At 65.3% G+C, this 55,267-nt stretch carries 52 protein-coding genes and 2 tRNA genes (2 of these 54 running past the window's edge); 23 read left to right on the top strand and 31 right to left on the bottom strand.

Annotated elements, in window-relative coordinates; genetic code table 11:
* Positions 1-555, bottom strand: the 5' portion of a protein-coding gene (locus tag OEW28_RS03135; RefSeq protein WP_263733259.1) for an N-formylglutamate amidohydrolase. Its footprint begins 306 nt before the window's first position; only the first 555 of its 861 coding nucleotides appear in the window; its start codon is at positions 553-555; its stop codon lies beyond the left edge, outside the window.
* A gap of 151 nt (positions 556-706) precedes the next feature.
* Here OEW28_RS03135 and OEW28_RS03130 point away from each other — a divergent pair.
* The 3 genes from OEW28_RS03130 to OEW28_RS03120 all read left to right on the top strand — a co-directional run bounded on the left by OEW28_RS03130 (position 707) and on the right by OEW28_RS03120 (position 1,990).
* Positions 707-781, top strand: a tRNA-Val gene (locus OEW28_RS03130).
* A gap of 72 nt (positions 782-853) precedes the next feature.
* The gene (ykgO, locus tag OEW28_RS03125; RefSeq protein ID WP_263720432.1) at positions 854-979 is read left to right on the top strand and encodes a type B 50S ribosomal protein L36; all 126 of its coding nucleotides are present in this window, start codon (positions 854-856) and stop codon (positions 977-979) included.
* 207 nt (positions 980-1,186) lie between these two features.
* Positions 1,187-1,990: a class I SAM-dependent methyltransferase gene (locus tag OEW28_RS03120; RefSeq protein WP_263733258.1), complete on the top strand. Its 804-nt coding sequence runs from the start codon at positions 1,187-1,189 to the stop codon at positions 1,988-1,990.
* A 30-nt stretch (positions 1,991-2,020) separates the two neighbouring features.
* Here the strand turns inward: OEW28_RS03120 and OEW28_RS03115 are convergent, their stop codons facing one another.
* Both OEW28_RS03115 and OEW28_RS03110 read right to left on the bottom strand, forming a co-directional pair.
* Positions 2,021-3,649: a peptidoglycan-binding protein gene (locus tag OEW28_RS03115; protein ID WP_263733257.1), complete on the bottom strand. Its 1,629-nt coding sequence runs from the start codon at positions 3,647-3,649 to the stop codon at positions 2,021-2,023.
* 93 nt (positions 3,650-3,742) lie between these two features.
* Complete coding sequence (locus tag OEW28_RS03110) at positions 3,743-4,912, bottom strand: phenylacetate--CoA ligase family protein (RefSeq protein ID WP_263733256.1); 1,170 nt, start codon at positions 4,910-4,912, stop codon at positions 3,743-3,745.
* 120 nt (positions 4,913-5,032) lie between these two features.
* Between OEW28_RS03110 and OEW28_RS03105 the strand changes: the two genes are divergently transcribed.
* The gene (locus tag OEW28_RS03105) at positions 5,033-5,365 is read left to right on the top strand and encodes a DUF6614 family protein (protein WP_263733255.1); all 333 of its coding nucleotides are present in this window, start codon (positions 5,033-5,035) and stop codon (positions 5,363-5,365) included.
* Between the two features lie 7 nt (positions 5,366-5,372).
* On the opposite strand, the gene OEW28_RS03100 is transcribed toward OEW28_RS03105, so the two are convergent.
* The 6 genes from OEW28_RS03100 to OEW28_RS03075 form a co-directional block, all read right to left on the bottom strand.
* Positions 5,373-6,188, bottom strand: coding sequence for an ABC transporter ATP-binding protein (locus OEW28_RS03100; RefSeq protein ID WP_263733254.1), 816 nt, complete (start codon positions 6,186-6,188; stop codon positions 5,373-5,375).
* Between the two features lie 71 nt (positions 6,189-6,259).
* Complete coding sequence (locus OEW28_RS03095; protein ID WP_263733253.1) at positions 6,260-7,540, bottom strand: ABC transporter substrate-binding protein; 1,281 nt, start codon at positions 7,538-7,540, stop codon at positions 6,260-6,262.
* Positions 7,541-7,610: 70 nt separating this feature from the next.
* Positions 7,611-8,687: a branched-chain amino acid ABC transporter permease gene (locus tag OEW28_RS03090; protein WP_263733252.1), complete on the bottom strand. Its 1,077-nt coding sequence runs from the start codon at positions 8,685-8,687 to the stop codon at positions 7,611-7,613.
* A 3-nt stretch (positions 8,688-8,690) separates the two neighbouring features.
* On the bottom strand, positions 8,691-9,677 hold the full coding sequence (locus tag OEW28_RS03085; RefSeq protein WP_263733251.1) for a branched-chain amino acid ABC transporter permease: 987 nt from the start codon (positions 9,675-9,677) through the stop codon (positions 8,691-8,693).
* Between the two features lie 44 nt (positions 9,678-9,721).
* Complete coding sequence (locus tag OEW28_RS03080; protein WP_263733250.1) at positions 9,722-10,543, bottom strand: ABC transporter ATP-binding protein; 822 nt, start codon at positions 10,541-10,543, stop codon at positions 9,722-9,724.
* A complete protein-coding gene (locus tag OEW28_RS03075) occupies positions 10,540-12,507 on the bottom strand; it encodes a long-chain fatty acid--CoA ligase (protein ID WP_263733249.1) in 1,968 nt (655 codons plus the stop codon). The genes OEW28_RS03080 and OEW28_RS03075 overlap by 4 nt, the downstream gene beginning before the upstream one ends.
* A 195-nt stretch (positions 12,508-12,702) precedes the next feature.
* Here OEW28_RS03075 and OEW28_RS03070 point away from each other — a divergent pair, with 195 nt between their 5' ends.
* Genes OEW28_RS03070 through OEW28_RS03060 form a run of 3 tightly spaced genes read left to right on the top strand, consistent with a single transcriptional unit; the run spans position 12,703 to position 15,991 of the window.
* Entirely contained in the window at positions 12,703-14,628 is a 1,926-nt protein-coding gene (locus OEW28_RS03070) for a PAS-domain containing protein (protein WP_263733248.1), read from the top strand.
* Entirely contained in the window at positions 14,625-15,329 is a 705-nt protein-coding gene (locus OEW28_RS03065) for a response regulator transcription factor (protein ID WP_263733247.1), read from the top strand. The genes OEW28_RS03070 and OEW28_RS03065 overlap by 4 nt, the downstream gene beginning before the upstream one ends.
* Before the next feature lie 8 nt (positions 15,330-15,337).
* The gene (locus OEW28_RS03060; RefSeq protein WP_263733246.1) at positions 15,338-15,991 is read left to right on the top strand and encodes a histidine phosphatase family protein; all 654 of its coding nucleotides are present in this window, start codon (positions 15,338-15,340) and stop codon (positions 15,989-15,991) included.
* Here OEW28_RS03060 and OEW28_RS03055 read toward each other — a convergent pair.
* The 9 genes from OEW28_RS03055 to OEW28_RS03015 all read right to left on the bottom strand — a co-directional run bounded on the left by OEW28_RS03055 (position 15,988) and on the right by OEW28_RS03015 (position 27,556).
* Complete coding sequence (locus OEW28_RS03055) at positions 15,988-17,154, bottom strand: DNA recombination protein RmuC (RefSeq protein ID WP_263733245.1); 1,167 nt, start codon at positions 17,152-17,154, stop codon at positions 15,988-15,990. The genes OEW28_RS03060 and OEW28_RS03055 overlap by 4 nt on opposite strands.
* Positions 17,151-19,004: a DNA mismatch repair endonuclease MutL gene (gene mutL, locus OEW28_RS03050; protein WP_263733244.1), complete on the bottom strand. Its 1,854-nt coding sequence runs from the start codon at positions 19,002-19,004 to the stop codon at positions 17,151-17,153. The genes OEW28_RS03055 and mutL overlap by 4 nt, the downstream gene beginning before the upstream one ends.
* A 42-nt stretch (positions 19,005-19,046) precedes the next feature.
* Positions 19,047-20,360: a M16 family metallopeptidase gene (locus OEW28_RS03045; RefSeq protein WP_263733243.1), complete on the bottom strand. Its 1,314-nt coding sequence runs from the start codon at positions 20,358-20,360 to the stop codon at positions 19,047-19,049.
* Entirely contained in the window at positions 20,357-21,697 is a 1,341-nt protein-coding gene (locus tag OEW28_RS03040; RefSeq protein WP_263733242.1) for a M16 family metallopeptidase, read from the bottom strand. The genes OEW28_RS03045 and OEW28_RS03040 overlap by 4 nt, the downstream gene beginning before the upstream one ends.
* An 82-nt stretch (positions 21,698-21,779) precedes the next feature.
* Positions 21,780-22,301: a DUF3035 domain-containing protein gene (locus tag OEW28_RS03035; RefSeq protein ID WP_263733241.1), complete on the bottom strand. Its 522-nt coding sequence runs from the start codon at positions 22,299-22,301 to the stop codon at positions 21,780-21,782.
* A gap of 53 nt (positions 22,302-22,354) precedes the next feature.
* Positions 22,355-22,825, bottom strand: a complete 471-nt coding sequence (gene lspA, locus OEW28_RS03030; protein WP_263733240.1) for a signal peptidase II — start codon at positions 22,823-22,825, stop codon at positions 22,355-22,357.
* Between the two features lie 4 nt (positions 22,826-22,829).
* Positions 22,830-24,428: a bifunctional phosphoribosylaminoimidazolecarboxamide formyltransferase/IMP cyclohydrolase gene (purH, locus tag OEW28_RS03025; protein ID WP_263733239.1), complete on the bottom strand. Its 1,599-nt coding sequence runs from the start codon at positions 24,426-24,428 to the stop codon at positions 22,830-22,832.
* A gap of 15 nt (positions 24,429-24,443) precedes the next feature.
* Positions 24,444-26,195: a heparinase II/III family protein gene (locus OEW28_RS03020; RefSeq protein ID WP_263733238.1), complete on the bottom strand. Its 1,752-nt coding sequence runs from the start codon at positions 26,193-26,195 to the stop codon at positions 24,444-24,446.
* Between the two features lie 83 nt (positions 26,196-26,278).
* Positions 26,279-27,556 carry an RsmB/NOP family class I SAM-dependent RNA methyltransferase gene (locus tag OEW28_RS03015; RefSeq protein WP_263733237.1) on the bottom strand — a complete coding sequence of 426 codons (1,278 nt, stop codon included), beginning with the start codon at positions 27,554-27,556 and terminating at the stop codon, positions 26,279-26,281.
* A gap of 85 nt (positions 27,557-27,641) precedes the next feature.
* Between OEW28_RS03015 and OEW28_RS03010 the strand changes: the two genes are divergently transcribed.
* Complete coding sequence (locus OEW28_RS03010; protein ID WP_263733236.1) at positions 27,642-27,821, top strand: DUF1674 domain-containing protein; 180 nt, start codon at positions 27,642-27,644, stop codon at positions 27,819-27,821.
* Positions 27,822-27,862: 41 nt separating this feature from the next.
* On the opposite strand, the gene dapB is transcribed toward OEW28_RS03010, so the two are convergent.
* Entirely contained in the window at positions 27,863-28,681 is an 819-nt protein-coding gene (gene dapB, locus OEW28_RS03005) for a 4-hydroxy-tetrahydrodipicolinate reductase (RefSeq protein ID WP_263733235.1), read from the bottom strand.
* A gap of 100 nt (positions 28,682-28,781) precedes the next feature.
* Here dapB and rbfA point away from each other — a divergent pair, with 100 nt between their 5' ends.
* From rbfA to truB, 3 genes are read left to right on the top strand one after another with little or no spacing between them, the layout of a single operon-like run.
* Positions 28,782-29,219: a 30S ribosome-binding factor RbfA gene (gene rbfA, locus OEW28_RS03000; protein ID WP_263733234.1), complete on the top strand. Its 438-nt coding sequence runs from the start codon at positions 28,782-28,784 to the stop codon at positions 29,217-29,219.
* Positions 29,203-29,958: a phosphodiester glycosidase family protein gene (locus OEW28_RS02995; RefSeq protein WP_263733233.1), complete on the top strand. Its 756-nt coding sequence runs from the start codon at positions 29,203-29,205 to the stop codon at positions 29,956-29,958. Before rbfA ends, OEW28_RS02995 begins: the two co-directional genes overlap by 17 nt.
* A 52-nt stretch (positions 29,959-30,010) precedes the next feature.
* Positions 30,011-30,913, top strand: coding sequence for a tRNA pseudouridine(55) synthase TruB (truB, locus tag OEW28_RS02990; RefSeq protein WP_263733232.1), 903 nt, complete (start codon positions 30,011-30,013; stop codon positions 30,911-30,913).
* Between the two features lie 97 nt (positions 30,914-31,010).
* Here the strand turns inward: truB and OEW28_RS02985 are convergent, their stop codons facing one another.
* The 7 genes from OEW28_RS02985 to OEW28_RS02955 all read right to left on the bottom strand — a co-directional run bounded on the left by OEW28_RS02985 (position 31,011) and on the right by OEW28_RS02955 (position 40,745).
* The gene (locus tag OEW28_RS02985; RefSeq protein WP_263733231.1) at positions 31,011-33,002 is read right to left on the bottom strand and encodes an FAD-dependent oxidoreductase; all 1,992 of its coding nucleotides are present in this window, start codon (positions 33,000-33,002) and stop codon (positions 31,011-31,013) included.
* Between the two features lie 88 nt (positions 33,003-33,090).
* Positions 33,091-34,638: a trimethylamine methyltransferase family protein gene (locus tag OEW28_RS02980; protein ID WP_263733230.1), complete on the bottom strand. Its 1,548-nt coding sequence runs from the start codon at positions 34,636-34,638 to the stop codon at positions 33,091-33,093.
* A 188-nt stretch (positions 34,639-34,826) separates the two neighbouring features.
* Positions 34,827-36,278, bottom strand: coding sequence for an aldehyde dehydrogenase family protein (locus OEW28_RS02975; RefSeq protein ID WP_263733229.1), 1,452 nt, complete (start codon positions 36,276-36,278; stop codon positions 34,827-34,829).
* Between the two features lie 165 nt (positions 36,279-36,443).
* A complete protein-coding gene (gene glnT, locus OEW28_RS02970; protein WP_263733228.1) occupies positions 36,444-37,751 on the bottom strand; it encodes a type III glutamate--ammonia ligase in 1,308 nt (435 codons plus the stop codon).
* A gap of 70 nt (positions 37,752-37,821) precedes the next feature.
* Positions 37,822-39,147 (bottom strand): FMN-binding glutamate synthase family protein, encoded by a 1,326-nt coding sequence (locus OEW28_RS02965; RefSeq protein ID WP_263733227.1) that lies wholly within the window; start codon positions 39,145-39,147, stop codon positions 37,822-37,824.
* Between the two features lie 9 nt (positions 39,148-39,156).
* Positions 39,157-39,846, bottom strand: a complete 690-nt coding sequence (locus tag OEW28_RS02960; RefSeq protein ID WP_263733226.1) for a GXGXG domain-containing protein — start codon at positions 39,844-39,846, stop codon at positions 39,157-39,159.
* 2 nt (positions 39,847-39,848) lie between these two features.
* Positions 39,849-40,745: a class II glutamine amidotransferase gene (locus tag OEW28_RS02955; protein ID WP_263733225.1), complete on the bottom strand. Its 897-nt coding sequence runs from the start codon at positions 40,743-40,745 to the stop codon at positions 39,849-39,851.
* Positions 40,746-41,015: 270 nt separating this feature from the next.
* Here OEW28_RS02955 and OEW28_RS02950 point away from each other — a divergent pair, with 270 nt between their 5' ends.
* From OEW28_RS02950 to OEW28_RS02925, 6 genes are read left to right on the top strand one after another with little or no spacing between them, the layout of a single operon-like run.
* On the top strand, positions 41,016-41,330 hold the full coding sequence (locus OEW28_RS02950) for a hypothetical protein (protein WP_263733224.1): 315 nt from the start codon (positions 41,016-41,018) through the stop codon (positions 41,328-41,330).
* 5 nt (positions 41,331-41,335) lie between these two features.
* Positions 41,336-41,716 carry a hypothetical protein gene (locus OEW28_RS02945; protein ID WP_263733223.1) on the top strand — a complete coding sequence of 127 codons (381 nt, stop codon included), beginning with the start codon at positions 41,336-41,338 and terminating at the stop codon, positions 41,714-41,716.
* A gap of 9 nt (positions 41,717-41,725) precedes the next feature.
* Positions 41,726-41,893: a hypothetical protein gene (locus OEW28_RS02940; protein WP_263733222.1), complete on the top strand. Its 168-nt coding sequence runs from the start codon at positions 41,726-41,728 to the stop codon at positions 41,891-41,893.
* An 11-nt stretch (positions 41,894-41,904) separates the two neighbouring features.
* Positions 41,905-43,341, top strand: a complete 1,437-nt coding sequence (locus OEW28_RS02935; RefSeq protein ID WP_263733221.1) for an APC family permease — start codon at positions 41,905-41,907, stop codon at positions 43,339-43,341.
* Positions 43,342-43,401: 60 nt separating this feature from the next.
* Entirely contained in the window at positions 43,402-44,100 is a 699-nt protein-coding gene (locus OEW28_RS02930) for a hypothetical protein (RefSeq protein WP_263733220.1), read from the top strand.
* Complete coding sequence (locus tag OEW28_RS02925; protein WP_263733219.1) at positions 44,097-44,390, top strand: hypothetical protein; 294 nt, start codon at positions 44,097-44,099, stop codon at positions 44,388-44,390. The genes OEW28_RS02930 and OEW28_RS02925 overlap by 4 nt, the downstream gene beginning before the upstream one ends.
* Here the strand turns inward: OEW28_RS02925 and OEW28_RS02920 are convergent.
* Positions 44,381-45,055: a helix-turn-helix domain-containing protein gene (locus tag OEW28_RS02920; RefSeq protein ID WP_263733218.1), complete on the bottom strand. Its 675-nt coding sequence runs from the start codon at positions 45,053-45,055 to the stop codon at positions 44,381-44,383. The two genes, OEW28_RS02925 and OEW28_RS02920, sit on opposite strands and share 10 nt — an antisense overlap.
* 77 nt (positions 45,056-45,132) lie before the next feature.
* On the opposite strand from OEW28_RS02920, the gene OEW28_RS02915 reads away from it, so the two are divergent.
* Positions 45,133-46,161 carry a GlxA family transcriptional regulator gene (locus OEW28_RS02915; RefSeq protein WP_263733217.1) on the top strand — a complete coding sequence of 343 codons (1,029 nt, stop codon included), beginning with the start codon at positions 45,133-45,135 and terminating at the stop codon, positions 46,159-46,161.
* A 3-nt stretch (positions 46,162-46,164) separates the two neighbouring features.
* On the opposite strand, the gene OEW28_RS02910 is transcribed toward OEW28_RS02915, so the two are convergent.
* Genes OEW28_RS02910 through OEW28_RS02895 form a run of 4 tightly spaced genes read right to left on the bottom strand, consistent with a single transcriptional unit; the run spans position 46,165 to position 51,181 of the window.
* On the bottom strand, positions 46,165-46,731 hold the full coding sequence (locus OEW28_RS02910) for a sarcosine oxidase subunit gamma (RefSeq protein ID WP_263733216.1): 567 nt from the start codon (positions 46,729-46,731) through the stop codon (positions 46,165-46,167).
* A complete protein-coding gene (locus OEW28_RS02905) occupies positions 46,724-49,636 on the bottom strand; it encodes a sarcosine oxidase subunit alpha family protein (protein WP_263733215.1) in 2,913 nt (970 codons plus the stop codon). The genes OEW28_RS02910 and OEW28_RS02905 overlap by 8 nt, the downstream gene beginning before the upstream one ends.
* On the bottom strand, positions 49,633-49,920 hold the full coding sequence (locus tag OEW28_RS02900) for a sarcosine oxidase subunit delta (protein WP_263733214.1): 288 nt from the start codon (positions 49,918-49,920) through the stop codon (positions 49,633-49,635). Before OEW28_RS02900 ends, OEW28_RS02905 begins: the two co-directional genes overlap by 4 nt.
* A gap of 10 nt (positions 49,921-49,930) precedes the next feature.
* Positions 49,931-51,181 (bottom strand): sarcosine oxidase subunit beta family protein, encoded by a 1,251-nt coding sequence (locus tag OEW28_RS02895; protein ID WP_263733213.1) that lies wholly within the window; start codon positions 51,179-51,181, stop codon positions 49,931-49,933.
* A gap of 173 nt (positions 51,182-51,354) precedes the next feature.
* Between OEW28_RS02895 and OEW28_RS02890 the strand changes: the two genes are divergently transcribed.
* The 5 genes from OEW28_RS02890 to OEW28_RS02870 form a co-directional block, all read left to right on the top strand.
* Positions 51,355-51,430 (top strand) — tRNA-Arg (locus OEW28_RS02890).
* Between the two features lie 144 nt (positions 51,431-51,574).
* Complete coding sequence (locus OEW28_RS02885) at positions 51,575-52,867, top strand: tyrosine-type recombinase/integrase (protein WP_263733212.1); 1,293 nt, start codon at positions 51,575-51,577, stop codon at positions 52,865-52,867.
* Between the two features lie 59 nt (positions 52,868-52,926).
* Positions 52,927-53,820: a hypothetical protein gene (locus OEW28_RS02880; protein ID WP_263733211.1), complete on the top strand. Its 894-nt coding sequence runs from the start codon at positions 52,927-52,929 to the stop codon at positions 53,818-53,820.
* A gap of 412 nt (positions 53,821-54,232) precedes the next feature.
* Complete coding sequence (locus OEW28_RS02875; RefSeq protein ID WP_263733210.1) at positions 54,233-54,586, top strand: hypothetical protein; 354 nt, start codon at positions 54,233-54,235, stop codon at positions 54,584-54,586.
* A 94-nt stretch (positions 54,587-54,680) separates the two neighbouring features.
* Positions 54,681-55,267, top strand: the 5' portion of a protein-coding gene (locus OEW28_RS02870) for a toprim domain-containing protein (RefSeq protein ID WP_263733209.1). 274 nt of this gene lie beyond the right edge of the window; the window shows 587 of its 861 coding nt (coding positions 1-587); its start codon is at positions 54,681-54,683; the stop codon falls past the right edge of the window.

Raw genomic sequence — 55,267 nt, 5'->3', positions numbered from 1 at the left:
GACCACGTCGGGGCGCGGACGGCCGGGCACGGTGGCAACGTCCAACGCCTCATGCGGCATGGAATGCATGTCGATCAGGATTGCCTGGCCGAATCGCAGGCGTGATTCGTCCAGGAGAATCTGCAGCCGGTCATGGTAGGGGTGCCACCAGTCCGCGATCCTGGCCTTCACTTCGTGCAACGGCAGCTTTCCGGCATAGATCGCGCGCCCGCCCGACACGACGCGCGGCACGACCCCCAAGCCAGAGGCCACGCGTGGATTGTGCGCGGGCGCGCGGAAACCATCGATCAAGGCGGGGTCAAGTTCGTCCGCGGCGCGGTTCAGGTCGACATAGGCACGCGGGGCCACCGCGGCCAGAAGTGGCGCGCCAAGGTCCGGAACACGGTCCAGAAGCACATCGACAAAGGCATCCTCGGAACTGCGTATCGTCTTTTCACCCAGCACCGAGCGCGCCAGGAACTCGCCCGGATAATAGCTGCCGCTGTGCGGAGACGCGAATACCACGCTTGTGGTGCGCCTCTGCGGAAGCGTCAGTCGATAGGGTCCGGGCGTCATGTCCACTCCTTCGCAATAGCTGGACTATAAAGCCAAATCGCAAAGTGTCGAAACCCCTTGAAAGGCCCCGCGACTCCTTCTATAGACCCCGGGACCGACGCGGTGCCGCCCGCGAACCGGGTTTCCGGCGTGGGTGGCAGTGCATTCGGACGGGCGCGTAGCTCAGCGGTAGAGCACTACGTTGACATCGTAGTGGCCACAGGTTCGATCCCTGTCGCGCCCACCATCACCGCCCCCGGCAGAAATGCGGGGGCATTCGTTTTCGCCGGCGCAGACGCGCCATACTGGGAGAAGGCCGATGAAGGTCCGGAACTCGCTCCGCTCGCTCAAGAGCCGGCACCGCGATTGTCAGGTCGTGCGCCGCAAGGGCCGCGTCTACGTGATCAACAAGACGCAGAAGCGCTACAAGGCCCGTCAGGGCTGAGCTGCGCCGCCTGTTGAGGGCATCGCAAAAGGGCCGCCGGGAAACCGGCGGCCTTTTTCGTTCCGCGTTTCCGGCCGATGGCCCGACGCCCATAGCGCGGGGAAAGCCTGTCCGCCGAACGCGTCCAGAGCCGCCTCGGTGGCCAGCCGGCCCCATTGCGGATACAATATCCCCCGATTTCCAACCATCTGTTGCGGGAGGAGTCCGATGAACGACACCGTTTCCGAAGCGGAGCTTGCAGCTGGCCGCGGATATGAACGCCTGTTCGTGCCGGCGCTGTTCGGCCCCTGGACGAAGCACGTAATCGCAGCGGCGGACATCCAGAAGGGCTCCCGCGTGCTGGATATCGCATGCGGAACCGGGATTCTTGCGCGCGACGCACGCAGCGCCATCGGCGAAACAGGCCGCGTGACGGGGTTGGACCCCGCGCCGGGCATGATCGCCACCGCGCAGGAGATCGCGCCCGACATGGAATGGGTGCGGGGCAGCGCCGAAGACCTGGAATTCGAGGACGCCACCTTCGATCGCGTCTTGTGCCAGTTCGGGATGATGTTCTTTCAGCATCCGCAGAAGGCGGTGAAAGAAATGTACCGGGTGATGGCGCCCGGTGGCCGTCTGGCGGTCGCCGTTTGGAATTCCATCGTGAACAACCCGGCCTACGAAGACATCATCGATGTGCTGGACGAACAGGTCGGCATCGCCGCCGGGGATGCGCTGCGGCTGCCCTTCAGCATGGGCGACGCCAGCGAGGTCACAAAACTGCTGGACAACAGCGGCTTCAGCGACATCGCAGCTGATACCCGAACCGAACAGGCAAACTTCCCAAGCGCACGCGCCATGGTCGAGGCCGAGCTACGGGGCTGGCTGCCGCTGTTCGACATCAACCTCGACGAAGAAGAGATTGCCGAAGTTCTGACCCGTTCGGACATCCTGCTCGCCAAGTACGCGACCCCCAGCGGCGAAGCGGTGTTTCCGACGTCCGCGCATGTCGTGACGGCCAGCAAGCGCTGAGGGGACCGCGCAGGCAGTCCCTCGGGCCCGTCAGAGCCCTTCGGCCAGAAGGCGGACCACGGCGGCCTGCGTCAGGTAGCCGGTGACATCCATCCCCCGCGCCTCCTGGTATCGCCGGATGGCGCGGCGGGTGTCGTCGTCGAAGCTGCCATCCACGCGGCCGGGACTGAGCCCCAGATCCGCCAGCCGCTTCTCGATCGCCTGCCTGAAGAAGGGATTGAGCCCCAGTGCGTTTTCCGCAGCCTCTGCCTGCGCCCGGTCCGCGGCGGCGGCGTCCGTGGCTTCGGCGGCCTCAAGCGCGGCCCTGGCATCCTCGGCAAAGACGCCGTTCGGATAGGCGCGCAGGTAATCGCGGTAGCCTTCCGCGCTGTCCGCCGCGACCGCCTGATCCCAGGCCAGCCGTTCCGCGCCCTGCGCGGCCTGCCGGCGCTCTTCCTCGAAGACCGCAAGCCGTTCATTGGCAAGATCGGCGAACAGCCCGTCGGGATAGCGCTTCAGATAGGCGCGCAGCCCCGCTTCGTCGCCCGCGGCGCCGGTCTGTTCCCAGTAGAGCCGGTCCTGGCGCTCCAGTTCGGCTTGCCGCGCCCGCGCCTCGGCCTCAAGCTCGGCGGCGCGGCGGTCGGCCTGCGCCTGAAGCTGCGTGATCTGGTCGGCATTGAGGAAGCCGGTCTGATCAAGCCGGTTGGCCTTCTGCCAGGCCGTGATCGCCCGGCGAGAGCCGGGGCCGAACAGCCCGTCGATGCCGCGCGGATCGAAATCGAGCAGGCTGAGGTTTCGCTGGATCTCGCGCCGCTGGTCCCGGTTCAGCCCAAGCGCCTCTTCGGCTTTCTGCGCCTGGACAAGCGGCTGCGCCTTGATCGCCGCGATAGCGGCACGCGCGTCATCGGCATGGAGGCCAGATGGGAACTGGCGCAGGAACCCTTCGTACGCCGGGATCGTGTCCAGCCTGCGGACCACGTCCCAGGCCGCCTGTTCCGCCGCACCGTCATCCGTTCCTGCCTCCTCGGTCAGGGGAAGGAAGGGAGCGGCGTCGCCAAGATAGCCTGCGACCTCCAGCCCCTCAGCCTGTTCTGCCAGGTCCGCCTGCGTCTGCCCGGGTCGCGCCAACACGTCGGTCACGAATTCCGCCAGCGTGCCGGCATCACCCGAGACGACCATGACGCCCTGCGGAGCCGGATCGTCGCCCAGGCCGCCCGCCAGACCGCGGCCAAGTACGATCGGCAGCGGTTCGGTCCCCAAAAGGACCATCGCGGCGCCGGGCCGCTCGGCGGCGATCGCCATCAGCGTGCCGACAGGAAGGCCCGCGGCATCGACCGACCCAAGCGCGGGCCGGTCCGCATCGGTCCCGAGAAGCCAGCTTTGCGCGCCCGCATGCACGAAATGCCCCGCCACAAGGATCACCAGCCGGTCCGCGTCTTCCGAGCGGGCATGGAACTCTGCCAGGGCCCTTCGGAGCCCCGCGGCGTCCAGATCGCGCCCGTCGCGCACGTCGAAGCCGGACGCCTCAAGCGCCGCGCCGGCGTCCGCCGCATCCTCGGCCGACGAAATGTCGGGCGCGCGGCGGTAGTTTTCGTTTCCGATAACAAGCGCGACATCGCGCGCGCTAACGGGCCAGGCGGCAAGAAACGCGGCGGCGGCGAGCGGTGCTCTGGTCAACATGGCAGATCTCCCTTCCGGTATCGGAACGGAGTCTAACCTCTTGGGCCCTGTTATCCTATGACAGCGGTTCGGGTCGCGGCGACAATCCGCGTGTCAGTCATATACACGCTGGTCGTCGATCACCTTGCCGTCGTTGGGCAGGCTTCCGGGCGGCACGACCTCGATGCGGCCCTTGAGCTTCAGGGTCTGCGCGACCGAGTCCTCATAGCCTGCGCCGGCGCCCGCGGGGGCCTCGACCCGGACCGTCATCACGTCGATCTCCCCCTCTCGGGTGGCGACGACGCGGGCGCGGGCGATTTCGGAATGCCGCGCGACAAAGGCCGCGACCTGTTCGGGACGGACGAACATGCCCTTGATCTTCGTGGTCTGATCAGCGCGGCCCATCCAGCCCTTGATCCGCATGTTGGTGCGCCCGCACGGGCTTTGCCCGCACAGGACGGCCGAAAGATCGCCTGTCGCGAAGCGGACCAGCGGATAGTCGGGGTTGAGCGTGGTGACCACGACCTCGCCCACCTCGCCCTCGGCAACCGGATCGCCGGTTCCGGGGCGGACGATCTCGACGATCACGCCTTCATCGACGATCATCCCCTCCATCGCCGGGCTTTCGTAGGCGATGTTGCCGAGATCGGCGGTGGCGTAACATTGCAGGCAGGCAATGCCACGGTCGGCATATTCGGCGCGGAGCGACGGGAACAGGGCCCCGCCACCGACGGCCGCCTTGGTGATCCTCAGCCGCTCGCCCATCTCCTCGGCGCGGTCGAGGATCACTTTCAGGTAGTCCGGCGTTCCGGCATAAGCGGTCGTGCCGATATCGGCGGCGGCGCGGACCTGGAGGTCGGTTTGGCCGGTCCCGGCAGGCAGGACTTTCGCGCCAACTGCGCGAGCGCCGTTCTCAAAGATCATGCCGGCCGGCGTCAGGTGATAGCCGAAACAGTTCTGTACGATATCTTCGGTTCCGATGCCGCAAGCATGCAGGAAACGGCCCATGCGCCACCAGTCATGGGACACACCGCCCGGTTCATAGATCGGGCCGGGGGATTGGAAGATATGGGCGACGTTCGAGGTCGGGATGCCACCGAAAGGGGGCTTTTGCTTCTGGTCGTGCGCGAGTTCAGATTTGCGCAGGACCGGCAACTCGGCCAGATCCGCAAGCGAGGCGACAGGATCACGCCCATTGCGCGCCAACTGCGCGTTCAGCGCCTGAAGCTGGGCGCCTGCGCGTTCGTCGGCGGAACGGGTTTCGAGGGTGTCATATGACGTCATCGTTCAATTCCTCGGCAAGCTTGAGACGTCTGGCAGACGCCGCGAAATGCAGGATTCCGACCAAGATTTGGGCACGCTTTGCTCGCCGTGATACGCTGCCGGTCGCGAGAGGAGGGAACTATGGCCTATCACATGCATACGATCTTCAACCTCAAGCCGGGCGTAGCGGCGGATGCCTTCCAATCCGCTCTCGCGGATTTCGCCACCCATCTCTGCGGCAATGACCTCCTGCTGGAGGTCGGCACGCTCGGGCGCCGACACCGAAACCCCTCGCTCGACACCGACAAGGAACGGGACCACGAATTCTTTGTCACAATGACCTTTTCCAGCCGCAGCCAGGCCGACAACGCGGTGGAACGCATCCGGGCATGCTCGGAACCGCTCTTGGCGCTGCATCGTGCGGTTTATGGAAAGGTTCGCGATCAAGTGTTCACCTGCTTCGAAGACATTTGATCCCTCATCACGCCAGCCAGCGCTTGCGCCGACGGTAGCTGCGCACGTCACGGAAGCTCTTGCGCCCCTTGTCCGACATGCCCAGGTAGAATTCCTTTACGTCCGGGTTTTCGCGCAGATCCTTCGCGGGACCGTCCATCACCACCCGGCCGCTTTCCAAGATGTACCCGTAGTGCGCGTAGCGCAGCGCCACGTTCGTGTTCTGCTCGGCCAGAAGGAAGGTCACCCCCTCCTTTTCGTTCACAGCCTTCACGATCTCGAAGATCTGCTCGACCAGCTGCGGGGCCAGGCCCATCGAGGGCTCGTCCAGCAGGATCGTTTCCGGCCGGCTCATCAGCGCGCGCCCGATCGCGACCATCTGCTGTTCCCCGCCCGAGGTGTAGCCCGCCTGGCTCTTGCGGCGTTCCTTCAGCCGCGGAAAGTAGTGGTAGACCATCTCAAGGTCCTTCGCGACCTCGCGGTCGGTGCGGGTGTAGGCCCCGGTCAGAAGGTTGTCCTCGACTGTCAGGTGGCCGAAGCAGTGGCGCCCTTCCATCACCTGGATGACGCCCTTCTTCACCAGGTCGGCGGGGCTCATGTCCTGCACGCGCTCTCCGCGGTAGACGATCGAGCCCTTGGTCACCTCGCCGCGTTCGGAGTGCAGAAGGTTCGAGATCGCCTTCAGCGTCGTCGTCTTGCCCGCGCCATTGCCGCCCAGAAGCGCGGTGATGCCGCCCTTGGGGACGGATAGGCTCACACCCTTCAGGACGAGGATCACATGGTTGTAGATCACCTCGATGTTGTTGACCTCAAGCAGCGTGTCGGTCTTGGTGGCGTCGAGCATTGGGTGCCCCACTTGAAAACTGTTCCGGATGCCCCGGCCCTGAGTGGGCCGGGGCGCGATTTCAAAAGCGCTTAGTTGCAGCGCTCCGCGATGTTGTTCTCCGCGGCGAAAGCCGCCGAGTCCTCGGCGATCAGCGGATCCAGAACTTCGCTGTCAGCCGTGATCCAGTCGGACGCCTGGTTCCAAGTCGAAGCCGCCGCATCCCACTGGAAGATCATCGCGGAACCCGGGCCGCCATGGTCGGCGCAGGTCGCCTCGATCGGCTGCGCGAAACCAGGCAGGCCAAGCTCGGTCAGACGTTCCTGCGTCAGGTTCAGGTTCTCGAAGCCCTCGCGCACCTCAGCCGCGTTGACCGCCGAATGGCCCGCGATCTCCTGCCCCTTGCGGATGGCTTCGGAGATGATCATCGCCGCGTACATGCCGCGCGAATACAGCACGTTGCCCGGGTTGGACCCGTCGCCCGCCGCCTTGCCCGCGTCATAGACGTACTGCTTGAGATCGCCATAGACGGGATAGTCGGCGCCGGTGCCGTGGAAGCCGATCGCCTTGTATCCGTTGGCGCCCTCGCCCGCCGGGATCACGTCGTTTTCAGAGCCCGACCACCAGACGCCGATGAAGTGATCCATCGGGTAGCGGATGTTCACGGCTTCCTGGATCGCAACCGCGTTCATCACACCCCAGCCCCACATCAGGACGTAATCGGGCTTGTCGCGGCGGATCTGCAGCCACTGGCTTTTCTGTTCCTGGCCCGGATGGTCGACCGGGATCTCGACCAATTCGAAGCCGTGCTTGGCGGACAGTTCCTGAAGCGTGCGGATCGGCTCCTTGCCATAGGCGGAGTTGTGATAGACCAGCGCGATCTTCTTGCCCGAAAGGTCGCCACCGTTTTCGTCCAGCAGATGCTTGACCGCGACCGACGCGCCGTCCCAGTAGTTGGCAGGGTAGTTGAAGACCCACTCGAAGATCTTGCCGTTGGCTGCCGAGGTACGGCCATAGCCCGGCGTGTAGAGCGTGATGCCGTCCGCCGTCACCTTCGGGATCAGCTGGTAGGTGATCCCGGTCGACAGCGGGTTGAAGACCAGCGCGCCGTCGCCCTTGGTGCTTTCATAGCACTCAACGCCCTTTTCGGTATTGTAGGCGGTTTCGCATTCCGGCACCCGAACCAGTTCGCCGCCGATGCCGCCGTCGCGTTCGTTCAGCAGCGTGAAGTAGTCGTTGAAACCATCCGCGTAGGGGATGCCGTTCGGCGCGTAGGGCCCGGTCCGGTAGGACAGGTTCGGCACCACCAGGTCGGCCATCGCCGGCGTGGCCACCGCCATAGCCAGTGCGATCGCGGTCATCGTCTTCTTCATCTGGGTCTCCTCCCAAGGGTTAAGCGTTTCCGTCCGCCGGCTCCTGCCGGTCTTGTCGTTGTACGGCCCCTCAGTGCGGGAAGGGCCAAAGCCTCAGTTTTTCCTTCGCAAGCCGCCAGAGTTGCGCCATGCCGTGCGGTTCCGCGATCAGGAAGATCACGATCAGCGCGCCGACGATCATCAGCTCAAGATGCGCCGCCAGATCGGTCGCCCACCCAAGCTGGCCGACCAGCAGGTTCTTCAGCAGCACCGGCATCAGGACCATGAAAGCGGCGCCTGCGAAGCTGCCGAAGATCGACCCCAGCCCCCCGATGATGATCATGAAGAGGATCAGGAACGATTTCTGAATGCCGAAGGCTTCGCCCACCTCGGCCGCGCCCAGGTAGACGGCGAAGAACAGCGCGCCCGCGACCCCGATGTAGAAGGACGAGATCGCGAAGGCCGACAGCTTGGTGGTCAGCGGGTTCACCCCGATGATCTCGGCGGCGATGTCCATGTCGCGGATCGCCATCCACTTGCGGCCTACCGTCCCGCGGGTCAGGTTGCGCGCAAGCCAGGCAAGCGCGACCAGGATGATCAGGCAGAACAGGTATTTCGCCGGGGCCGTCGTGTTCGCCCCCGTAACCGCCTGACCCAGGATCGTGCGTTCCGGCGCCGAGATCTGCCCCGAGGCAGAGTAGTTGTAGAACCACGGCACCTTGTTGAAGAGCCAGACAAGGAAAAACTGCGCGGCCAGCGTGGCGACCGCAAGGTAGAAGCCCTTGATGCGCAGCGAAGGAAGCCCGAACAGCACGCCCACCATCGCCGTGATCCCGCCCGCCAGCAGCACGTGGATCAGGATCGAGACGTCGGGGAAGGCGGTCATCAGCTTGTAGACGGCGTAGGCCCCCACGGCCATGAAACCGCCGGTCCCCAGGGACACCTGCCCGCAATAGCCGGTCAGGATGTTCAGCCCCAGGGCCGCGATCGCATAGATAAGGAAGGGCACGAAGACCGCGTTCGCCCAGTAGTCGTTGATGAAGAACGGGATGACCCCGAAGGCCACCGCCATGACGGCGTAGTAGCGCAGCCGGTCGAACCGGATCGGGAAGGTCTGGCTGTCGTCGGCGTAGCTTGTCTTGAAGTCGCCGGCTTCACGATAGAACATGCGTCAAACCCTCTCGATGATCTTTTCGCCGAACAGGCCCTGCGGCCGGAAGACGAGGAACAGCAGCGCCAGGACGTAGGCGAACCAGTTTTCCGTCGCGCCGCCGATCATCGGGCCCACGAAGAATTCGAACAACTTTTCGCCCATGCCGATGATCAGGCCGCCAACGATCGCGCCGGGGATCGAGGTGAAGCCGCCCAGCATCAGCACCGGCAGCGCCTTGAGCGCGATGAGCGAGAGCGAGAATTGAACCCCCGATTTCGAGCCCCACATGATCCCCGCGACCAGCGCCACGAAGCCTGCGATCGACCAGACGAGCACCCAGATGAAGCGCAGCGAAATGCCGACCGACAGCGCCGCCTGGTGGTCGTCGGCCACGGCGCGCAGCGCGCGGCCCTGCTTGGAGTACTGACTGAAGATGGTGAGTGAGATCACCAGAAGCGCCGCCACGACAGAGGCCACGATGTCGAGATTGTCGATGAAGAACCCGTAGCCGAAGGCGTTGTAGGTCACCGTGTCGATGGTTTCGTTGATGCCCTGCGGAAGGCCGACATCCAGCTTCTTGATATCGGCGCCCCACATGATGTCGCCCAGGCCCTCAAGGAAATAGGCAAGGCCGATCGTCGCCATGAACAGGATGATCGGTGCCTGGTTCACCAGGTGCTTGAGCACGTAGCGTTCGATGATGATCGACAGAATCACCATGACGCCCGCGGCCAGCACGATCGCAACGATGGCCGGCAGCTGCCAGCCGAAGGTGTGAAGATCGGTCCCGAAGATCGCGTTGATCAGGTGGGCGAAGGGGATCTGGCCGTTCTGGAAGCCGACCAGCGTCAGCGCCGCGAACAGCGCAAGCACGCCCTGCGCGTAGTTGAAGATGCCCGAGGCCTTGAAGATCAGCACGAAGCCAAGGGCCACCAGAGCGTAAAGCACCCCGGCCATGAGGCCGTTCAGCCCCGCTTCGATCGCATAGAGAAGCTGGTCAGGCATGGTTGGCCTCCGCTTTGGTGCAGGCGTTGCGGGGACAGCGCGCCTCAGTCATGCGACACCCCCAGATATGCGTTGATGACGTCGGGATTGCTGCGGACCTCGTCCGGCGTCCCGTCTCCGATCTTCTTGCCGTAGTCCATGACCACGACCCGGTCGGACAGGTCCATGACCACGCCCATGTCGTGCTCGATCAGCGCGATGGTCGTGCCGAATTCGTCGTTCACGTCCAGAATGAAGCGGCACATGTCCTCCTTCTCCTCGACGTTCATGCCGGCCATCGGTTCGTCCAGCAGCAGAAGCTTCGGCTCGGCGGCCAGCGCGCGCGCCAGTTCGACCCGCTTCTTCAGGCCATAGGGCAGGCGACCGACCGGGGTCTTGCGGATCGGCTGGATTTCCAGGAAGTCGATGATCTTCTCGACCTTCTCGCGGTGTTCGGTTTCTTCCTTTTCGGCCTTGCCCCACCACATCGCCTGGCTGAACAGCCCCGACTTCATCAGCGTCAGACGGCCCGTCATGATGTTGTCCAGGACGCTCATACCGTCAAAAAGCGCGATGTTCTGGAAAGTTCGAGCGATGCCCAGCCGGGCGACCTGATAGGGTTTCATCGGACCGCGCTTGTAGCCGCGGAACCAGACCTCGCCGTCCTGCGGGACGTAAAAGCCCGAGATGACGTTGAGCATCGAGGACTTGCCGGCACCGTTCGGCCCGATGATGGCGCGGATCTCGCCCTCGCGGATGTCGAAGCTGATGTCCGTGATCGCCTTCACCCCGCCGAAACGCAGGCTGATGTTCTTCATCTCCATCAGGACAGGGCCGATCTTGCGGCCATCGGCGGTGACGTAGCCTTCCGGGTTCATCTGGTTCATTCCGCCGCCATCCTCTGCTCGTCCGCCACGACCGCCGCGTCGCGAATGGTCAGCGTCGCCTTGATCGAGCCCTTGCGGCCGTCTTCGTAGGTCACTTCGGTCTCGGTGTAGATCTGGTCCTTGCCGGTGTAGAGCGCGTCGATCAGGTCGACGTATTTCTCGGCGATGATGTTGCGGCGGACCTTCCGCGTGCGGGTCAGTTCGCCGTCGTCGGCATCCAGTTCCTTGTGCAGGATCAGGAAGCGGTGGATCTGGCAGCCCGACAGCATCGGATCGACCGCGATCGAGCGGTTCACCTCTTCGACATGGTCCTGGATCATCTCATAGACCTTCGCGTGCGCCGCCAGTTCCTGGTAGGATGAATAGGCGATGTTGTTGCGCTCGGCCCAGTTGCCGACCGCCGTCAGGTCGATGTTGATGAAGGCCGTGCACATGTCGCGTCCCGCGCCGAAGACCACGACCTCAAGGATGTTGGGATAGAACTTCAGCTTGTTCTCGACGTACTTGGGCGCGAACAGGCGGCCGTCCGCCATCTTGCCGACATCCTTGGCGCGGTCGATGATGCGAAGGTGGCCGGTGCCCTCTTCGAAGAAACCGGCGTCTCCGGTCGCGACCCAACCTTCGGCATCCTTGGTCGAGGCCGTGGAATCGGGGTTCTTGTAATATTCGACGAACGTGCCCGGAGAACGGTAGAAGACCTCTCCGTTGTCGCCGATCCGCACCTCGACACCCGGCGAGGGCACGCCCACGGTGTCGGAGCGCACCTGCCCGTCCGGCTGCTGGGTGATGAAGACCGATGCCTCGGTCTGACCGTAGAGCTGCTTCAGGTTGATGCCAAGCGCGCGGTAGAAATCAAAGATCTCGGGCCCGATCGCCTCGCCCGCCGTGTAGCCCACGCGGATGCGGGAATATCCCAGCGTGTTTTTCAGAGGACCGTAGACGAACAGGTCGCCCAACCGGTAGCGCAGGCGGTCCAGCGCGGATACGGGCTTGCCGTCAAGTATCGCGGGGCCGACGCGACGGGCGATCCGCATGTAGTGGTCGAACATGCGCTTTTTCAGCTTCCCGGCGTCCTCCATCCGGATCATCACGTTGGTCAGCTGGCCTTCGAAGACGCGGGGTGGGGCGAAGAAGTAGGTGGGCCCGATCTCGCGAAGGTCGGTCATCATGGTCGAGGCGTTCTCGGGGCAGTTCACCGTGAAGCCCGTCCACATCGCTTGCCCGATCGAGAAGATGAAGTCGCCGACCCAGGCCATCGGAAGATAGGCCAGCACCTCGTCCGAATGGCGCAGCCGGTCGAATTCGGCCGAGTTCTTCGATGTCACGATGATGTTGCGGTTCGACAGCACCACGCCCTTGGGCTTGCCCGTCGTGCCCGAGGTGTAGAGCATCACGCAGGGGTGGTCGAAGGTCAGTTCGGCGATGCGCTTGTCCAGCTCGGCGCCGACCCGTTGATGGGCCGCCCGGCCCTCGGCCGAGATGTCGGCCAGGGCGTTCATCTGGCTGTGGTCGTATTTCCGCATCCCGCGCTTGTCGAGATAGGCGATGTGCTGGATGTTGGGCAGCCGGTCCTGAACCTCAAGCACCTTGTCGACCTGCTCCTGGTCGCCGACGACGACGAAGCGCGCGCCGCAGTGGTCCAGGACATAGGCCATCTCTTCGGCGACCGCGTCCTGATACAGCGGAACCGGCACCGCGCCGCACATCTGCGCGGCGATCATGGTCCAGTAAAGCGCGGGGCGGTTGCGGCCGATGATGGCGACGTGGTCGCCGCGGTTCAGCCCAAGCGTCAGGAATCCAAGGGCGATGGCGCGAACCTCGTCGGCCGTCTCGGACCAGGTCCAGCTTTGCCAGATGCCGAATTCCTTTTCGCGGTAGGCAGGCAGCGCCCCCCATTTCGCGGCGTTGCGCGCCAACAAGGCCGGAATGGACTGCAAGGCAGCATCCGTCGCCGTCTGTTCCACCAAGTGTCCTCCTCCCGCGCCGCTTGCGGCGCCTGTTGTTCGCCAGGCGATTCCTCCGATGCCCAACGTCGCGCCAGAATGATTGGTGTTCAAAGCTTTCCTGACTTTTTCGGGAATCTTACGAATTGTAACAAGGTGCGCTTGCCCCTTTTCGCCGCCGGTCCGCGGGTGGTAGCCATGGTGGGCGGAGGGTACATGCAGGCACAGGGCGCGCAGACCAGAATGCTTCAGGCGGGGCTGAACCTGATTCAGCAGGCGCTGTCGATCTATGACAACAACCTGAGGCTGGTCGTCTCCAACCGCCGCTTCCAGGAAATGTTCAACCTGCCCGACGACCTTGTCGCGCCGGGCGCCACGTTCGAGGACACGATCCGCTTTCTGGTTGCGCGCGGTGAATACGGCGAGGTCGACGATCCACAGGAGGCCGTTCACGTCCGCGTCGAACAGGCACGCGCCTTCAAGCCGCACTACATGGAGCGGACCCGCTCGAACGGTCGGACGATCAGCGTCGAGGGCGCCCCACTTTCCCAGGGGGGCTGGGTCGCCGTCTACACCGACATTACCGACATCAAGACCCAGGAGGCGCTTCTGCGCGTCCGATCAGAGGAACTGTCGGACCAGCTTCTGACCCATGCCGAACGGCTTGCACAGGCGAACCGGGCCCTTGCCGCCACCAATGCCGCGCTTGAGGAGGCGAAGCGGGAACTGACCGAAACCGAGGCGCGCACGCGGCTCGTCACCGGGATGGTGCCTGCGCATATCGCCCACGTCACGCCGGACTTCCATTACACCTTCTCGAACCGGCGGCTGAGCTCAGTCATGCCCGGCAGCCCGAGCGACATCATCGGCCTGACGATCGAAGAGGCCCTGGGCGCAGAGACCTTCGCCAGGATCGAGCCGGGTCTGAAACGGGCGCTGGCAGGCGAGGCGAATGTTTTCGAAACGACGCACGAAGGATCCGGCCATCGCATCCGCGTGGCGCTGACGCCCGACCGCGACGGCGAAGGCCGTGTGCAGGGCGTCTATGTGCTGTCCGCCGACGTGACCGAGGAAACCCAGGCCCGCGCCGCCCTGGCCCATACCGCCAAGCGCGAACTGGCCGCGCAGCTGACATCCGGACTTGCGCACGACTTCTCGAACCTGCTGACGATCATCATGGGCCTTCAGGGGCGGCTTGAACGGACCGGGGGGCTGCCGGCCGAGGCCGCCGAAATCGCCCGCGCGACGCTTGCCGCAGCACGCAGGGGCGGCACGCTGCTGGACCGGATCGCGCGGATATCGGGCCCTTCGGACCTTCACCCGGCGCCGACCGACCTGGTCGCCTGCCTCGCCGACCTGAAAACGATGGCGGGACCGATCCTGCCACAGGCGATCACCTTGGGGGTGGTGCTTGAGGACCTGCCGGACCAACTGCTGCTGGATCCGGGCGCGCTGCAGGATTCGCTCTTGAACCTCGTCATCAACGCCCGCGACGCGATCGGATCACGACCGGGACAGATCACAATCTCGGCGCGCGCCGTGCGCGACACCTGGCTTGAGATCACGGTCACCGACACCGGGCCGGGGTTTTCGGAACAGGCGCTGGACCATGCGCTTGACCCGTTTTTTTCCACGAAGGGGGGCGAAGGGTCCGGCCTTGGGCTGTCGATGGTCTACGACCAGACCAAGCTGGCGGGCGGCAGCGTGAAGCTTGCCAACCGCGCGGGCGGCGGGGCCTCGGTCACGCTGCGGCTGCCGCTGCGCCCGGTAAATGCACGGGCGGCGCCGATGCTGGTCCTGCTGGTCGAGGACAGCGAGGTGATCCGCACCTCGGTGCGCGAGATGCTGCGCGCCATGGGCCACACCGTCGTCGAGGCCGGAAGCGTCGCCGAGGCGCTGGAACTGGCAGACCTGCCGGGGCTTGGCCTTGTGCTCTCGGACATCGGCCTGCCCGACGGCGCGACCGGGGTCGACCTGATGGCGGCTCTGGCGGCGCGCGCGCCACAGCTCCGCCGCGCGCTGATGACCTCGCTTCCCAGGGGCGACGCCCTGCGGGAAAGTGCGGGCGCGGTGCCTGTCCTGACCAAGCCCTTTACCTTCGAAAAACTTTCGGCCTTTCTGGCGGTGTTGGAGGACGAATGACCCAAGCCCATGTCGCGATCCTGGACGACGAACCGGAGATCCGCCGGATGCTGTCCGAAGCGCTGGAAGAGGCGGGTTTCCGCACCACCTCCTACGCCCGTGCGACCGAGTTCGAAGCCGCGCTGAAGCGAACCACCCCGGATGTCTGCCTGGTCGACCTGGGTCTGCCCGACCGCGACGGGCTGGCCGTGGTGCATCGTCTGGCCCTGGAAAGCGGCGCGGCGATCATCATCATATCAGGCCGGGCTCAGGTGCAGGACAGGGTGACGGGGCTGGAACTTGGCGCCGACGATTACATCATCAAGCCCTTCGAACCGGCCGAGGTCGTCGCACGCGTGCGCGCCAGGCTGCGAAAGGCCCGTACCGAAGGGGACCGCACCGCCCAAATCGCGCGATTCAACGGCTGGACCGCCGAGTTCGACCGCTATGTCCTGATCGACCAGGCGGGAACCGAGGTCCCCTTCAGCCATGCCGAGGGCGAGGTTCTGCGCCTGTTCCTGGAAAGCCCCAAGCGGCTGATTTCGCGCGCCCAGATGCAGGAGATGCTGGGCGGCGCGGCGGGGGACAGCTTCGACAGGGCGATGGACGTCCGCATTTCCCGCCTGCGCACCAAGCTGGGCGAGGACCCCAAGAACCCGCGCCTGATCAAGACGATCTACGGCGCGGGCTACATCTTTCTGGGCGACGTGAACTGGGGCTGACGGCAGGCATGACGGAACTCACGCTGATCCGCCACGGCCAGGCGATCTCGGGCGCCACGACCGAGGCCGATTACGATCGCCTCTCGAACCTGGGACATCAGCAGGCACGCTGGCTGGGAGAGCATTTGCAGACCCTGGGCGGTTTCGACCGCGTGGTCTCGGGGACGATGCGCCGGCAAAGGGAAACGGCGGTCGGGCTCAACCTGGACGCGCGTCCGCATCGGGAAGACCCGCGATTGAACGAGCTTGATTATTTCACGCTCTCGCAGGTGCTTGAGGCGCGGGACGGCATCCCCTTCCCCACCGGGCCGATGTCCTTTGCGGCACATGTCCCGCAAGTTCTCCAGCTCTGGCGCGAGGGTCATGCAGGGCCCGATCACGAAACCTACGACCACTTCCGCGACCGCGTCTTCGGCGCGCTGACCGATGCGGCGCGGGACGGGCCGGGGGCGGTGCTGGTCACCTCGACCGGGGTGATCGCCACGCTTTGCGCGCTGGCCCTGGGGCTCGAGGCCGAGATGAAGGCGCGGATGTTCCTTCGGATCATGAACACCTCGGTCCATCGCTTCGTCTTCGACGGCGATGTGCTGCACCTGGCACAGTTCGGGGCGACACCACATCTGGATGTACCCGAACGCCGCGCAGCGCGGACCTACTACTAGTCCCGCGTGATCGGCATCACGCGCGGCGCGTCCGCCTCTGGCGCCAGTTCCTCGAAGTCGAAGTTGTCCAGCCGCTTGGCGCGCCGCCCGGCCTTGTCGGCGGAAATCTTGATATCCTCGATATCCTTGGCCGCCTGGTGGAAGTGTCGGTCCAGGTTTTCGACGCGCGTGCCCAACCGGTCCACGTCGGCGTGCAGAAGCGCCAGCTCCTTGCGGATCGCGCCCGCCTGTTCGCGCATCCGCGCGTCCTTCAGCACCGCGCGCATCGTGTTCAACGTCGCCATGCAGGTGGTCGGCGACACGATCCAGACCTTGGCTGCGAATCCTTCGCGGACGACCTCGGGGAAGTTCGCATGCAATTCGGCATAGACCGCCTCGGAGGGCAGGAACATGAGCGCGCCGTCCGCCGTCTCACCCTCGATGATGTAGCGTTCGCTGATCGCCTTGATGTGGCCGCGCACCGCGATGCGGAGCATTCGCTGCGCCTCGATCGACTCACTGTTGTTGGTCGCCCTGCGCAACGCCTCGTAGGCTTCCAGCGGAAACTTGGAATCTATGACGATCGGCCCCGGAGGATTGGGCAGGTGGACCAGGCAGTCGGCGCGGCGACCATTCGTAAGCGTCGCCTGCATGGTGAAGGCATCCGCCGGAAGAGCCTTGCGAACGATGTCGTTCAGTTGGATCTCTCCGAACGCGCCCCGCGTCTGCTTGTTCGACAGGATGTCCTGAAGCGACAGGACATCTCCCGACAGCTTTTCGATGTTGGCCTGCGCCTTGTCTATGGTTTCAAGCCGCTGCTGCAATTCCCCCAGCGAGCGCGCCGTGCGCGTGGCGCTGCCTTGCAGGCTGTCGCTCATGCCCTTGGCGACGTCCGCCAGGCGGTTCTCCATCAGCGCCAGAACCCGCGCCTGGCTGGCTGCCTGCGCCTCGGACACGTGCATGAGGCCGCCGGACAGCTGCTGCTGCCCGTCCGACAGCGACTGAACCCGCGCGTCGAGCGATTGCATCTGCCGCAGCACCGGTTCGGCCATGCGGGCCGAACGGCCTGCGGCGCGCAGCGTGACAAGCATGAGGATCGCCAGCAATGCGAGGCCAGCCACGACCAGAACCGCAAGCACCGCAGGGTCTTCAAGCGCGTAGGTCTGTCCGCGAAAGGTGATCATGTCCGCCCGAATAGCCGTTCAATATCGGAAAGCTTCAGCTCGACATAGGTGGGGCGTCCGTGATTGCACTGGCCCGAAAGCGGCGTCGCCTCCATCTCGCGCAGAAGGGCGTTCATCTCCTCCACCCGCATGCGCCGGCCAGAGCGGATCGAGCCATGGCAGGCCATGCGCGAAAGCACCGCGTCGATCTTCGCCTGAAGGGACTGGCTTGATCCCTGGTCAGACAGTTCGTCAAGGATGTCGCGCAGCAGGACGCGGGCGTCGACCTCGCCCAGGATCGCGGGGGTTTCGCGAACGGCGACCGCCGAGCCCCCGAAAGGCTCCACGACAAGGCCCAGACCGGCCAGGGTTTCGGCATGATCCAGAAGCAGCGCCGCGTCGGACGCGGAAAGGTCCACGATTTCCGGGATCAGCAGCGCCTGGGCCGGCACGCGCGCGGCATCGCGCAGGCGCTTGAGGCGTTCATAGATCAGCCGTTCGTGCGCGGCATGCTGATCGACGATGACCATGCCGGTTTCGGTCTGGGCGATGATGTAGTTTTCGTGCACCTGCGCCCGCGCCGCCCCAAGCGGCTGGTGTGTCGCGGCTTCGTCGCGCGCGTCGTCGCGCGCCTCGGGCGGCGGATCGAAACGGGCCGAGGCTTCGGCCAGTTCAGGGCCCAACGGCGCCTGGAATGCGGTCGCCGCCCGCAGAAGCGAAGGTCCCGGGCGATCCATCTGGTAGACGCGCGGCGGGACGGGTGACGGGGTTTCGGGACGGAAGGCCCCCAGCGTCGCGCCCGCGACGGTGGTCGAGGCCCGGTGCCCGGCCTCCGCCAGGGCGTGGCGAAGACCCGAAACGATCAGCCCGCGCGCGACGCCGGGTTCACGGAACCGGACCTCGGCCTTGGCGGGGTGGACGTTCACGTCAACACGCTCGGGCGCGCAGGAAACGAACAGGACCGCAGCGGGGTGGCGGTCGCGGCTGAGCACATCGGCATAGGCGGCCCTGAGCGCCCCGATCAAAAGCTTGTCGCGCACGGGGCGGCCGTTGACGAACATGAACTGCTCGACCGCCGCCCCGCGCGAATAGGTGGGCAGCGCGGCAAAGCCGGTCAGGCGCAGCCCTTCCCGTTCGGCGTCGATGCGCAGCGCGTTTTCCGTGAATTCCCGCCCCAGAAGCGTCGCAAGCCGCGCCGACAGCGCGTCGAACAGATCGCCCTGACAGCCGTCGGCGCGCAGGATCACGCGACCCTCGCCCCCGCCCGACAGGTCCCGCAGCGTGAACGAGACGTAGGGTTCGGCCATCGCGAGCCGCCGGACGACATCGGCGATCGCCTGCGCCTCGGCCCTGTCGGTGCGCAGGAACTTGAGCCGCGCGGGTGTCGCGAAGAACAGGTCGCGCAATTCGACGACCGTACCACGGTTCAGCGCGGCGGGCCGCACAGGGTCCATCCGCCCGCCCGACACCGCGATCTGCGCGGCCTCGGCACCCTCGGCGCGCGATGTGATGATCAGCCGACCGACCGATCCGAGCGAGGGCAGCGCCTCGCCCCGGAACCCGAAACTGTGGATGTCGAGCAGGTCCGACCCGTCGATCTTGGACGTGGCATGGCGCGACAGCGCCAGCGGCAGGTCGTCGGCGGTCATGCCGCAGCCGTCATCCGTGACCCGGATCAGCGTCTTGCCGCCATCGGCATAGGCGACATCCACGCGCCGCGCCCCGGCATCCAGCGCGTTTTCGACAAGCTCCTTGACTGCGGACGCAGGCCGTTCGACGACCTCACCTGCAGCGATGCGGTTGATGACCGCCTCTTCAAGCTGGCGAATGACGGGCCGATCCGCGCGTATGTTGGGGTTTTGGGCGTTCATGCCACAACAAGTAGCATGGCCGGATAGATTCGGCCATGCCGATCACTCACTCGCCTCAAGCCCCTGCGGCTGCCCCACCACGACAAATCGCAGCGCGCCGGCATCCATCAGGCGGGCGGCGACCCGCTTGATGTCCTCAAGCGTCACCGCCTCGACGTAAGAATTCCGCTTGACCAGATAATCGACGGGAAGACCGTCAAGCTGCATTCCCACCAGGATGTCGGCGATCGGGCCGTTCCCGTCGAAACGCAAGGGATAGGCGCCGGTCAGATAGGTCTTCGCCGCATCAAGTTCGGCTGCTGACACGCCCTCGGCCTCGATCAGGGACCATTGATCGCGGACGACCGCGATGGCCTCGGCGACCTTTTCGTTGGCGGACGCGAAGGACCCCTGCCAGGTCTGGGCAAGGTCCATGGGCACAAGATAGGTGCCAATCCCGTAGGTAAGCCCGCGCTTTTCGCGCACCTCATCCATCAGGCGCGACGCGAAGCTCTGGCCGCCGATGATGTGGTTCAGGACATAGGCGGCAAAGAAATCGGGATCGTCGCGGGTGATGCCCTCATGCCCGAAGACGACAACCGACTGGGGTGAGGCATAGTCGACAAGGCTGATGCCCGGCTCAAGCTGGTAATCGGCAGTCTGGGGGATCAGTCCGCCCATTTCCGGCAGACCGCCCAGAAGCGTGTCCAGCAGCGCGCCAAGCTCTGCCGCCGTGATGTCCCCGACCGCAGAGACGACCACGCGATCACGCGCCATGACACGATCCTGCGCCTCGAACATGTCCTCGCGGGTGAGCGCCATCACGCTTTCGACGGTGCCGTTTCGGGACGACCCATAGGGATGATCACCGAAGGCCAAGTGGTCGAAGGTCTGGCTTGCGATGCGGTTGGGATCTTTTTCGTCACGCTGGATGACTGACAGGACCTGCCCGCGCACCCGGTCAAGCGCGTCCTGATCGAACCGGGTCTGGGTCAGCGCGGACTTCAGCAGCGCCACCGACGGATCACGGTTTTCGGTCAGGAACCGGGCCGAGACCGACAGCGCGTCGTCCCAGGCATCAAAATTGAACTCGGCCGCAAGCGCCTCACGCGCCTCGGCGAAGCCCTGGGCGTCCAGTTCGCCGGCACCCTCTTCGATCAGCGCGGCCATCAGCCGGGTTTCACCCCGCTTGCCCGGCCGGTCCAGGCTGGTTCCGCCGCGAAACCGGATTTCGAGCGCGGTGAAGGGCAGCGCGTGCTCCTCGACCAGCCAGGCGTGGAAGCCGCCCGGCGACCGGACCTGCTGGACCTGCACATCGGCCACGACGGGCCCGGCAAGCAGGATTGCGACGAGTCCCGCGAAAACGGCCCGGATCATTGCATCGTCTCCTCTTGCCCCTCGCGCATGAGCCAACCGGTCACTGCGCGGCGCCGGTCCAGAACCTCGCGCGCGGCGGCCAGCACGTCATCCTCGGTCACGGCGTCAAGGACGGAAGGCCAGTCCTGCACGTCCCGCACTGTCAGCCCCGTCGTCAGCGCCTCGCCGTAAAGCCTTGCAAGCCCTTCGGTATCGTCACGCGAATAGATCTGGTCGGCGTGGATTTGCGTCTTGATGCGCTGGAACTGCCCGTGCTCGACACCCTGGTCCAGAAACCCCGCGATCGTGTCGTCCAGTGCCCTTTCCGCCTGCGCGAGCGTCACGCCCTCGGCAGGCACGAGGTACAAGCCGAAGGTTGTGTCATCAAGCGACGTGCCATCGTAATAGGCCCCGGCCTGGATCGCCTCCTTCGTATCGAAGAGCAGCTTGCGCCCAAGGACCGAGGTCTGGGAATTCCCGCCAAGCAGCGCCGCCAGGATGGTCAGGGCCGCCGCCTTCTTTTGATCGCCCGCGTCGCGCTCGGGCGCGAGATAGGTCCTCATCAGGACAGATTGCGATACGCGCGGGTCGGAAAAGCTCAGCCGGCGCTCGGCCAGCTGGGGCGGCTCACTGACCCGCTGCCGCTCGGCGATGCCGGGGCTGGGGGCAAGCGGTCCGTAGTGTTTCTCGGCCATCGCGCGCACCGCTTCGGGCTGGACATCGCCCGCAACGATCAGCGTGGCGTTGTTGGGCGCGTAGTAGGTCTTGTACCAGTCCAGGGCGTTCTGCCGCGTCAGGTTCTCCATCTCGTGCCGCCAGCCGATTACCGGGGTGCCGTAGGGATGATTGAGATACTGCGCCGCACGGCGCTGTTCTGCGAATATGGCAGAGGGGTCGCTGTCGGTGCGCTGGTTGCGCTCTTCGATGATGACCTCGCGCTCGGTCCGCCAGTCGTCCTCGGACAGAAGCAGGTTGCGCATCCTGTCGGCTTCCATCCGCATCACCAGCTCAAGCCGGTCGGCGGCCACGCGCTGGTAATAGGCGGTGTAGTCCCATGAGGTAAAGGCGTTATCTGCCCCGCCATTCACCTCGACTGTCTTCGAAAACTCTCCGGGTGCAAGGGTTTCGGTTCCCTTGAACATCAGATGCTCAAGGAAATGCGCGACCCCGGACACCCCGCGCTGTTCGTCGGCGGCGCCCGCGCGATACCAGACCATCTGCACCACCACCGGCGCGCGGTGATCCTCGATCACCACGACGTCCAGTCCGTTGGACAGCCGAAACGTGGTTACCTCTTCGGCCTGGGCAGGAAGGGCTAGGGCCAGGGCCGCGACGGCCCAGCGCAGAATGGATGCCATTGAATCCGGTCCCGAAATTGCTGCTGCCGCGACACTTACGCAGGAAAACCCGCGCTGCAACCCCGGCCGGAAGGAATGCCGATCACTTCTCGTAAAGCACGGCCGGCGGCGCGCTGACGGTACGGACCCCGCGCTTGCGCCAGAAATCCAGCTCATTGAACTGGTCGAGCGACTGGTCCTCGTATGCCTTGTAGTAGACGTTCACGCTGAAAAGCCGCTCAAGCAGCCGGCCGTCGTGATCGCGCCGCCACTCAAGATCCTCGGCGGCAAGCTGTTCACGTATGTTCGCAGCCGTGCCGAAACGGCCGACATGCGCGACAAGCCCGCCGTCGGCGCCCGCGCCACGGTCCGGGCGCCCGCCCAGGGCGATGATGGCGTCGGCTTCCGGCGAGGGGTCGGTCAGATTGGTGCCACCCGGCGTCGGCTGCGGCAGGGCCGCGATATCCTCGGGAAGCTGGAGGGGTTTCACGGGCAGGACCGAGAATTCGTCCGGGGCCCGGCTTTGCGAACGGATGTTCAGGAGCTTCGGCTCCTTCTCACCACAAGCCGCAAGCAGCACAATCGCGCCGATTGCGATCGCCTGGATGCCTTTTGCTGCCCGCATGAAGCCGTCCCTCCGCCTGCTTTGCCCCCTCTTAGCGCAACTGTTGCGCCCCGTCACGGGGTCTTGTCCCGCCCGGTCAGCAAGACAAGCCCGATCGCGCCGACGAAAATCGCGATATCCGCCACGTTGAAGGAATAGGGATTGTGGATGCCCGGCACCGACATGTTGAGAAAATCCGCAACCGCCCCATAGCGCAGACGGTCGATCACGTTGCCGATCGCCCCCCCGATCAGGATGCCCGCGGCCACGCGCGCCAGAACGCCGTGTCCCGGCGTGCGGATCCAGGTCCAGACCCAGACGGAGATGGCGACGGCGAGCCCGATCAGAAGCCATCGCGTCAGCTCGGCGCCATTCGAAAGAAGGCCGAAATTGATCCCCTCGTTCCAGGCCATCTGAAAGGTCAGGAAGGGGGGCCAGACCTCGATTCGACCCAAGGCGCGCAAGTTCATCGCCTCGACCACGGCCCACTTGCTGGCCTGGTCGGCCAGCAGGATCAACAGCGCGGCGACAAGCGTGGGGCGCATGGGATCAGTGCCGGAAATGCCGCTGGCCGGTAAAGACCATCGCCAAACCCGCCGCGTCGGCCGCCGCGATCACGTCGGCGTCGCGCATCGAACCACCCGGCTGGATCACCGCCGTCGCCCCGGCTTCAGCCGCGGTCAGAAGGCCGTCGGGGAAGGGGAAGAAGGCGTCCGATGCCACCACCGAGCCCTTGACCGTCGGTTCGGCAAGCCCCAGCGCCTCGGCCATGTCGGCGGACTTGCGCGCCGCGATGCGGGTCGAATCGACGCGGCTCATCTGGCCCGCGCCCACGCCGACCGTCGCCCCGTCCTTGACGTAGACGATGGCGTTCGACTTGACGTGCTTGGCGACCTTCCAGGCGAACAGCAGGTCGGCCAGTTCGCTTTCGCTCGGCGCGCGTTTTGTCACGACCGTCAGGTCGGCAGCGGTGATCACGCCGTTGTCGTGGTCTTGCACAAGAAAGCCGCCCGCGACCTGACGATAGGCCAGGCGCGCCGACTTCGGATCGGGCAGGCCCTCGGTCGTGAGAAGGCGAAGGTTCTTCTTGGCCGCGAAGACGGCCCTGGCGGCGTCATCGGCACCCGGTGCGATCACGACCTCGGTGAAGATCTGGCAGATCTCCTCGGCCGTGGCGGCGTCCAGCGGCCGGTTCAGCGCGATGATGCCACCGAATGCCGACGTCCGGTCGCAATCATAGGCACGCTTGTAAGCGTCCAGCATCGTGGCGCCGCGTGCGACGCCGCAGGGGTTCGCGTGCTTGATGATCGCGCAGGCCGGACCCTGCGCCGGATCGAACTCGGCCACCAGTTCAAAGGCCGCATCGGTGTCGTTGATGTTGTTGTACGACAACTCCTTGCCCTGCCATTGCTGCGCAGTGGCGACGCCTGGGCGGTTCGATCCGTCGGTATAGAAGGCCGCCGACTGGTGCGGGTTTTCGCCATAGCGCAGGGTCTGCGCCAACGTGCCCGCAAAGGCGCGCCGGCGCGGTGCGGGATCGCCGATCGCCTCTGCCAGCCAGGTCGAAACCGCCGCGTCGTAGGCTGCGGTGCGGGCATAGGCGCGCTGCGCGAGCTTGCGGCGGAACTTCGGGCAGGTCTTGCCGCCGTGCTGGTCCATGTCGCCCAGAAGGCCCTGGTAATCCTCGGGATCCACGATCACGGCGACATGCGCATGGTTCTTGGCCGCGGCGCGGATCATCGCCGGGCCGCCGATGTCGATGTTCTCGATGCAGGTGTCGTAGTCCGCGCCCTTGGCCACTGTCGCCTCGAACGGGTAGAGGTTCACGACCAGAAGGTCGATCGGCGCGATCCCGTGGGTTTCCATCGCGGCGACATGCTCGGCATTGTCGCGCAGCGCCAGCAGGCCGCCGTGAACCGCGGGATGCAGCGTCTTGACCCGGCCGTCCATCATCTCGGGGTAGCCGGTCACGTCGGCCACGTCGGTGACGGTCAGCCCTGCGCCCCGCAGAAGCGATGCCGTGCCGCCGGTGGACAGAAGCTCCACCCCCCTGTCTGCAAGACCCTTGGCGAAATCCACGACTCCGTCCTTGTCGGAAACGGAAAGAAGCGCGCGGCGAACGGGGGCGAGTGCGGCGGTGTCGGACATGGAGAGGGCGGCTCCTCAGCTATGTTTCGGGGCGTCATCGTCGCGACGGATGTCGCGGATGGCCGCGGGCGTATCCTGAGCCTTCGCCAAGGTCCAGCCCAACTGGCAGGCATAGTCCAGAACCGTGGCCGAAAGGACGATCTGCCGCGCCGGGCGCGGCCTGAGTCGTCCCCGCTCCAGGTAGACCGAGGGTTCAAGCGCAACATCCCCCACCCCGTCGTGGCGGAACACCCAGATCTCCCCCGACTTCAGGGCCAGCGACACCGCCGTGCCGCCAAGATCCAGCGCCGCATCGACATCCGGGTGCAGGTGGAAGCGAAGGTCGAACCGGATGCCATCGGGACCAAGCCGTCGTATCACCTTTTCAAAGCGCTTGCGGTCGGGACCGGACATCGCGCCAAGCGTATCCTCGCCCGACAGGTGGCGCCCGTCGATCGACAGGTTCAGTTCACGCACATGGGTCATGCCGTGCGTCGGCGCAAAGCCGTTGTGACCGGCAAGCAGGCGCAGCCCGTCCAGGTCGCTGTCGATCTGCGCCCAGACCTGATCCGGCACTTCGGCCAGAACGCCGCGGCCGGTCCCGCCGACACCCGTTTGCGGATCGACGCGCGACGACGAATGTCCACGAATGCACAGCGTGGAATGCAGCGGTGTCGCCCGGCCCGCTCGCCACCAGTCCGCTCCGAAGGACGCGCCCGAGCCGCAGTTGACGACAAGCGGCCTGCGCGCCGAGGTCAGTTCCATCGCCAGCGTCGATGCATGCGCATTGACCGAAGCCGGCCCCTTCGGCGGCGCGGCCGCATCGACGATCACCGTCGTGCGCCCGGCGGCCAGGCGGGCATATCCCATGGCAAGCCCGTGCGCGGTCACCGCTCGAACGCCGGCGGCCGCGAGCGCCTGATCCAGCCGGCCCTCGGGTCCCCTGCCCCCGCCATGGAACCGTGCCAGCCCTCCGTCGGCATGGCGCAGCGCCCTGAGCGTCGGCGCGATCCGTTCGATCGCGGTGCGCAGCGCGGGCGGAGGCACGCGGCCCGCTTCCCGCAAAGCCGCCTCGGCCCAATTGAGATGCGTCAGGATCTCCATCAGTTCCTGCGGGTTGCGCGACGCTATGGCGCCGTCGGTGTCGATATGCCGTTCGCAAAGCCGCGCCAGCGCGGCCGAAGCCTGCGGCAGATACCGCGCCATGCCCCTCAGGGCCTGCGCCGCCGAAATAAGGCCCGTCAGCGCCTCGATCCGCGGCATGCCGTCGGATGCGGCGCGCCATCTTCGGGACAGGTAGACCGTCTGCAGTCCAAGACAGCGGAACAGCGCCGCCGTGTCGGCCTTGTCGCGCCCGCCGAGCAGAAACGGCGCGTGATTGATCAGACGGATCAGCCGCCGCCCGGTCAGATCGGGCGCCCAGCCGGGACCCCGCCCCGAGCCGAACCGTGCGATCCATTCGAACACCCAGGCCTGCGCGCGTGCACGCGCCGCGCCATCAGCGACCGCGGCCAGATCGTCCAGCCAGGTGCAGCCGTGCAGTTCGGCCTCGAAGCGGCGGTCGGGCATCCGGATATCCCAGATCGAGCGGTCCAGATCCTCGACAAGGAAGCCGGCAAGCTGGAAATTGCCCGATACCAGCTGGCGGCCCTTTGCGAAGCTGCCGATGGTGCGCGGCTCGGGCGGACGCACGAAGCCCTCGGGCGCGCCCGCCAGCGCGGCGATGCGCGCGTGCAGCCGGTCGGCCCAGCGGGTGCGCGCCACCTGCCCGATATCGCTCTGCCTCACCCTCTTCTTCTCCGTTCTCCGCCGACGGGGTCCTGCGGCGACATTATTGGCATGGCGGCCCGGCTGTCACTGTCAAAAGCCCCTCAGCCGGAATGGCGCAGCAAAGCGATGTAGAATCCGTCCAGGGCACCAAGATCCGGCCAAAAATCGGGCCTGAGCCTCAGTCCGCCTTCGGGGCTGATCCACGCGGGATCCGTCCCCTGCAACTCCGGCTGTTCGATCCTCAGGTCCGGGTGACGTTCAAGCGCGGCGCTTGCCTGCCGTTCGCCCTCCTCCGGCAGAAGCGAACAGGTGGAATAGACAAGACGGCCACCGGGCTTCAGAAAGCCGAGCGCGCGGTCCAGAAGCGCCGCTTGCAGCCCGAAAATCTCTTTCAGCCCGCCGGGATCGCGCACGAAGGGCAGATCCGGGTGACGTCGGATCGTCCCCGTTGCGGAACAGGGCGCATCCAGAAGAACCGCGTCGAAGGGCTGCGCCGGCATCCAGTCCAGCGCGTCGGCGACAACGGTTTCGGCGCCGAGCCGGCAGCGCGCCAGGTTCTGGCGCAGCCGGTTCATCCGGGATTCGGACAGGTCCAGCGCCGTGACCGAGGCCCCCGCCGCCGCAAGCTGAAGCGTCTTGCCTCCGGGAGCCGCGCAAAGGTCCAGCACCCGTTCGCCCCGGCGCGCGCAAAGTACCGCGGCAGGCAGCGCCGCGGCCGCGTCCTGAACCCACCAGTCCCCGCTTTCGTAACCCGGCAAGTCGCTGACCTGGGCGCGCGCCGTGATTCGAACCGACCCCGTGGGAAGTGCCACGCCCCCAAGCCGGGCAGCCAGCGCCGCCGCATCGCCGTCGCGCGGCGTCAGGTCCAGGCCCGCGCCCGCGGCATGGGCGGCCTCCATCGCGCGGGTGGCGGGCTTGCCCCAGGCCGACATCAGTCGCCCGCGCAGCCATCCCGGCAGTTCCTGCGGCGGCAGCGCGGCGAAATCGGCGGCCGGAGTTTCCGAGGCGCGGCGCAGCACTGCGTTGACCATGCCGGCGAACCCTTCCAGCTTGCGGCCGCCTGCGCGCACCTGGGCCACTGCCTCGCTCACGACGCCGTGGGGTTCGCCCCCCTCGGCCAGCATCTCGGCCACGGCGACGCGCAGGATGGCGTGCACGGGCGGCGGCGGCGCCTTGCGAAGAAGTGGTTTTAGAACGCGATCGACCGGGCCGACCCTGCGCAGCGTCAGCAGCGCCAGCCGCTGCGCCCGGGCGCGACCGGCAGGATCCAAGGGCTCAAGCGCGCCCCGGGCAAATTGATCGGCAAGCGTCAGTCGGTCGTGCAGGACACCGGCCACCAGCCGTGCCGCCACCGACCGCGCCGTCTGCGTGTTGCGCATCGTTTTCCCCCGGGGCTTGTCCGATCCCGGTCCGGGCGTATATCACGCTGCAGGTCCATACAAGGAACGAGAGGGGGCAGACCCCATGTCCGAGACGGAAAAGCAAGACCTGCCGCCAGAGGCTCTGCGCGCGCTTGCCGAAGCCGAGGAACGGCGCAGGAAGGCCCGCGCGCCAGACCTTCCGACCGAGCTTGGCGGTCGCGACGGCCCAGAGCCGGTCCGCTATGGCGACTGGGAAAAGAAGGGAATCGCCGTCGACTTCTGAACTCCGGCGGCGATCCGGCCGGCTTCGCGCCCGCCCTGGGATCAGAGCCCGAGGACGTCGATCATGTCGTATTCGCCGGGCTTCTTGTCCTGGCCCCAAAGCGCTGCCCTGATCGCGCCGCGCGCAAAGATCGCACGGTCCGTTGCGATGTGCCGAAGGATGACGCGTTCGCCTTCGGCGGCGAAGATCACGTCATGTTCGCCCACGATGTCGCCCCCACGGATCGCTGAAAACCCGATGTCGCCGCGCTTGCGGGCGCCGGTCATGCCGTCCCTCCCCGAGTCGCGATGGCCGGCCAGATCGACGCCGCGCCCCTCGGCCGCGGCCTCGCCCAGCATCAGCGCGGTGCCCGATGGCGCGTCGACCTTCATGCGGTGATGCGCCTCGACGATCTCGATGTCCCAGTCGGCGTCCAGCGCCGCCGCGACCCTGCGCGTGAGCTGGGTCAGCAGGTTCACGCCCAGGCTCATGTTGCCGGCGCGGATGATGACGGCGTGCCGCGCGGCGGCGCCGAACTTTTCCAGATGCTCGGCCTCGAGCCCGGTCGTCCCGATGACGTGGACGGCGCGCGCCTGCGCGGCCAGGGCCGCGAATTCGACGCTGGCGGACGGAGAGGTGAAATCGATCACGGCCTGGGCGTTCGCGAAGGCCTCAAGCGCATCGTCGGTGACCTTCACGCCCAGTTCCGCGCCTCCCATGGCGGTGCCGATATCCTGCCCGACCCAGGGGTGGCCGGCGCGTTCGACGGCGCCGACAAGCCGCGCCTTGTCCGAGGACGCGACAAGTTTCACCAGCATCTGGCCCATGCGGCCCGAAGCGCCGGTGATCACGATGCCGGGAAGGGGGGTGTCGTCGCTCATGTCCTGTCCTTTCGCCTGTCGTCGGCCAGCTTTAGCTGGTGCGCGCCAGCTTGGCAAAGGCCCCGTTGCGCCCCCCTTGCGGTTGGAATAAACCACCGCCATGGCCCAGAACCGCTTCTCATCCTCCTCCGGCCCGTCGCAGCGTCAGCTGCGCGTTGGCGAGCTCATACGACGGACCCTGTCCGAGGTTCTGGCGCGCGGCGACGTGCACGACCCCGAGTTGAACCGCTTTTCCATCACCGTGGGTGAGGTGCGCTGTTCGCCCGACCTGAAAGTGGCGATGGTCTACGTGCTTCCGCTGGGTGGCCGGGATGCGGATTCGGCGCTTGTTGCGTTGCAGCGCAACAAGGGCGAACTGCGCCGGCTGGCCGCCAAGGGCATGTCGCTGAAGTTCGCACCCGAACTGCGCTTCATGCTGGACGAAACCTTCGACAAGCTCGACGACGCGCGGCGCATGTTTTCCGATGAACGGGTGCGCAGGGACGTGGAGTCCGGCCCCGCTGATGCCGGCGACGAGGACGATGACGCGGATCGCTAAGCTGGCCCTGGTCTCGGCCCTTGTCTTCTGGTCCGTGCCCGCCGCCTCGGAAACCTGCCGCACCCTTGGATACGAGGGGACCGACTACGCGATCTGCGAGGTTCGGGCGGCCGAGGACCTGAGACTGTTCCTGAACGACGCCGAGGGCCGGCGGCTTGGAACCTTCGAGCGGGTGAACGCGATGCTGGCCGACGAGGGCAAGAGGCTTCGCTTCGCCATGAATGCCGGCATGTACCATCCAGATCGGTCCCCGGTCGGGTACTACGTCGAGGACCAGGAGGAAAAGGCGCGGCTGGTTCGATCGGCCGGGCCCGGAAACTTCGGCATGCTTCCGAACGGTATCTTCTGCATTCTCGTGGATGGCTTCACCGTGCAGGAAACGCTGGCCTTCGACGCGGCGCGGCCCGACTGCCGGTTTGCGACGCAATCCGGGCCGATGCTTGTCATATCTGGCGCGATGCACCCGCGCCTGTTGCCCGACAGCGAATCCCGTTTCATCAGGAACGGTGTGGGCGTGTCGCCGGACGGTGACGCGGCCTATTTCGTCGTGTCGGACGGCCCGGTCACGTTCCACGAGTTCGCACGGCTGTTCCGCGACAGCCTGAAGGTGTCCGACGCGCTGTATTTCGACGGCAATATCTCACGCCTTCACGCCCCCGAACTGGGGCGCGACGATTTCGGATTTCCCATGGGCCCGATCGTCGGGCTGGCCGTGCAGGCTGACGGCGACGGGAATTGACGCTGGGCCGATCCTTCGTTAGGGGCGGCCTTCTGCAGGAACGGGGCACGATATGGCACGCAAGAAAGGGCGCGAGGTTTCCGGTTGGCTGGTGGTGGACAAGCCCGCCGGCATGACCTCGACTTCCGTCGTCAACAAGGTCCGTTGGGCCTTCGACGCAAAGAAGGCGGGCCACGCGGGCACGCTGGATCCGGCGGCAACGGGCGTTTTGGCCGTCGCCCTGGGCGAGGCCACGAAAACCGTGCCCTTCATCACCGATGCGCTGAAATGCTACCGCTTCTCGGTGCGGCTGGGTGTTGCCACGAACACCGACGACGCCGAGGGCGAGGTGATCGCCACATCCGACAGCCGCCCCACCGATGCGCAGATCGAGGCGGCCCTGTCCGCGTTCCGCGGCGAGATCATGCAGGTGCCGCCGCAGTTTTCGGCCGTCAAGGTCGACGGCGAACGCGCCTATGCGCTGGCGCGCGCGGGCGAGGAGTTGGAGCTTGCCGCCCGCCCGCTCTGGGTGGAATCGCTCGACATCGTGGCGCGGCCCGATGCCGATACGGTCGAGCTTGAGATGGTGTGCGGCAAGGGCGGCTATGTGCGCTCCATCGCGCGTGACTTGGGTCAGGCACTGGGGTGCCTGGGTCATGTCATATGGCTGCGCCGCGAGTGGTCCGGCCCGTTCGAGGCCAGCGATGGCGTCAGCATCGAAACGATCGACGCAGAGGCGAAGACCGATGCGCTGGACGCTCGGCTTTTGCCGGTGGAAGTCGGCTTGGCGGACCTGCCGGAACTGAGGGCGACGCCGGAAGGCGCCGCGCGGCTCAAGAACGGCAACCCGGGAATGGTCCTGGCCTCTGATGTCGAGTGGGGCGAGGAAGCCTGGGCGAGCTATCAGGGCCGGCCGCTTGCCGTCGGCGTCTACAAGTCCGGCGAACTGCATCCGAGCCGGGTTTTCCAGCTCTGAGGTTGAAGCCGGGGGCGCTGCCCCGCAGTCCATTGGCTTCTTGAACCAATGGCGAAACCAACGGACTGCCCACGGGATACTTGCAAAAAGAAGAAGATCAGAGCGCGAGGCCGAGCTTGCGCCCTTCGTGGAAGGCGTAGGGCGCCTGCCGGGGGGCGGCGGCATCTCCGATCAGGTGGATTTCGACGCCGTCGAGTTCGGTCGAGAGGGGATCGAAGGCACGGTTCGTCGTCGACATGACAAGCGCACTGGCGTCCTGCCGGGTTTCGGCCCCGGTCAGCATGTTGCGAACCGTAGCGGCGTCCCCGTGCCACTCGGCGATAAGGTGTTCGGTCAGGAACGTGACGTCAAGCTTGGCGAGCCTCGGGCGCAGGCCCAGGTCGGACGAGGTGCGGGACAGTTCCTTGCCGATGAAAGCCTCGGGGGTCACGATGGTGACGCGATGGCCGCGTTCGGCCATTGCCCAGGCGGTCCCAAGGCCGCGCCAATTGCCGCCCTCGTCATAAAGAATGACCGCCTCGCCCAGCTTCGCCTCGCGCCGCATGACGTCTTCGGGTGACCAGACCGCGCCACGGTCGATACCCGGCAGCCGGTCATGGCCCGGCATCCAGCGCTGAAACCCGTCCTCATCCGGCAGCGAACCGGTGGCCAGCACCACAGCTTCGGGCGACAGCGCGCGGATATCCTCGGCCTCGGCATAGGTGTTCAGGTGCAGCCGTACCTGCAGCTTCTCGAACTGGCGTTCGTACCAGTCCATGAGGTCCAGGATCTGGGCGCGGCGGGGCTGTTCGCCTGCAAGCCGGAACTGCCCGCCGACGCGCGGCTGGGCTTCGAAGATGTCCACGCGGTGCCCGCGTTCCGCCGCGACCCGCGCGGCCTCGAGCCCTGCAGGACCTGCGCCGACGACGACCACGCGGCGGGGGCTTTCGGCAGGGGTGAAGCGATCGCCGCCCCATTCGAATTCGCGCCCCGCCGAGGGGTTGATGAGGCAGGATATCCAGTAGTCCCGCGACCGCCGTCCCCAGCACATCTGGTTGCACGAAATGCAGCCGCGCACGTCCTCGGCCCGCCCCTCGGTGGTCTTGCGCGCCAGATGCGGATCCGCGATCTGGCCGCGTACGATCGACACCATGTCGGCCTGGCCGCTGGCGATGACGGCCTCGGCGTTTTCGGGCGTCCTGACATGCGCCTCGGACGTGATCTTCGCGTGCTTGACGACCTTCTTCAACTCCTCGGTGAAGGGCGCGGTCAGCTTCTCGGCGTAAAGGAAGGTCGGCATCAGCCGTTCGAAATCCAGGTATCCGCCATGACCGCAGGTGACGTAGTCGATATGGCCCGTTTGGTCGTGGCGCGCGACGATTTCGGCCAGCGCTTCGCCCTGGAGCAGCACGTCATGCGAATCCGAGGTCGAGATCGCGAGGCCGATGATGAAGTCTTCGCCGCAGGCGTGGCGGATGCCCTCGATGATCGTCCGCGACATGCGGGTGCGGTTTTCGAGGCTGCCGCCCCACTTGTCGTCGCGGCGGTTCGACCAGGGCGTCCAGAACTGGTCCAGCAGCGAATGGTAGGCGCCCCAGATCTCCACCCCCTGGAAGCCGGCGTCCCGGCAGCGGACGGCGGCGGCGATGTGGGCCTCGATCAGTTCCTCGATCTCGGCCTCGGTCATGGCGTGCGACCCGTCGCTGTCGTGATAGGATGGCCCGCCCGACGGCCCCCAGTGCGGCGCGAAGCTAAGGTCGGAATCCCCGTGCGCGCCGATGTGGTAGAGCTGTTGCAGGATCACGGCGCCCGCCTCTTTCACCGGTTCGGTCACCTTGCGGAAATGCGGGATGACCTCGTCCGTGGAATGCAGGAAGTTCCCGCGTGTCAGGACCCCCGTGCGGTGGACGGGCATCGGCTCGGCCACGATCATGCCCGCGCCACCCAAGGCGCGTTCCAGCAGATAGCCGGCAAACCGGGGGCCGGGCAGGCCCATGTCGGACATGTTCGCGGTATGCGCCCCGAAGACGATGCGGTTTCTGAGCGTCTGGCCCCGAAGCTCGATCGAGGACAGGAGGTGCGGGTGGGCGGACGAAGGACCTTCGGACATCGTGCTTTCTTTCAAGGGTCGGGCAGGCTGACGTATGCAGCCGGCGGTCTGTCGCCGGGTCCATCACGGCCCGGGCGGTTCTTGCAGCCTAGTACCAGGCGTCCGCCATGCTGGCCTTCTTCTTCGCCACGAAGTCTTGCAGCGCCTCGTCGGTTCCCTGGTCAAGCGCGGGCGCCTCGTATTCCCGCAGCTTCTGTTTCCAGAGCCGGTTCGCGCGCGTTGCCGCGTCGTCGCCGCCGGCAAGCTCCCACTGCTCGAACGGGCTGTTGTCCGCGGTCTCGCTGTCCCAGTACGCGGTTTCGTAGTTTGCCAGCGTGTGGGACGAGCCGAAGAAGTGGTTGCCTGGCCCGACTTCCGAAAATGAATCCACGGCCAGTTGGTTGTCGTCGATCCTTATACCGTCGAGGTAGGTGTGCAGCGCGCCGCAGAGGTCGGCGTCGAGCATGAATTTCTCGTAGGACATCGACAATGCCCCATCGAGCCAGCCGGCGGAATGAAGGATGAAGTTCGTCCCGCAGTGAATCGCCGCCATCATCGACATCATGCCCTCGGTCATCGCCTGCGCATCGGGCAGCTTCGAGGTGGTGAAATTGCCCGAGCAGCGCATCGGCAGGTTCAGCCGGCGGCAAAGCTGGCCGACGACCATCGACCCGATCGCCGGTTCCGGCGTCCCGAAGGAGGGCGAGCCGGTCTTGAGCTGGGTCGAAGAAAGGAAGTTGCCAAAGACGACCGGTGCGCCCTTGCGTTCCAGCTGGGTCAGCGCGCAGCCCGCCATGGTTTCGGCCAGCGACTGCGCGATGGCGCCGGCGTTGGTCACCGGCCCCATGGCGCCACCGAGGATGAATGGCACGACCACCGCGGCCTGATTGGCGCGCGCATAGGCGCGCAGCGATTTCGTCATCGTCCCGTCCCAGACCAGCGGAGAGTTCACGTTGACGTTGCCCAGGATCACGCAGTTTTCGTCCACGAAGTCGCGGCCGAAGACGATGCGCGCCATTTCGATCGAATCGTCGCTGCGCTCTTCGGCGGTGACCGAGCCCATGAAGCAGCGGTCGGAATAGCGCAGATGGGCGTAGACCATGTCCAGGTGACGCTTGTTCACCGGGATGTCGGTCGGTTCGCAGATCGTCCCGCCCGAGTGGTGAAGCCAGGGCGAGGATTGCGCAAGCTTCACGAAGTTCTGGAAGTCCTGAAGCGTGCCGAAGCGCCGCCCCCGGTCCAGGTCCATCACGAAGGGCGAGCCGTAGGCAGGGGCGAACACCACGTTGCGCCCGCCGATCCTGACCGAGTTTTCCGGGTTGCGCGCGTGTTGGGTGAACTCGGCGGGGGCCGAGCGCAGGATCTCGCGCAGCATGCCGGGTTCGAACTTCACCAGCTCGCCTTCGACCGTCGCGCCGGCGTTGCGCCACATGTCAAGCACGACAGGATCGTCGCGGAAGGCAATCCCCGTCTCGGCCAGGATGCGGTCCGCGGCTTGCTCGATCCGTTCCAGATTTTCCTCTGAGAGGATGTCGTAGGTCGGAATGTTGCGCAGAATATACGGCCGTCCGAGGCCGGCGGCCTTTTGCGTCCGCTCCCGGCGCCGCGCTTCCCGCCCGCCGTGGCGTGCTCTGGGCGTCGTGTCTTCCTGTGCCATGATCGTGTCTCCCGGGACTGCGCCTTCGAGCGCGATACTACGGTGACGGCATCCGGGCAGGAAAGTGTTGGCCGCGACATTCGCACGAGAAGAAATGTCGTTTTGGGCCAGTCGACGGTCGGTTCAGGCCGACGCGTCCGGCCCTGCCCGGCTGCGGCTTGCCGCCTGTGCCGGGCAGGGCCGCGTGCTTACTCAGCCGCGAGTTCGGCGGTCCAGCCAGAGATCGCCTTGACCTCCAGGAATTCCTCGATGCCCCAGATACCGCCTTCGCGGGCGCGGCCGGATGCCTTGACCCCACCAAAGGGCGCGCCTGCGCCGCGGGGCTTCCCGTTCATCTCGACCATACCGGATTTCAGCCTCAGCGCCATGCGATTGGCGCGGCCAGGGTCCTGGGTCTGGACATAGTTGGTCAGGCCGTAGGGCGTGTCGTTGGCGATCGTCACCGCTTCGGCCTCATCCTCGAAGGGGACGATCGACAGCACGGGGCCAAAGATTTCCTCCCGTTCGATGGTCATGCCGGGTCTGACGTCGGCGAAGATGGTCGGGCGGACGTAGTAGCCCTTGTTCATCCCCTCGGGCAGGCCAAGACCGCCCGCGACCAGCCTTGCGCCTTCGTCGATGCCCTTCTGGATGTAGCCCTGGATCTGGTCCCACTGCCGCTTGTTGACGACGGGGCCGATGTGGCGACCGTGTTCCGAGGCCGGGCCGACCTTGATCGCCTTCGCGACCTCGGCCGCCTCTTCGACGACGCGGTCATAGATCGCGCGCTCGACCAGCATGCGTGACGGCGCGTTGCAGCTTTGGCCGGTGTTGTTCATCAAGTGAAGCACGCCGCGCTTGACCGCCTTTTCGTCGGCATCGGCAAAGATCACGTTCGCGCCCTTTCCGCCAAGTTCCAGCGTCACCCGCTTGAGCGTCTCGGCCGCGGCCTTGGAAATCGCGCGTCCGGCGCGCGTCGAGCCGGTGAAGGAAATCATCTCGACATCCGGGTGGCTCGACAGTTGCGCGCCCACGCCCATTCCGTCCCCGTTCACAAGGTTGAACACCCCCGGCGGCACGCCGGCATCGTGGCAGAATTCTGCGAAAAGCATCGCGTTCAGCGGGCTTTCCTCAGAGGGTTTCAGCACGCAGGTACAGCCCGCCAGCATCGCGGGGATGGCCTTGAGCGCGATCTGGTTCACGGGCCAGTTCCAGGGCGTGATCAGGCCCACGACGCCGATCGGTTCAAGCGCGATCATGGTGCCCGGCGCGTGGTCGCCCAGCGGCCTGACCCATTCGATATGGTCGAAGGCGCGCAGGAAGTTGCCGGTGTGCCAGGGCAGGCACGGGGCCTGCTGTTCCAGCGCCATATCGATCGGGGCTCCCATCTCCATCGAGATGGCGTGGGCGAATTCCTCTTTGCGCGCCTCGTACTGTTCCAGGATGCGCGCGACGATGGCGCGGCGTTCCGCCGGCGGGGTCGCCGACCACGCGGGAAAGGCGGCCTTGGCCGCGGCGACGGCCGCGTCGGTATCGGCCTGGTCGCCCAGCGAGATGATCGCACAGGGGTCCTCGGTCGACGGGTTGATCACGGCCAAGTCACGCGGTGCTGCGGGCGCGACCCACTGGCCGTTGATGTAGAAATTGCGCTTCTCGATCATCGTGCACCTCACTTTCGGCGCGGACAGTGCCAGCGCGCCGCACCGCGCGCAAGTGCCCGGGCGCAAATTTGATCAAATTTCTCACGGTGACGCAGGCAACCCCACCGCAACGCAGAAAGGCGCCGCGGATGCGGCGCCTTTTTCGGCTTTCCAAAGCGGTGCAACTTACACGTCCAGCGTGTTTTCATGTTCCCAGTGCGAGAAGTGCGAAACGAAGCTGTTCCACTCCCGATGCTTCAGCTTCATGTAGGCGTTCGAGAACTCTTCGCCCATCATCGCCTTCAGAGTCTTGTCCTTGTCGTATTCCCGCAGTGCGTCCAGAAGGTTCAATGGCAGCTTCGGGGCTCCTTTGACCTTGTGGCCCTCCGCATACATGTCGATGTCGTACCGCCTGCCGGGATCGGCCTTGGAACGCACGCCGTCCAGGCCGGCCGCGATGATCACGGCCTGCAGCAGATAGGGGTTGGCGGCGCCATCGGGCAGGCGCAGTTCGAACCGGCCAGGACCGGGCACCCGGACCATGTGGGTGCGGTTGTTCCCCGTCCAGGTCACAGTGTTCGGCGCCCAGGTCGCGCCCGAGGACGTGCGCGGCGCGTTGATCCGCTTGTAGCTGTTGACCGTCGGGTTGGTGATCGCGGCAAGGGCCGAGGCATGTTTCATGATGCCGCCAAGGAAGTGACGGCCACGCTCTGACAGGCCCAGTTCCGCGCCCTTGTCCGCAAAGGCGTTGGTCTTGCCGTCCATGTCCCAGACCGAGATATGGGCGTGGCAGCCCGAACCGGTCAGGCCCTTGAAGGGTTTCGGCATGAAGGTTGCGCGCAATCCGTGCTTTTCAGCGACCGACTTCACCATGAACTTGAAGAACGAATGCTTGTCGGCGGTCGCCATGACGTCATCGTATTCCCAGTTCATCTCGAACTGGCCGTTCGCGTCCTCATGGTCGTTCTGATAGGGCTTCCAGCCAAGCGCCAGCATGTGGTCGCAGATTTCCGCGATCACGTCATAGCGGCGCATGATCGCCTGCTGGTCGTAGCAGGGCTTTTCCGCGGTATCGTATTCATCCGAGATCTTGCTGCCGTCGGCGGACAGAAGGAAGAACTCCGGTTCGACCCCGGTCTTGACGCGCAGCCCCTCTTTCGCGGCCTCGTCGATCAGGTTTTTCAGCACGTTGCGCGGCGCCTGCCTGACCAGTTCGCCCTCCATTGTCGCGGTGGCGGCCACCCAGGCCACCTCGGGCTTCCAGGGCAGCTGGATGACCGAGTCGGTGTCGGGAACCGCCATCAGGTCGGGATGCGCGGGCGTCAGGTCCAGCCAGGTCGCGAAACCGGCGAAACCCGCGCCGTCTTCGGTCATGTCGGCGATCGCCTCTGCCGGCACCAGCTTGGCGCGCTGGCCGCCGAACAGGTCGGTGTAAGAAATCATGAAATACTTGACGCCATTGTCCTTCGCGAACTTGGCCAGATCCTTCGGCATTTACAGGTCTCCCGGTTGGATTGAGAAGGGCGCGGTCGTTGGCCGCCGCGCCCCTGTTGTCTTGATCCGATCAGTATCCGCCCCGCCCGGGTATCCAGCTGGTTCCCGCCAGCGGCACCCCCGCCATCGCGGCCGCTTCCACGGTCAGCGCGCAGAGATCTTCAGGTTCGAGGTTGTGCAGGTGGTTCTTGCCGCAGGCCCGCGCGAGCGTCTGCGCCTCAAGCGTCATCACCTTGAGGTAATTGGCCAGGCGGCGGCCGCCCATCACCGGGTCGAAACGGCTGAACAGTTCCGGATCCTGCGTGGTGATCCCGGCGGGATCCTTGCCTTCGTGCCAGTCGTCGTAGGCGCCGGCGGTGGTTCCAAGCTTGCGGTATTCCTCTTCCAGCGCCGGGTCGTTGTCGCCCAGCGCCACCAGCGCTGCTGTTCCGATCGACACGGCATCGGCTCCGAGGGCCAAGGCCTTGGCGACGTCCGCGCCCGTCCGGATGCCGCCCGAGACCACAAGCTGCACCTTGCGGTGCATGCCAAGGTCCTGAAGCGCCTTCACCGCCTGGGGAATGCAGGCAAGGGTCGGCTGGCCGACATGTTCGATGAAAACGTCCTGGGTGGCGGCGGTGCCGCCCTGCATCCCGTCCAGAACCACGACGTCGGCACCGGCCTTCACCGAAAGCGCCGTGTCGTAATAGGGCCGCGCGCCGCCGACCTTGACGTAGATCGGGGTTTGCCAGTCGGTGATCTCGCGCAGTTCCAGAATCTTGATTTCCATATCGTCGGGCCCGGTCCAGTCGGGGTGACGACAGGCCGAGCGCTGGTCGATCCCCTTGGGAAGCGTCCGCATTTCCGCGACGCGGTCGGAGATCTTCTGGCCCAGCAGCATGCCGCCGCCGCCGGGCTTGGCGCCCTGCCCCACGACAAGCTCGATCGCATCCGCACGGCGCAGGTCATCAGGGTTCATGCCGTAGCGCGAGGGCAGGTACTGATAGACCAGCGTCTTGGAATGGCCGCGCTCTTCCTCGGTCATGCCGCCGTCGCCGGTCGTGGTGGAGGTCCCGGCAAGCGTCGCGCCGCGACCCAGCGCCTCTTTCGCGGGGCCCGAGAGCGAACCGAAGCTCATGCCCGCGATCGTGACGGGAATATCCAGGTGGATCGGCTTTTGCGCGTAGCGCGTGCCGAGCCAGACGTCGGTCGCGCATTTTTCGCGGTAGCCCTCCAGCGGATAGCGGCTGATCGAGGCGCCCAGGAACAGAAGGTCATCGAAATGCGGCAGCCGCCGCTTCGAGCCGCCGCCGCGAATGTCGTAGATGCCGGACGCCGCGGCCCGGCGAATCTCGGCGTTGGTGTCGTTCGAAAAGGTCCAGGACTGGCGCGGCGGCGTATGGGGGAAGTCGCTCATGTTCGGTCCTCAGTAAGCCGACGCGTTGTCGATGTTGAAGTTGTAGAGCTTGCGGGCCGAACCGTAGCGCCGGAACTCTTCCGGCCTGGCCTTGGCGTCCGCCTCGCCGCGGCGAAGCAGGTTTTCCAGAATCTCCAGGTGCTCTGCCCGCATTTCCTTTTCGATGCAGTCGGCACCAAGGCTTTTCACGTTGCCGCGCACGAACAGTCTCGCCTCGTACAGACTGTCGCCAAGGGCATCGCCCGCATCGCCCAGCACCACCAGGTTGCCCGATTGCGCCATGAAGGCCGACATGTGGCCGATCGAACCGTGAACGACGATGTCGATGCCCTTCATCGAGATCCCGCAGCGCGACGACGCATTGCCCTTGATCACCAGAAGCCCGCCGCGGCCGGTTGCGCCGGCGTATTGGCTGGCGTCGCCGTCCACGATGACCGTGCCCGACATCATGTTTTCCGCCACCCCCGGACCGGCTGAACCCTTCACCCGGACCGTCGCCTGCTTGTTCATGCCGGCGCAGTAGTATCCCGTGGACCCGTGAACGGTGATGTCCACGGGCGCATCAACGCCCACGGCGATGGCATGGCTGCCGCGGGGATTGACGATGTCCCATTGGGTTTCGTTGGTCTGCCCCTTGAGGGCGTGCAGGTTGCTATTGAGCGCACGCAACCCGTGCGCCCCCAGATCGAAACTCGGCATGCTCAGCGTTCCCAGAAATACACGGTGGCGGGTTCAGGTTCCCAGACGCGGGCGTCTTCGATGCCCGGCAGATCGACAAGGGCGCGGTATTCGGATCCGAAGGCGACGTACTGATCGGTTTCGGCCATGACCGCGGGCTTGCAGGCGATCGGATCGCGCACGACGCCAAAGCCGTTCTTGGTGCCGACGACGAAGGTGAAGAAGCCATCAAGGTCTGTCAGCGTGGCCTCCATCGCCTGCCCAAGCCCGGCGCCGTCCTCCATCTTGTGGGACAGGAAGGCCGCGGCGACCTCGGTGTCGTTTTCCGTCTCGAAGGTCATGCCCGCCTTCTTCAGGGTCCGGCGGACCGAGTTGTGGTTCGAAAGTGAACCGTTGTGCACCAGACATTGGTCGGACCCGGTTGAAAACGGGTGCGCACCCATGGTGGTGACGGCCGATTCGGTCGCCATGCGGGTGTGCCCGATCCCGTGCGTGCCCTTCATCCGGGCAATGTCGAACCGCGCGGCCACGTCCTTCGGCAGCCCCACCTCCTTGAAGATCTCGATGCTGTCGCCGACGCTCATGATCTTCACGGCCGGGCGCAGATGGGCAAGTGCCGTGCGCGCAGCCTCAAGCTGATCCAGCGGCACCTCAAGCACAGCATGCGTGCTTTTGATCAGAAGCAGCACGGGCGTGCCGATCGCGTTCTTCAGATCCTCGTCCAGGTTCCGGAAGTCCGCCTCGGGCTGCGCGGATTGCACGGTGATCTTGCCGATGCCGTCACGGGCGCCGGAATAGATCGCGATGCCTGCGCTGTCGGGGCCGCGGTCGGTCATGGTGACAAGCATGTCCGCCAGCATGGCACCAAGCTTTGGTTCTAATGAGGGGTCCTTCAGGAAAAGGCCGACGATGCCGCACATGATGCGCTCCCAAATGATTATGAAGCGACGCTAGCAGCTTCGCATTTTCGATTCAACTAGCAAGAAACATTTTTAACCATAGGGGGTAGCCATCCATCCTCTTTGCGAGGGCGGACGAAGGTGTCCACCTTTCGCGCACTCACAGAAAGCTTGACAGATTGCCGCAGGAGATATTCCCTGTAGAAAAAAAAGTTGACGAGGAGAAAAGTACCCGACCGCCCTCAGACGATGTGCAGCCGGGATCGAAGACAACATAGGGAGGAGTGGAAAGTGTCAGACCTGTCTGGACGCATCCAAGCGATGCACCAGCGCGACGTTCTGGTGGCCTGGGCATTCGTCATCGGCCTGTGGCTGGCGGTGATCTTCGTGGCGATCGCCACCTGGTCGCTGGCCCCGTCAAGCGCGGCGCGCGTGATTCTTCTGATCGGCGGCGGAATAGTCCTGCTGTTCAACACCGCGGCGATCGTGGCGATGCTGCGCCATTATCGTGAGGACCGCGACTTCATGTACGGGCTCGACATCAAGTTTCTGGACGAGGCCCGCGCGGCGAAGTTCGGCGAAAAAGCCAGCGTGGCAGAGGGGTAATCGACATGGCAAGATACATAGCCCCGACGCAAAGCAAGGCCAGCCAGATATTCGACGTGATTTTTCTGGTGGTACTGACGCTCGGCGCGCTGTTCGTTCCGCTGAAGATGGGACTTTCGGGTGCGGCCAAGACTGTCGCGGCGCCCGAAGCGAATCCCACCTGGGAATCGCTGGGTCAGACCCCGGCGCAAGCGGCGCAATACGAGGCCCTCGGCTATACGCCCGAAAGCGCGCACGACCTGATCCTGGCGCGCTTCGACTACTCCTTCACCACCGGGGCGCTGCTCGCGATGATCGTGGTCATCATAGCCTACTACGTGCTGATGCTGAAGTTTTCGGAAACCGAATACCGCGAGGTCATCGCGGAGAAATTCGACGGAAAGTGAGGGGCGCAGATGGAAACCTGGCAAATGCTGGAATACGCGGCCTGGGGCGTCTCTGCGCTTCTGGGCCTGTTCATGGTCGCCGATTGGCTCAAGACGGATACGACCTACTCGGAAGATGTCCTGACCTCATCGCGCGAAGGCGAGCTTGAGGCCATGACCGAAGAGCACAAGATCTGAGGGGCGGGATCATGGCAAACACCGATATCACTTCGAAAGAGATGGATGGCTTCGGTCCGCACGGAACGGTCGTCGGACTGTTGCGCGTCCTTGGACCCGCGCATGTGTGGGCACTGGGCGTGGGCATCGTTCTGGTCGGCGAATACATGGGCTGGAACTTCGCGGTCGGCAAGGGTGGCGCCTACGCGGCGCTGATCGCCTGCTGGTTCGCGGGCATCCTTTACAGCTGCGTCGCGATGATCGACTCCGAAGTCACCTCGACCGTCGCCGCCGCGGGCGGTCAATACACGCAGGCCAAGCACATCGTCGGCCCGCTGATGGCGTTCAACGTCGGGCTGTACCTCACCTTCGCTTATACGATGCTGGAGGCCGCGAACGCGATCACGGCGGGCTATCTGGTCTCGGTCGTGGCAAGCATGACCGGATATGCGGGCGAACTTGACCAAAGGCCCTTCATCATCCTCGTCATCATGTTCCTGGCATGGCTGAACTACCGCGGCGTGCTTGCGACTCTGACCTTCAACCTTGTCATCACCGCGATCGCCTTCGTGGCCATTCTCGTGCTGTTCCTGTCGACCTCCGGCGTTCTTGGCGGTGGCATCATGCAGCATGCGGCCCTGATGGAGGGGCATGAACTGCCCTACGGCTGGATCGGCGTGCTGGCGGCGATGCACTTCGGCCTATGGTACTACCTTGGCATCGAGGGCACGACCCAGGCGGCCGAGGAAGTCCGCTCACCCGCCCGGGCGCTGCCGTTCGGCACGCTCGCCGGCATCATGACGCTGCTGATCGCGGCGACGCTGACCTGGTACACGTGCTCGGGCGTGTTGCCGTGGGAATACCTGGGCGACGGCGTCGACGGTTCGGTCGCGCCGCTCTTCGACACCGCGCGCCTGTCGGGGTCAACCGGGCTTGTCTGGCTGCTGGGCTTCGGGACGCTTTTCGCGACGCTCGCGTCCGCCAACGGCTGCATCAACGACGCCAGCCGAGCGTGGTTCGCCATGGGCCGCGACAAGTACCTGCCGGGCTGGTTCGGCGCGGTGCATCCCAGGTATCGCACGCCCTACCGTTCGATCGTGTTCCTGGTGCCGATCGCGCTGATCTTCGCGCTTGGCGCTCCGCTTGACCAGGTGATTACGTTCTCGATCCTGTCCGGCCTGCTGGAATACACCTTCATGCCCCTGAACGTGATCATGTTCCGCAAGAAATGGCCCCTGAACACGATCAAACGGGGCTACGAACATCCGTTCCACCCGCTGCCGGCCATCGTGCTGCTCTGCCTTTGCGGGATCACCTTCTTCGCGGTGTTCCTGGGCTACGGCACGCAGTTGATCGCGATGATCGGATTCTACATCGTGGTCTCGCTCTGGTTCCACTTCTGGCGCTACCGCTTCGTGAGCCGCGGCGCGCAGTTCACGATGCCCTGGCCGAAACCCGAAGGTTACTGATCCCCAGTGAAATCGGAGGTGGCCCGCCCCGGCGGGCCATTTCCATCCGGAGGCCCTGTGATGGACCGTCTTTTCCTGATGCTTCTGGCCCTTGGCGCGGGCCTGCTGGTCGCGCTGCTGCTGACGCGCTCGCTTCGCGCGGGCCGCGAACGCAGCGCGAACCGTGCACGCTACTTCGACGCCGCCAAGTCGTTGCTGAACGAGCGCCGGACAGGCGAAGGGACGGCAGGATTCCCGCGCCTTTCGGGGCGTTACCGGGGCCGGCTGGTGGACCTGCAGGCGGTTCCCGACACCTTGACCTTCCGCAAGCTTCCCGCGCTCTGGGTGCTTGTCACCCTGCCCGAACCCCTGCCGCTTCGCGCCACGCTGGACCTGATGATGCGGCCGACGGGGCTTGAGCCCTTCTCGAACTTCAACGGCCTGTCGGACCAGATCGCCCTTCCCGCGGGATTCCCGGAAACGGCGACCATTCGCAGCGACGATGCCGCCAGCCTGCTCCCGGAGGCCGTCCTGAGGCCGCACCTTGGCCTGTTCGACGACCCGCGCATAAAGGAACTGATCGTCTCGCCCCGCGGGCTTCGGGTCGTCTTCCTTGCCGAAGAAGCCGACCGCACCCGTTACCTGCTTTATCGCGATGCAGAGATGGCGGCGGATCAGCTTGACCCCACCCGCCTGGAACCGGTGCTTGAATCGCTTCTGGCGTTGCGCGACGATATCATTGCAAGCCAGACGCCCTTTCAGGAAAGCCTCTCCGCATGACCCCGGCCCCCAGATCCCCGTTGAACCCCTATCTGGTGCTTGCGTCGGCGATCATCCTGCCCGGGTCCGGCCAGGTTCTGAACCGGCAGCCGTACCGGGGTCTGATCTTCGTCTTCTTCATGCTGCTGCTGGGCGGCTTCACGCTCAAGACGGCGTCGCCCGATGTCTCGGTCGTGGGCAAGTTCGCTGGCGGGCTGTTCGTCTACGCCCTGGCGATCATGGACGCCTACAAGACCGCCCGCGTACGGACCGAGGTCTGGCGGCATCACCATGGCCGCTCTCAGGCCTGAGGATAGGCGATCACGGACAGGTAGCGCGCGGGCAGCTTCACCAGCACCTCGGGGCCATGCGGCGCATCCGCGTCGAAGAAAAGGCTGTCGCCGGGGGTCATGTTGAAAAGCTGATCGCCGTGGCGATAGGTGACCTCACCCTCAAGCATGTAAAGCAGTTCGATCCCGTCGTGCTGAAAGGCGGGGAAGGTGTCGGACTGCTCGGTCAGGGTGATCAGGTAAGGCTCGACCACCACGCCGGAGGAGTTCGACCCTATATGGCCCAGAAGGTTGTATTGGTGGCCTGCCCGCGTGCCGCGGCGCTCGATCTCCACATGCTCTCCGGCTTTGACATGCTGCACCTCTCGCCGTTCCTCGTATCCGCGGAAGAACGAGGTGAGCGGCGTCGAAAAGGCGTGGCTCAGGATCTGAAGCGTGGTGAGCGAGGGCGACGTCATGCCGTTTTCGATCTTCGACAGCATGCCGATCGAAAGGCCGGTCACCTGCGACAGTTGCGCGACCGTCATCCCCTGCTGGTGGCGGAAGGCGCGAACCTCGCGGCCGATGGCGCTTTCAAGATTGCGCTCGGTCAGTTCGCGCACGCGGTGCGGGTCCTGGTTGAACGCGGGCTTGGCAGGGGTGATCGCGGGTGCGTCCGTCCCTGCGTCTGGCTGTTTCGGCGACATGGGCATATCATGGCTGGGGAACGTGCCCATTTTCACTACTGTGAAAATAGTCTGCACTCAATAGGGGCGAACGCGATATGATCACCTCGGGAAACGGAACGACGGAAACACTGGGCTTCCTTCTTTTCCCCGGCTTTCCGATGGCGTGCCTGACGTCGGCGATCGAACCGCTGCGCGCGGCCAATGAAATCACTGGTCGGAAAGAGTTCGCCTGGAAACTGGTCGGGGAAAGCGCGGCGCCGGTGCGATCGAGCGCAGAGGTGCGCTTCGACCCCGACATGAGCCTGGATGAGGCACGGGGGCTTGATTACCTGTTCTTCCTGTCCGGACCGTCGGGCACATTCGAGGACCCGCGCCGTTCGCAGGCGCAGGTGCGCTGGCTGGACCGCTCCGGCGTCACCATCGGCGCCTTTTCGGGCGGGATCTTTCCGCTGGCGCGCACCGGGCTGATGGAGGGACGGCGCTGTTCCGTGCACTGGTGCTATGAAGCCGCCTTTGCCGCCGAGTTCCCGCTGATCGACGCAACGCAGGCCGCGATCCTGCGCGACCGCCGACGGATCACCGTTTCGGGCGCAGGCGCGGTCTTCGACCTGATGCTGCGTCTGATCGAAGAGCGGCTGGGCCGCCCGACGATGACCGAGGTCGCCTGCTGGTTCCAGCACCCCTTCGTGCGCGACGAAAACGCGGTCCAGACCATGCCGGTGGCGGGCGCGGGGGGGACCGAGACGCTGCTGCCCGCGCCGGTCCGGGCCGCGATCGCGCTTTTTGCCGACCATATCGAGGATCCGATCCAGATCGCCGACGTCGCGACCGCCGTGGCGCTGTCCGAACGCCAGCTTGAGCGGGTTTTCAAGGCCGCGACGGGCCAGACGCCCTTGCGCTACTACAGGCTGATGCGGCTGCGCCGTGCGCGTCAGCGGGTCATCTTCTCGAACGCGTCGCTGACGGAAATCGCGCAGTCGGTCGGCTATTCCAGCTCGACCGAACTTGCCCGGTACTACGCCGCCGCCTTCGGCATCGGCCCGCGCGAGGAACGGCGCAGCCTTGCGGGGCTGCGCGGCCTGTCGGGGGCGATGCCGCCGGTGCCCGAAACCCGGCGTGCCTGAGCGTCAGAAGGCGCTTTTCGCCGCCGCCGCAAGGGCGTGATGAAGCGATGCGGCCGAAGACCGCGCGCTGATCACGTCGATCTCGTCCGGCCTGCGGATCAGCAGGAACGCCCCCAGATGCTCGATCATCGTGCGGATGGCGTCACCTGCCGAGCTGCGCGCCAGATCGACGTTGCAAAGCCTTTCGAACAACCGCGGCAGGTCCGCGCCGCTGACGCGCAGCCGCACCCAGGCGTCCGTTTGCTCGGTCAGGGATGCCGCATCCCCGAAGACGGGCTTCAGCGCGGCCACGATATCTTCGTGCGTGGCAAAGGGCGCCTCGACCATCCACATCTCCGGCCCCGTCCAGAACGCGGAACAGGGTGTGCCGGCGGCATGGCGTCCGGCTTCGGGCAGGGTCACACCGATCTTCTGCGCAGCGTCGGCCACATCGGCGATGCGGCCCTGCCGCGCGGCCACCGAGGCCATGGCGATATCCGTCACCTCGGCGATGGTGATCGGTCCGACGGTCACGCTTTCGGGCATGTCGTGCCCCAGCGGGGTCACGGATTTCAACGAATGATCAGGCACGAAGACGCTCCCCTTCCGGATCGAAGAAATGCGGGCTGACGATTTCGATCTCGACATCGGTTTTCTTCAGCAGGTTGACCGCGCGCATGCGCTCTCCCACGCGGGCGGAGCCGTTCTTGAGATAGCCCAGAGCAATGGAATGGCCCAGGTGCGGCGAATAGACGACCGAGGTCAGCCAGCCGTCGTCGTGGGCAGAGACTGCGGGCTTGCCGGTGGCGATGAAGTGACTGCCGGCAGTCAGCGGCTGCGCCGGATCGACGGGCCTGACGCCGACCAGCCGCAACCCGCCCTCGGCCACCATACCCTCACGCTGGGAAAGGACCATTCCGATGGCGTCCTTCTTCTTCGACACCATCTTGCCCAGCCCCATGTTCAGCGCGGTGGACTGGCCGTTCAGCTCATTGCCCGCGACATGGCCCTTCTCGACACGCATGACGCCCAGCGACTCGGTCCCGTAGGGCACCGCGCCGAACTCCTCTCCGGCCTTCATCAGTTCGCAGATCATCGCGTCGCCATAGCGGGTCGGAACCGCGATCTCATACGCAAGCTCGCCCGAGAAAGAGATGCGGAAAAGCCGCGCCCTGAGGCCGCCGCAAACGGTGATGTTGGCGCAGGCCATATAGGGGAAGGTCGCGTCGGAGATATCCTGGTCCACCACCTTTTCCAGCAAGCGCCGCGCATTCGGACCGGCGACGGAAAACTGCGCCCAGGCCTCGGTCGTCGAGATCATCTGCACGTCCATGTCGGGCCAGAGGCACTGGCGGCAGAATTCAAGGTGTCGGAAGACCGGGACCGCGTTGGCCGTGGTCGTCGTCATCACCCATTCATCCTCGGCCAGACGCGCGGTCGTGCCGTCGTCCATGACCATTCCGTCCTCGCGCAGCATCAGGCCATAGCGCACCTTGCCCACCGGGAGGGTCGAGAAGGTGTTGGCGTAGACCCGGTCCAGGAAAGCGCCGGCATCCTTGCCCTGGATGTCGATCTTTCCCAGCGTCGTCACGTCGCAGATCCCGACCGAGGCGCGTGTTGCCAGAACCTCGCGTTCCACGGACTGACGCCAGTGCGTCTCTCCCGGTTTCGGGAACCACTGGGCGCGCAGCCACATGCCCACCTCGACGAACTCCGCCCCCTGTTCGGCCGCCCACTTGTGCGAGGGCGTCAGCCGCGTCGGCTTGAAGTCCTTTTCGCGCGACCGGCCCGCAAGCGCGCCCATCGCGACCGGCGTGTAGGGCGGGCGATAGATCGTCGTGCCGGTCTGAGCAATGGTCTGCCCGGTCATTTCCGCCATGACCGCAAGACCAAGGAGGTTGCCGGCCTTGCCCTGGTCGGTCGCCATGCCCAGCGTCGTGTAGCGCTTCAGATGCTCGACCGAGCGGAAGCCCTCCTGGTGGGCCAGCTTCACGTCCTTGACGGTGACATCGTTCTGCGGATCGACCCAGGCGCGGCCCTTTCCGGCGACATGCCACTTGGGCGTGATCGACACCGGGGCGTCCTCGGCCTCGGGCAAGTCGAAGGCGGCCGCGGTTTGGCCAAGATCGGCCAGAGCCGCCGCAGCCGCAGCCGCGCCGGACCGCAATGCCGCATGGGTCGAAAGCTGCCCCGCCGCGGCACCTGCGGCCACAAGCCCACCCGGCCCGCCGGGGCCGGGAATGAAGGCGGCGATGGTGTCGTCCCAGACCGGCCTGCCCCGGTGGTGCGAGGTCAGGTGCAGGTTCGGGTTCCATCCGCCCGAGACCGCCAGCGCCTCGCACTCTACCGTCCGCGTCTTGCCCGAGCCGCCGCGCACCGTGACCGAGCGCAGGCCCAGCCGGCCGCGGCTGCCGACCACTTCCTCGCCCTTGCGGCTGTCGATGATCGCGGCGATCTCCACGCCGCTTGCCCGCAGGTCCTCGGCGGTGCGCAGCCCGTCGTCGTTGTTGGTGAAGACCGCGACGCGGCGCCCGGCCGTCGCGCCCCAGCGGTTGGCATAGGCCCGCACGGCGCTGGCCAGCATGATGCCGGGCCGGTCGTTGTCCTCGAACGCGATCATGCGCTCGGTCGCGCCGGCGGCCAGGATCGCGCGACGGGCGTAGATGCGCCACAGGATCTGGCGCGGCTGCCCCGCGGCGGGAACCGGCAAATGGTCGCTGACCCGCTCCACCGCGCCGTAAATGCCGTGGTCGAATGCCCCGAGGATTGTCGTCCGCGCCATCACGCGCACGTTCGGCATGCCGGCAAGTTCGGCCACCGCCTGCGCCGCCCAGTCCGCGCCCGCCATGCCGCCGACACCGTGGGTTTCGGCGTTCAGGCGTCCGCCCATGCGAAAATCCTCATCCGCGAGGATCACCCGCGCGCCCGACCGACCGGCGGTCAGGGCTGCGGCAAGGCCCGCGGGCCCCGCGCCGATGATCAGGACATCGCAGTGCAGGAAACCCTTGTCGTAGATGTCGGGGTCCGGCAGGCGCGACAGGCTGCCCAGACCCGCGGCGCGGCGGATGATCGGTTCATAGATCTTTTCCCAGAACGCCGCCGGCCACATGAAGGTCTTGTAGTAGAACCCCGCCGCGAAGAACGGCGACAGCCGGTCGTTGATCGCGAGCGCGTCGAAGGCAAGCGAGGGCCAGCGGTTCTGGCTTTGCGCCGAAAGCCCGTCGAACAGTTCGACCACGGTCGCGCGGGTGTTGGGTTCCTGGCGCGCGCCGGTCCGAAGCTCGACCAGGGCGTTTGGTTCGTCCGACCCGGCAGAGATCGGCCCGCGCGGACGGTGATACTTGAAGCTGCGCCCCATCAGGCGCACGCCGTTCGCCAGCAATGCCGAGGCAAGCGTGTCACCCGGATGCCCGCGATAGGGCTTGCCGTCGAAGGTGAACGAAAACGTCTGCGCCCGGTCGATCAGGCCGCCGGGAATGCGGTTCGGCTGCGTCATTTCGAACGTCCTTTGGCGCGGGCCACGTCGCGGGCCAGTTCGACGCGCGTGATTTCATGGGTAAGCGTGTTGCGGGTCACGACCAGCCAGGACCGGTCGCCCTGTTCGTGGAACCACAGTTCGCGGTGTTCGCCGGCCGGGTTGTCGCGCAGGAAGACGTGGTCGTGGAGCGCCTGTGCCGCGCCCTCGGCCAAGCCGTCGGGCCGCTCGATCAGGCGCGCGTCGCCCAGGTACACGAACTCCTGCGCGTCGCGGGGGCCAAGAAGGGGATGGTTGATGATCATCTGTCTGACCTCAGTGCAGGTTCGGCGTCGGGCCCTGGCCCTTTTCGTCGATGGCCAGGCCCTTCAGGAACCGGTCAAAGCGATAGGCCGTGGCGGTTTCGTGGGGCCGGTCCGTCGCCAGCAGGTGCGCGAAGCACCAGCCCGAGGCGGGCGTCGCCTTGAACCCGCCGTAGCACCAGCCGCCATTGAAATAGAGACCCTCGACATGGGTCCTGTCGATGATGGGCGAACCGTCCATCGACATGTCCATGACCCCGCCCCAGGTCCGCAGAAGCCGCGCCCGCCCGATGATCGGCATCAGCGCCATGCCGCCCTCGGCGACGTCCTCGATCACCGGCAGGTTGCCGCGCTGCGCGTAGCTGTTGTAGCCGTCGATGTCGCCGCCGAAGACAAGGCCGCCCTTGTCCGACTGGCTGACGTAGAAATGCCCGGCGCCGAAGGTTATCACGCCGTCGATCAAGGGCTTCAGCCCCTCGGAGACAAAGGCCTGAAGCACGTGGCTTTCGATCGGCAGCCGCATTCCTGCGTGGGCCATCACGCGGCTCGACGAACCGGCAACGGCGACGCCCACCTTCTTCGCACCGACGAACCCGCGCGAGGTTTCGACACCCAGGATGCGCCCGTTCTCGATCCGCATGCCGGTGACTTCGCAGTTCTGGATCAGGTCCACGCCGTGCATGTCGGCGCCGCGCGCATAGCCCCAGGCCACCGCGTCATGGCGCGCCGTGCCGCCCCGGCGCTGCATCAGCGCACCCTTGATCGGGAAACGGGCGTTGTCGAAGTTCAGAAACGGATACATTGCCCGGACCTGATCGCGGTCCAGGATCTCGGCGTCCGCGCCGTGCAGGATCATCGCGTTCCCGCGCCGCGTCGCCGCGTCGCGGGCGGCGTCGGTATGGAACAGGTTGATGATGCCGCGCTGGCTGACCATCGCGTTGTAGTTGAAGTCCTGCTCCATCCCCTCCCACAGCTTCATCGAGAATTCGTAGAAGGGTTCGTTCCCGTCCAGCAGGTAGTTCGAGCGGATGATGGTGGTGTTCCGGCCCACGTTGCCGCCGCCGAGGTAGCCCTTTTCCAGCACCGCGATGCGGGCCTGGCGGAACTCCTTCGCGAGGTAATAGGCAGTGGCGAGGCCATGGCCGCCGCCGCCAACGATGACATAGTCGTAGCTGGCCTGCGGCGCGGGGTCGCGCCAGACAGGCGTCCAGCCGCGGTGGCCGGTCAGCGCCTCCTTGATGACGCGAAGGCCGGAATAACGCATGCGGGGGCTCCCTTCGGGCAAAGGCATGTCTTGCGCGCAATATGGCGTTTGGCTGCGTCGCGACCCCGGGCAAAACCGACACGAAGTCCGGCATTTCAGCCATGGGCACACGCCGGAGCCCGACAGACCCGCGCTTGCCAATCCCACGCGGTGGCTCTATCCAAGATCGAAGCGGCCCCGTAGCTCAGGGGATAGAGCGACCGCCTCCTAAGCGGTAGGTCTCAGGTTCGAATCCTGACGGGGCCGCCATTCACCCACTGCAACCTGTCGCAAGACGCTGCGGAAACATCACATAATTTCAATTAAATAACGCAGAACGTGCCGCAGGCCGTTGCAAAGAGTCGCGCCCAATCGTATCCTTTATGGCGGGTAAGAGTATGGGTTTTTACCAAGATGCCAAAGCTAGCCAAGGAACTTTCCCCGCTTGAGGTGCGAAACCTGCGCCACAGCGGAAAGAGCAAGTGGAACGAAGTTGTCTCTGTCGGGGGCGTTTCGGGCCTGATGTTGCAGATCACGCCGCACGATGGCCGCAGTTGGCTCCTGCGCACGAAGGTTGGTAAAGCTCGCCGTGAAATCGGACTGGGCGGCTTTCCTGATGTGACCTTGGCGCAGGCCAGGGAGCGGGCGCGGGAAGCGAAAGACCAGATCCGCCGGGGTATCGACCCCGTGGAGGAACGGAAGGCCCTTAAGTCTGCCCTGGCGGCGGCGCAAGGCCGAGGACTGCTTTTCAAGGTCGCCGTTGACCGCTGCCTTGCCGCGAAGCTGGACGGCTTCAAGAATGCCAAGCACCGCGACCAGTGGCGCAATACGCTTGATCAGTATGCGGTGCCCGTCCTCGGGCAGATGCAGGTTGAGCAGATCACGGTGAAAGACGTTCTGCGGGTGCTGCAACCGATATGGCAGAGCAAGACCGAAACGGCATCGCGCCTGCGGGGTCGCATCGAGGCGGTGCTGTCATGGGCAACGGTTGCGGGGCATCGCACTGGCGACAATCCGGCGCGATGGGCTGGCAACCTCAAGGAACTTCTGCCTGCGCCTGACAAGGTGGCTGAGAAAGAAAACCACCCCGCCGTTGCCCTTGATGATGCGCCCCGGTGGATGGCTGAACTGCGCAAGCGCGAAGGCTTCGGGGCGCGGGCCTTGGAGTTTCTGGCCCTGACCGCCGTTCGGTCGGGGGAGGTCCGAGGGGCGGCATGGGATGAAATCGACTTGGAGCGCGGTTTGTGGGTGATCCCAGCCGAGCGCATGAAAATGAAACGGGAACACAAGGTGCCACTCTCACCGGCTGCCGTTGACCTGCTCAAAGCCCTGCCGCGTCTCGAAGGCAACCCGCTGGTATTCCCTGCCGCGCGGGGTGGGCAGCTTTCCGACATGACCCTGAGTGCCACCATGCGGCGTATGCAGGAGGCGGAAGTCAGCAATCAGCGCCCCGGCTTCCTTGATCCGCGCAACAAGCGCCCCGCCGTGCCGCATGGGCTACGCAGCACCTTCCGCGATTGGGTGGCCGAGCGGACAAACTACCCCGGCGAAATGGCTGAGGTTGCCCTTGCGCATAAGATCAGCAACGCTGTTGAGGCGGCGTATCGTCGGGGCGACATGGTAGAGAAGCGGCGGCGCATGATGCGCGATTGGGCGGATGCGTTGGGCGGCGGTACTGCTCTTGGTGAGGTGGTGAGGTTGGCGTAATGGATCCGAGGACAGCGACGCGAAAGCGCATAGTTGAGGAAGTAAGCCTGCAGCACACCATGCCGGGCGAAAGCTTGCATCCATCGGGGGAGAGTCGGCAACTCTGGACCGTCTGGTTGACAATTAAGACGGGTATGCTTCCAAGGGAAACGCGATTTACTATTTTTTACTCTGAAGACGAAGCAAAAGAATTTATGGCGAGCAACGCTGTTGGCTCCGAGATCAAGGAGGCTTGGCAGGTACCAGGAGAGCTTTCTGATCCACTTAAAGTTCACTACACGGATATCATAGATTCCAAATCTTCTGTGGGATTTAGAAGTTATGGTGACCTCGATTCCCCACTAGCCTTTGAGACGCTGGAAGCGGCAGATATATATCTTGGGCAAGGCCTAACGCAGCAAGTTATTGACTTTATTGGAGAACTCCGCGCGGATGAATTGCGGCGGCAGTTTGGTCAAAACTGGAGGGCTGCAGGTGCATTCGAATACTGCTTAATGAACTTGCCTAGGTCTTCTGCAGCTTACGTCGCCGCCGCCTACCAATACCATTATTACGTTGCAGAAAACGACTTTGCTGCTGGCTATTATTGGAGAGACCTTGAGGTTATTGCTCTTGGTGTCGAGAGCGCCGCATCAGATGTAAAAGCGATGCGCAAGAATGCTGGTGACAAGGGCACCAAAGCCTCGCGCGACGCCAGGAAAAGAAGAATGCATAGATTGCTTGACGCAATGGAGACAGTTTGCACACGAAATCCCGACGTCAAAAATCCCAGCGTCATTTCTGAAATAGCACTGGCGGAATGCAAGAAGGCAGAACCCCAGCTTTGGAAGAACGGTGCGGGACAGATAAAGCAGTACCTCGTTGAGATTCGGGTTGGAGACGCTGGCGAAGCTCTCCAAGCGCGATATGCCTCCCTGTTTCCAGCGAAACCGCCTAAGCGATTGCGACCCTAGGCGCAAAGTCCTTATGCAAATGGCGGTTTTTGCCTATTCGCCTAAGCCTCTGATTATGTGTGTTTATTTCCGAACGCGGCGAAGTTCTAATAGCGCCCAATCGCAACTGATTGGAGCTAGACGCAATGCCCGACACTTACTTTTCTGACCTGCAAGTTGCCGCTCGCTACGATGTTCACAGAGCAACGCCTTGGCGGTGGGTGCAATCACGAGGCTTCCCAAAGCCACTGAGCCTGACCCCCGGCTGCACCCGCTGGAAGCTGTCGGAAATCGAGGCTTGGGAAGCAGCCCGTGCCAAGTCATCGAAATAAGAAAACCGCCACCCGTGCGATGGGCGGCGGCTTTATTCTTGCGGGCGATACGCAAGATTTAGCTCAGGCTCTGCGCGGTTTCAACTGCAATGAGGACGAGTATGAAATCCAGTATTAACCCTCCCCGAAACGCCCAGCGCATTTACCGCGTGGGTGAATTGCCGAAAGACCGCGCCCCGGCGCACTACCGGATCACGCGCAGGGACGGCGAAGCCGTCACCGTGACCCTGCAAAAGCGCCGTCGCCAGATTCTTGACCTGCTGATGCGGGGGCCGGTCTATTGCGCCTCCCCGGTGCGGATCTCGGATATCGTCTGCGTCCTTAAGCACGAGCTTGGCCTGGACGTTGAAACCGTCATTTACCCCGGCAGCAGGCAGGCCGGGGTCGGTGACTATGGCATATATTTCCTGCGCAGCGCAGTGGCCCGCCTGGATGGGCTGGAGGTGGCGGCATGATCAGCCTGCGCCTCGCTCGACTGCGCCGTCTGTGCGGCCTCTCAGGCCCCGTGGCGGGTATCCTCGCCCAGCTTGTCTATGGGGAGGGCCAAGAATGACGGACGCGCGTCAAATCACCCTGGCCATTGGGGGAGAGTGGCACGGCAATCACGGCAACGCGCCGTGCCCCGTCTGCCAACCCGAGCGCCGCGCCGATCAACGTGCCCTCTCGCTACGGGATGAGGGCGGCAGGCTTCTGGCCTACTGCCACAAGGGCGGCTGCGACTTCCGCGAAATCGTGAAGGCGGCGGGACTGCCGCTCGACCGCCTCGCCCATGATCCCATCGCCCAGCCCGAGGCCGAGGCAAAGCGGGCCGACTATGAACGGGCGCAACTGGACAAGGCCCGCGCCCTCTGGTGCCGCTCCATGCCGATCAGCGGCACGAAGGGAGAGGCATACCTGCGAGGTCGGGGCATCACCTGTGACCTTCCGCTGTCGCTGCGGTGGGCAACGGACCTGCACCACGCACCAAGCGGGCGCTGGCTCTCTGCGATGGTTGCCGAGGTTTCCACCGGGGCGGTGCATCGCACCTTCTTCGAGAAGACCGGACGCCGGATCACGGGCAGCGCCAAGATGATGCTTGGACCCTGCGGCGGTGGTGCTGTGCCGCTCTCTGAAGGGCCTGGGGCGCTTGTGGTGTG

It is taken from the genome of Albidovulum marisflavi (assembly GCF_025751435.1).
Classification (GTDB): Bacteria; Pseudomonadota; Alphaproteobacteria; order Rhodobacterales; family Rhodobacteraceae; genus Albidovulum; species Albidovulum marisflavi.
This window is presented reverse-complemented; position numbering and strand designations above follow the sequence as displayed.

What these genes read in the sequence shown, in the direction of transcription:
- ykgO (WP_263720432.1), top strand. Translation starts at nt 854, where the DNA reads ATGAAGGTCCGGAACTCGCTCCGCTCGCTCAAGAGCCGGCACCGCGAT.
- OEW28_RS03120 (WP_263733258.1), top strand. Translation starts at nt 1,187, where the DNA reads ATGAACGACACCGTTTCCGAAGCGGAGCTTGCAGCTGGCCGCGGATAT.
- OEW28_RS03115 (WP_263733257.1), bottom strand. Translation starts at nt 3,649, where the DNA reads ATGTTGACCAGAGCACCGCTCGCCGCCGCCGCGTTTCTTGCCGCCTGG.
- OEW28_RS03110 (WP_263733256.1), bottom strand. Translation starts at nt 4,912, where the DNA reads ATGACGTCATATGACACCCTCGAAACCCGTTCCGCCGACGAACGCGCA.
- OEW28_RS03105 (WP_263733255.1), top strand. Translation starts at nt 5,033, where the DNA reads ATGGCCTATCACATGCATACGATCTTCAACCTCAAGCCGGGCGTAGCG.
- OEW28_RS03100 (WP_263733254.1), bottom strand. Translation starts at nt 6,188, where the DNA reads ATGCTCGACGCCACCAAGACCGACACGCTGCTTGAGGTCAACAACATC.
- OEW28_RS03095 (WP_263733253.1), bottom strand. Translation starts at nt 7,540, where the DNA reads ATGAAGAAGACGATGACCGCGATCGCACTGGCTATGGCGGTGGCCACG.
- OEW28_RS03090 (WP_263733252.1), bottom strand. Translation starts at nt 8,687, where the DNA reads ATGTTCTATCGTGAAGCCGGCGACTTCAAGACAAGCTACGCCGACGAC.
- OEW28_RS03085 (WP_263733251.1), bottom strand. Translation starts at nt 9,677, where the DNA reads ATGCCTGACCAGCTTCTCTATGCGATCGAAGCGGGGCTGAACGGCCTC.
- OEW28_RS03080 (WP_263733250.1), bottom strand. Translation starts at nt 10,543, where the DNA reads ATGAACCAGATGAACCCGGAAGGCTACGTCACCGCCGATGGCCGCAAG.
- OEW28_RS03070 (WP_263733248.1), top strand. Translation starts at nt 12,703, where the DNA reads ATGCAGGCACAGGGCGCGCAGACCAGAATGCTTCAGGCGGGGCTGAAC.
- OEW28_RS03065 (WP_263733247.1), top strand. Translation starts at nt 14,625, where the DNA reads ATGACCCAAGCCCATGTCGCGATCCTGGACGACGAACCGGAGATCCGC.
- OEW28_RS03060 (WP_263733246.1), top strand. Translation starts at nt 15,338, where the DNA reads ATGACGGAACTCACGCTGATCCGCCACGGCCAGGCGATCTCGGGCGCC.
- OEW28_RS03055 (WP_263733245.1), bottom strand. Translation starts at nt 17,154, where the DNA reads ATGATCACCTTTCGCGGACAGACCTACGCGCTTGAAGACCCTGCGGTG.
- mutL (WP_263733244.1), bottom strand. Translation starts at nt 19,004, where the DNA reads ATGAACGCCCAAAACCCCAACATACGCGCGGATCGGCCCGTCATTCGC.
- OEW28_RS03045 (WP_263733243.1), bottom strand. Translation starts at nt 20,360, where the DNA reads ATGATCCGGGCCGTTTTCGCGGGACTCGTCGCAATCCTGCTTGCCGGG.
- OEW28_RS03040 (WP_263733242.1), bottom strand. Translation starts at nt 21,697, where the DNA reads ATGGCATCCATTCTGCGCTGGGCCGTCGCGGCCCTGGCCCTAGCCCTT.
- OEW28_RS03035 (WP_263733241.1), bottom strand. Translation starts at nt 22,301, where the DNA reads ATGCGGGCAGCAAAAGGCATCCAGGCGATCGCAATCGGCGCGATTGTG.
- lspA (WP_263733240.1), bottom strand. Translation starts at nt 22,825, where the DNA reads ATGCGCCCCACGCTTGTCGCCGCGCTGTTGATCCTGCTGGCCGACCAG.
- purH (WP_263733239.1), bottom strand. Translation starts at nt 24,428, where the DNA reads ATGTCCGACACCGCCGCACTCGCCCCCGTTCGCCGCGCGCTTCTTTCC.
- OEW28_RS03015 (WP_263733237.1), bottom strand. Translation starts at nt 27,556, where the DNA reads ATGCGCAACACGCAGACGGCGCGGTCGGTGGCGGCACGGCTGGTGGCC.
- OEW28_RS03010 (WP_263733236.1), top strand. Translation starts at nt 27,642, where the DNA reads ATGTCCGAGACGGAAAAGCAAGACCTGCCGCCAGAGGCTCTGCGCGCG.
- dapB (WP_263733235.1), bottom strand. Translation starts at nt 28,681, where the DNA reads ATGAGCGACGACACCCCCCTTCCCGGCATCGTGATCACCGGCGCTTCG.
- rbfA (WP_263733234.1), top strand. Translation starts at nt 28,782, where the DNA reads ATGGCCCAGAACCGCTTCTCATCCTCCTCCGGCCCGTCGCAGCGTCAG.
- OEW28_RS02995 (WP_263733233.1), top strand. Translation starts at nt 29,203, where the DNA reads ATGACGCGGATCGCTAAGCTGGCCCTGGTCTCGGCCCTTGTCTTCTGG.
- truB (WP_263733232.1), top strand. Translation starts at nt 30,011, where the DNA reads ATGGCACGCAAGAAAGGGCGCGAGGTTTCCGGTTGGCTGGTGGTGGAC.
- OEW28_RS02985 (WP_263733231.1), bottom strand. Translation starts at nt 33,002, where the DNA reads ATGTCCGAAGGTCCTTCGTCCGCCCACCCGCACCTCCTGTCCTCGATC.
- OEW28_RS02980 (WP_263733230.1), bottom strand. Translation starts at nt 34,638, where the DNA reads ATGGCACAGGAAGACACGACGCCCAGAGCACGCCACGGCGGGCGGGAA.
- OEW28_RS02975 (WP_263733229.1), bottom strand. Translation starts at nt 36,278, where the DNA reads ATGATCGAGAAGCGCAATTTCTACATCAACGGCCAGTGGGTCGCGCCC.
- glnT (WP_263733228.1), bottom strand. Translation starts at nt 37,751, where the DNA reads ATGCCGAAGGATCTGGCCAAGTTCGCGAAGGACAATGGCGTCAAGTAT.
- OEW28_RS02965 (WP_263733227.1), bottom strand. Translation starts at nt 39,147, where the DNA reads ATGAGCGACTTCCCCCATACGCCGCCGCGCCAGTCCTGGACCTTTTCG.
- OEW28_RS02960 (WP_263733226.1), bottom strand. Translation starts at nt 39,846, where the DNA reads ATGCCGAGTTTCGATCTGGGGGCGCACGGGTTGCGTGCGCTCAATAGC.
- OEW28_RS02955 (WP_263733225.1), bottom strand. Translation starts at nt 40,745, where the DNA reads ATGTGCGGCATCGTCGGCCTTTTCCTGAAGGACCCCTCATTAGAACCA.
- OEW28_RS02945 (WP_263733223.1), top strand. Translation starts at nt 41,336, where the DNA reads ATGGCAAGATACATAGCCCCGACGCAAAGCAAGGCCAGCCAGATATTC.
- OEW28_RS02940 (WP_263733222.1), top strand. Translation starts at nt 41,726, where the DNA reads ATGGAAACCTGGCAAATGCTGGAATACGCGGCCTGGGGCGTCTCTGCG.
- OEW28_RS02935 (WP_263733221.1), top strand. Translation starts at nt 41,905, where the DNA reads ATGGCAAACACCGATATCACTTCGAAAGAGATGGATGGCTTCGGTCCG.
- OEW28_RS02930 (WP_263733220.1), top strand. Translation starts at nt 43,402, where the DNA reads ATGGACCGTCTTTTCCTGATGCTTCTGGCCCTTGGCGCGGGCCTGCTG.
- OEW28_RS02925 (WP_263733219.1), top strand. Translation starts at nt 44,097, where the DNA reads ATGACCCCGGCCCCCAGATCCCCGTTGAACCCCTATCTGGTGCTTGCG.
- OEW28_RS02920 (WP_263733218.1), bottom strand. Translation starts at nt 45,055, where the DNA reads ATGTCGCCGAAACAGCCAGACGCAGGGACGGACGCACCCGCGATCACC.
- OEW28_RS02915 (WP_263733217.1), top strand. Translation starts at nt 45,133, where the DNA reads ATGATCACCTCGGGAAACGGAACGACGGAAACACTGGGCTTCCTTCTT.
- OEW28_RS02905 (WP_263733215.1), bottom strand. Translation starts at nt 49,636, where the DNA reads ATGACGCAGCCGAACCGCATTCCCGGCGGCCTGATCGACCGGGCGCAG.
- OEW28_RS02900 (WP_263733214.1), bottom strand. Translation starts at nt 49,920, where the DNA reads ATGATCATCAACCATCCCCTTCTTGGCCCCCGCGACGCGCAGGAGTTC.
- OEW28_RS02895 (WP_263733213.1), bottom strand. Translation starts at nt 51,181, where the DNA reads ATGCGTTATTCCGGCCTTCGCGTCATCAAGGAGGCGCTGACCGGCCAC.
- OEW28_RS02885 (WP_263733212.1), top strand. Translation starts at nt 51,575, where the DNA reads ATGCCAAAGCTAGCCAAGGAACTTTCCCCGCTTGAGGTGCGAAACCTG.
- OEW28_RS02880 (WP_263733211.1), top strand. Translation starts at nt 52,927, where the DNA reads ATGCCGGGCGAAAGCTTGCATCCATCGGGGGAGAGTCGGCAACTCTGG.
- OEW28_RS02875 (WP_263733210.1), top strand. Translation starts at nt 54,233, where the DNA reads ATGAAATCCAGTATTAACCCTCCCCGAAACGCCCAGCGCATTTACCGC.